The following is a 47331-nucleotide window of genomic DNA, read 5'->3' as shown; positions in this document are numbered from 1 at the left end:
GGGCGAAATAGGATCGACGAAGGTGTAAAGATCGTACTTTTGCCCGGCATTGTACCACCGTTATCGGGCTAAACTTATAGTTGCCAACGACAACTATGCGGAAGCACGTCTCGCCGCGTAAGCGGTGCGATAGCTTCAATTCAAGCCCTAGCGGTTCGCACTTCTAGGCGGGGTTCGGAGGTACCTGGCAACAGAAACCTCCACTTCTCCCCCTTCGATTCCACCTCTCCCCCTTCGACACGATGACGGCAGCAGGCTTGCTGGCCGCGCTTCTTGCGCTATGCCCCTTCGCGACGCTGTCTTGCTGTCCTGGGAGCTGCGCTCCTATCGAGCCGCCCTCGAACAGAACGGCCCCGTCTTCTTCGATCGCGGCGTGCCGGACACTCTTGGTTATCTACGCCTCACTGGCCTGCCGGTGCCCGACCACGTCAGGAATGCCGCCCTTGGCGCCGTCGAGGCGCGACTGCGATTTATCTTCGCCAAGGCAGGCTTGCAGCTTGAGCCAGACGTGAAAAAGGCCGGGACTGACCCGGCCTTTTCATTTCATGCCCTCGCTGGAAAGAATCTACTCCGCAGGCGCTTGACAACCTCCCGCCCACGGCCAAGCGTCACCTTGGCCAGCGTGAAGGAGATCACCGCGCAAAGCGTGATGCCGGCCACCATCGGCAGCGGCGTGCCGTCGAAGAACACGCCGGCGATGCCCATGGCGACCGCACCGATGGCGAAGTGCAGCGTGCCCATCAGCGCCGAGGCCGTGCCGGCGATTGCGCCATGCTCCTCCATGGCCAGCACCGAAGTCGTCGGGATCACCAGGCCGAGGAACCCGTAGCCGACGAACAGCAGCACCGCCATCACGTCGAGCCGGTCGACGCCGGACGCCATCACCGCGAACAGCACTACCATCGTCGTCGCATAGCCGACCACCGCGACCCGCACCACCGGCCTTAGCCCGAACCGTTCGGACAGCACCCCCGTCAACTGCGACATGCCGATGAAGGCGACCGCATTGATCGAGAAGAACACGCTATAGACCGACGGCGACAGCCCGTAATGGTCGATCAGGATGAAGGAGGAGCTCGACAGATAGACGAAGAAGCTCGCGATCCCGAAGCCGCCGATTGACGCCAGGCCAAGGAAGTTGCGGTCGCCCATCAGGAAGCGATAGGCCGTGAGCGCGGTGCCGAACGAACTGCCTGCACGCGCCTCGACCGGCCGCGTCTCCTTGAGCGAGGTCGCCAGCAGGATGGTGGCAAGCACCGCCCCACCCGTTACCGTCCAGAACACGGCACGCCAGCCGAAATTCTCGATGATGACGCTACCGGTCAGCGGCGCCAGGATCGGCGACACCGAAAACACCAGCATCAAGAGCGACATCAGCTTGGCAGCGTCGGTGCCGGTGTGCAGGTCACGCACGATGGCGCGCGGCACCGCCATGCCTGCGCTGGCGCCGAGCCCTTGCAGGAAACGGAAGGCAATCAGCCATTCGATCGAGGGAGCGAGCGCCGAGCCGATGCCGCCGACCATGAACAGTGCGAGGCCGCCATAGAGCGGCAGCTTTCGTCCGACCATGTCGGAGATCGGTCCGACGACAATCTGGCCAAACCCCATGGACAGGAAGAAGATCAGCAAACTCATCTGCACGGCAGCGGTGCTGGCCTGCAGATCCGCGCCGATCGAAGGCAGCGCCGGAAGATACATGTCGATGGCAAACGGACCAATGGCGGTCAACAGGCCGAGCACGATCGCGATGCGGAGGAATCGGGGACTCATGATAGCAGGCTTCTTTCAAATCTGATTGGCCGCCGACCGGCGCATAATCCTAGGACGTTCCATGCCGTGAAATTCCGACTTCCTGCGGAGGGAAATTCCTTTTGATAAGTCCATAAATTTAGACACTCTTGTCTAATTCGTCAATCACCTCTATATAGTTTTTCATGAAGCACGACGTCTCTCCTGACAGCATCCCGCCACGCGGTCATGAGGCCAAGCGCGCCTCCATCATGGACGCTGCCGGCGAGGTGTTCTGCCGCGAAAGCTTCGCCGGCGCCAATATCGACATGATTGCCGCCGAGGCCGGCGTTTCGCGCCAGACGATCTACAACCACCATGGCGACAAGGAGAAACTCTTCGTAGCCATCGTCCGCGACCTCACCGAGCGCTGCAATGCCGGCATCTTCGCCACCATTTCCACCTTTCCGGACCAGCCGAAGGATCTCGAGGCCGATCTGATCGCTTTTGCTGTGCGCATGAACCGCAACTGTATCTGCAACCGCGACGGAAAATTCCTGCGCAAGCTGATCCAGACCGAGGGCGAGCGCTATCCCGAGCTCTTTGCCGAATGGCGCGAACAGGGACCGGGCAGGACATGGCCGGCGATCGCCGCCCGTTTCGCCCGCCTCGCCCATGCCGGTTTCCTCGACATCAAGGACCCCGATGTCGCGGCGCGCCAGTTCCTCGCCCTTGCCAATGCCGAATTGCAGACCACCTTCATGCTTGGCGGCACGCCTACCGATGACGAGGTGCTGCAATCGGCGACACATGGCGTGCGCACCTTCCTGCGCGCCTTCGGCAAGCGGCAGCCGGCGGCCGACGCGCAAAAGCACAGCGCGCTCGCTGGCGCCTGAGCGATCAAATCTGAGGCATGCCCTCTCGCATCTGCGCTGCCGGCGTCTATATCCGGTTTACGCCGCGCTCAAGCTTGATTACAGCTATGCGGACGATTCAACGGAACCCGACAGCCACATGGCCGACGACCACATCCGCTACGACATTCTGGCCCAGGAGGCATTGCGCGGCGTCATGCGCAAGGTCCTGGCCGAGGTCGCGCGCACCGGCCTTCCCGGCAACCATCATTTCTTCATCACTTTCCTGACCGGCGCCCCGGGCGTGCGCGTATCTTCCCGCTTGCGCGAGCGCTATCCCGAACAGATGACCATCGTCATCCAGTTCCAGTATTGGGACCTGAAGGTGACCGACACCGGCTTCGAAGTCGGGCTGTCTTTCTCCGACGTGCCGGAAAAGCTGGAAATCCCGTTCTCGGCCGTGCGCGGCTTTTACGACCCGTCCGTCAATTTCGAGCTCGAGTTCGACGTGAAGACGGAGACCTCGGCAGAAGAGGAACTGGGCGGCCAGCCCGCTTCCGAACCGCTGGCCGTCGTCGCCGAGAAAAAGCCTGAGAAGAAGAAGACCGCAGAGGCTGAAAAGAAGCCTGCCGCGGCCGACGCCGCAAAAGGCGCCGAAGTGGTGTCGCTCGACGCCTTCCGCAAGAAGTGATCCGACGGGCCGCGCGACATGGCCGACATCGTCAATCTCCGCCAGGCCCGCAAGCAGAAGGCACGAGCCGAGAAGGGGCGCCTGGCCGAACAGAACCGGACGCTGCACGGCCGTTCCAAGGCCGACCGGGAGCGTGACCGTCTGATCGCCGACAAGGCAGAAAAGTTTGTCGCCGGCCATCGCCGCGAAGCCTCGGGCGATCCGGATTCCCCAGGTATCGGACCGAAAAGTGCGCCGCGGTTTTCGGATAAATCCGATGCTTGAAGTGAAATGAGTCACGTCCGGTGAGCCCGGTCGAGAAACGCTCGGTGACCATTCGCGGCCATCGCACCAGCTATTCGCTCGAAAAGCCGTTTTTCGACGACCTCGTCGCCATCGCGGCCGCGCGCAAACTGACGCTCGCCGCCCTCGTCGCCGAAATCGACGAGGCCCGGCCGCGCGATGCCAACCTGTCCTCGGCGCTCAGGCTCTACGTCTTGGATTGGGCGAAGCGAAAGATGAAACCAGTCTAGGTGGAGCTATCCGCCGCCCAGCGACTTCAGCAGGTTGTCGATCGACGAAGGTTCGAGCTGGGGTTTTGGCGCGGATTCTGGTGGCGGCGGGTTGTCATTGGCCGGCGGCTGAGGCGCGCGCTCGATTTTCTGCGCCTGCTCAGCGGCGGCCCTGCGCTCTGCGTCGAGCTTTGCCTTTAGTTCCGCGGCGATCCGCATCGCCTCTTCCGCCTTCCGGCGTCGCTGCTCTTCGGCCTTCGCCACCTCGTCCGCCGCTTGTTGCGCCGCCCTGGCTCTCGTTTCGGCATCCGCCTTGGCCTTGGCCTCAGCATCCGCCTTGGCTTTGACCTCCGCTTCAGCCTTCGCCTGTGCATCCGCCTTGGCTCTGGCCTCCGCTTCAGCCCTGGCCTGCGCCTCGGCCTTGGCTTTAGCCTCGGCTTCAGCCCGCGCCTGCGCATCCGCTTTGGCCTTCGCCTCCGCTTCGGCTCGAGCCTTTGCCTCGGCTTCAGCCTTTGCCCTGGCATCTGCCTCGGCTTGCAGCCGCGCCGCCTCCTGCTGCTTGCGCAATTCTTCGGCTGCCCTCTCACGCTCGGCTTGCAGGGCCGCGTAATAACGCACCTCGCGCCGCAGCCGCTGTTTTTCAAGCAGTGCCGCCTGCATGGCCTCGACCCGCTGCTGTTCCTTTTCCAGCGCGCGCTGGGTCAGGAACTGCGCCAGCGGCTCACTGTCGAATTGCCGCTTCGCGGCGCCGAACGGCCCGTCGACGCTGAAATTCACAGTCGGATCGGAGCCGACCAGCGCTTCGTCGCCGGGCCGATAAGTGATCGAACCGCTGGCGGCGACCGTGCTGGCGTTCAGGTCCGCCGTGATGTCGGCGGACAGCTTCGCCGCCGGATTTTCAAGATTGACCGGCGGTGCCCTCAGCGTGCCACCGGCGATTGTGAAGGCGATGTCGATATCCCCAGCCGGAAAACTGCCGTCCGCGGCGATCTGCGGCGCGAAGCGGGCAGTCTTTGCCGCATCGATATCGCGCCCGATCGCGTCGGCCTTGGCGATGAAGGCGCCAAAGGCCTCGGGATTGACGCCGGCAATGGTCAAGCCCTTTAGCGCCGCCGTGCCGGAACCGGACAGCGCCGCAACCATCGCATCGACCGATTTGCCGCTGGTCGAGAGCGTCGCCGAGAAATCGCCGCTTCCGCTGATGCCGGCCTGTGGCAGTACGGTGGCCAGATCGGCGCCGGCAAGTTTCATCTGCCCGGAGAAAAGCCCGGTGCCGTCAGTGTTCTTCAGCTCGAACAGTCCGGAAAGCGCACCGCCGGCGAACTTTGCCTTGAGGTCAGAAACGCGGATGCCTTCCTGGTCGAGCTTCAGCGAAAGCGCCGCGTCATAGGCCGTGGCCAGCGGGCCGGCGACCAGCGACGCCGTTGTCAGGTCGAGCTCGGCGGTGAACGGCAGGCTGGACTTCTGGCTGAACGGGGCGGTCGGCCAAGCCCTGCCCGCGCCCAGAAAGGCCTGGTCGCCAAACAATGCCACCGCCATCGGGTCGAGATCCAGCTCATCGAGCACCAGCGCGCCGGCAAGATGCGGCAGCCCGTCCTTGACGTCGAAATTGACGTCACCGGAAACCGCCGCCTCGTTGATGGCGCCGCTGAGGCCGGATAGCACCAGAAGGCCGTTGCCGAAATCGGCGTCGGCCGCAAGCCACGTCGACATGCCTGTCCCCATGCCCGGCAAGCCGACGCCTGTCGTCATCAGCCACGGCTCGATGTCGGCGGCTTCCAGACTGACCTTGCCCTTGGCGGTGGGGCCTTGTGGCGTGCCCGCGATCGTCCCGTCGAAACCGGCCTTGAAGTCGTTGCCGATGAGGTTGAAGCTCGTCGCCATGCCGCCGCCAAGCGTGCCTTCTGCCGAGACATCGGTGGTCGCCTCGCCAAGCATGCCGAGTGGCAGCGCCGGCAGGCCGTAAAGCGCCAGAAGTGCGGTGGCGTCGGTGTTCCTGGCGTTGAAGGTTAGCGACACCGGCGCCTCGAGAAGCCGGTCGGCCACCCCTTTGCCGGACAGCGACGCCGAAAACGCCGAACCGCCGGCCCTGCCTTGCGCGCTGACTGCCAGGCCTGTCGTGCCATCGCCGTTGGCGGCGGCACTCGTCACCAGATCGACGCGCGCATCCTGGAACAGCTCGGGATAGGCCGCCGCACGCCCCGCCAACCCCTTCAGCACGGCATTGTCAGGATAGTGCTGCGCCGCGACATCGACCAACGGCTTGAGGTCGACGGCGACTACGGAGGCATCGAGCTTGCCGGTCGGGCTCACCGGGAAATCCTTGATCCGGCCGGTGGCGCTGATCGAGGCGCCGGCAAGCCCGCCAACCGAGAGCCGGTCGATTTCGAGCAAACCGTCGCGCAGCCTGAGCGCCGTATCGACCGTATCGGCGGTCAGCCCGCCGGCACTGACCGGTCCGGCCTTGATCTGGAAATCGAGGTCGCGGTCGGAAAAACGGTTGGCCCCCTTGTCGCTGATGAAGATCGAGGCGAAGGCGGCGAGGCCGTCGACATCGAGTTCGCCACCTTCGAGCCGCATCAGCACCGACGGCCTGGCCTCGTCGGGCTGGCTGGAATCAATGCGACCGGAAAATTTCGCCTTGCCGAGAACGAGTTCGAGGTCGCTGAAGGCCTGGCGCTTTCCGGTCAGGTCGACCTTGGCCTTGAAGCCGGCGGCCGGCAGCCTGCGGATCGCTTCGTCGACATCCCTCGACAGCCAGGCGGCAAAGCCGGAAGGCTGCGCCACCGCCAGAAGCAGCGAACCGGTGAAGCCGAAATGATCCTCGACGCTGAGCATGCCATTTGCTTCCAGCCTGGCACGGCCGGGCAGTGTTGCGGCCAGCGACTTCACTGACCAGCCAGCATCGGCCGGCTCAGCGGAAAGGCGTACGTCGCGAACCGTCGTGTCGCCGGCCACCACCGCCGGCAGCTTCACCTCGACGGTGCCCGGTATGGTCGGCTTGGGCAGCTCGAGCAGAGTCTGCTCCAGCGCCGCGACACGCGCCGACAGCGTCAGTCCGGCGCCGGCCGCGGCGCCGACGGCTTCATCGAACTGTACCTGAGCGCCATCGGCCTCGATCGAAAAGCTTGGGTTCGGCCCAAGCTCGACGGCAGCCTTGCCGTCGGCGGTGTATGGATTGTCGAGAGGCCCGGTCTCGAAGCGGAATTCGTCGACCCCAAGTTTCTGGTGGTCGAGCGAAAACTTGCCGTTCAGCCTGAACCCCGGCTCCGGCTTGCCTGCGCTGGCCTCCATCATCTCACCGTCGGTACCTTGAAGCTGCGCCGAATTCTTGTCGGCACCATTCTTGTCGGAACTTGCGACCTTGAACTGGCCCGAATAGATGGCGGCGCCGTTGACGATGCCGGCATTGCCGTCGGCTTCGATGACCAGCGGATAGGCGTCCGGATCGGCCTTGAGCCTGAGCCGCATCTGCCCGTCGCTGCCGGCCTTGCTGGTGGAGGCGACGACCATGCTGCGCAGACCGTCGAGCCGCAGCGAACCATCCATCCGCCAAGGTCCGGCCAGCGATTTGGCAGAGATCGTCGAATTGATGTCGGAAAGGAGATGGCTGCGCCCGCCGGCGGCATGGCGCAGCGCGATCTCTCCGTCCGTCACCGTCAGCTTCTCGATCGAGATCTGGCTGGGATCGAAGGGCGACGACGGGCGTATCGCCCAGTCGACCGTGCCGTCGGCGGCAATGTCAATCGTCGCCTTCGGCCGCACCAGCCGCATGTCGAAGATCAGAACTTCCCCGCTCAGGAAGGGCGCCAGTTCCGCATCCATCGAAAAGGTCTCGACGGTCATTGCCGGCTGGCCGCCGGGGCCGCCGGCAACAGTGACGTTCGAGAAGGTCACCGACGGAAACGGCAGCAATTTCGCCGTCGCATCGCCCTGAACGGTTACCTTGCGGCCCAGAATGGCGCTTGCCTCGCGCTCGAAATCGGCACGGTAGCCCGTCCAGTCGATAAAATACGGCACCACCAGCGCCGCACACAGCACCAGCACGAAAAAGCCACCGAAGATCACGAACAGGCGTGCGAGCATGAGCTCCGAGCAGTTGATTGAAAAATCAGCCGCACTCTATCCGCATCCGCGTGTCGATAAAGAGGCAAATCGATCGCCCCAAGAGCAAAAAGCTCTAGTCGGCGGGCAGTATCTTCCCAGGGTTCATAATATTCAGCGGATCGAGCGCCTGCTTGATCGTGCGCATGATGTCGACGCTGTGGCCGAGTTCATGGCGCAGGAAGCCGACCTTGCCTTGTCCGATGCCGTGCTCGCCGGTGCAGGTTCCGTCCATGCCGATCGCCCGCATATTCAGCCGCGCGACGAACTCTTCCGTTGCGGCGATTTCCTTCGGATCGTCCACGTCCATCAGCACCAGCACATGGAAATTGCCGTCGCCGGCATGGCCGACGATCGGCGCGATCAACCCCATCTCGGCGATATCGGCCTCGGTTTGCGTGACGCATTCGGCAAAGCGCGAGATCGGGACGCAGACGTCGGTCGACAGCCCCTTGGCGCCAGGCCGCAGCGTCAGCGACGACCAATAGGCGTCGTGCCTGGCCTTCCACAGCTTTGTCCGTTCCTCGGCGACGCTGGTCCACAGGAATGGTCCGCCGCCATATTCTTCGGCGATCACGCCGAAAGTCTCGGCCTGTTCGGCAACGCCGGCATCACTGCCGTGGAATTCAACGAACAGGCATGGGCTTTCCGGGTAGTCGAGTTTCGAATAGCTCTTCATCGCCCGCATCTGCAGCGCATTGACCAGTTCGATGCGCGCCACCGGAATGCCCATCTGGATTGTCGCAATCACCGCATTGCAGGCCGCCTCGACGCTGGGAAACGGGCAGACGCCGCCGGAAATCGCCTGCGGAATGCCCTGCAGCTTCAGGGTCAGCTGGGTGATGATGCCAAGCGTACCCTCCGAGCCGATCAGCAGCCGCGTCAGATCATAGCCGGCCGAGCTCTTTTTCGCGCGTTTGCCGGTCGTCACCGTCTCGCCGTCGGCCATCACCGCCGTCAGCGACAACACATTCTCGCGCATCGTGCCGTAGCGCACCGCATTGGTGCCCGACGCCCGCGTCGCCGCCATGCCGCCGAGCGATGCATTGGCGCCCGGATCGATCGGAAAGAACAGGCCGGTGTCGCGCAAGTGCCGGTTGAGATCCTCGCGCGTCACGCCGGGCTCGACCGTGCAGTCGAGATCCTGCGGGTTGACCGCGAGGATGCGGTTCATCCGCGACGTATCGACAGAGATGCCGCCGCCCGGCGCGTTGGTGTGGCCTTCCAGCGATGAGCCGACGCCAAAGGCGATCACCGGCACGCGGTGCGCGGCGCAGGCCGACACGATCTCCTGCACCTCCGCCGTCGTCTCCGGAAACGCCACGCCATCCGGCGCCTGGGTCGGAATGTAGGTGGTCGTATGCGCATGCTGGGCGCGGATCGCCTCGCCGGTCTGGAATCGCTCGCCCAGCCGCTGCTTGAGGATGCCGAGCACCGCGGCGATCCCTTCTTCATTGCGCTCGACCGGATTGAGGTCGCTCAGAGCCATCTATTCCTCCGCGAATGGACCAGCGTCCATCCTTGTTATGGACTTATGGATGGGTAGTCTCACCGACCATGCTCTGTCCAGCCAGAAGGAAGTTTTCGATGTCCACCCCCGCCCCCTTCGTCTCTCCTCCCATGGACATCGAGAAGGACTGGATTGACTATAACGGTCATCTCAACATGGCCTATTACAACGTGCTGTTCGACCGCTGTTCCGACGAAGCGTTCGAGATGATGGGGATGGGGCTGGACTACGTGAAGCAGCGGCGGCTGACCATCTACACGGCGGAAGTCCATGTCTGCTACGTGCAGGAACTGCACCTCGACCACAAGGTCACCGTCTCCTTCCAGCTCCTCGATCATGACGACAAGCGGCTCAGGGCCTACCAGGAAATTCGTCATGTCGACGGTTGGCTCGCCGCCACGTCCGAATCGCTGTCGCTGCATGTCGACATGTCCGGCCCGAAGGTGGCGCCCTTCCCGGCCGATGTTCTGGCCAAGGTGGAAACCATGCGCGCCGCCCATGCCACGCTGCCGATGCCTGAGCGCGCCGGCCGTTCGATCGGTATTCGTCGCAAGACGCTTGAACCGCAGTCCGACCGCCGTTAACCTTACCAAGGTTTTAACGTGAACAAGTCGAATTGAGGCGTTGAACGACTCAGCGCGGCGTTCGAAAACCGTCCGCATTGCGATACGGGCGGCGGGGGCTGAAGCGGTTCGGGGAACGTGCATGAAAACCGACATCAAGGTCGAGGCGGACAGGCTGGCGGCCGACCCACGCATCACCGACTATGATTTCTGGCGCTCGCTGAAGAACCTCAACAACGAGATTTTTCACATCGCCAACAACAACGAGCCGATCCCTTTCGCCATGATCCGCTGGCGCGCCATCCTGAAGCAAGCGCGGATGAAGCGCGGCCACGCCTAGCGTCGCCGATGTGAAATAGCTCCCGGCTTTGCGCAACTCATCCGTTTGCCGACACTTCTCCCCATCGTGTCAACGCGTTCCCGCTACGGGTACAGCGTCGGTGAATTGCATGTTGACCTCTAAAGTCTCGCGGCCGCGAAAGTGTTTGACCGGTCCTACTAGGACGACCAACTGTCCGGAAACCAGGAGGCTTCCCGTTCTTTGGCTCGGGTGCCCGGGTAGAAGCCTGGCGCGCTAATATGTGATAGCGTGGCAGCCTGCGACCAAGTTGGACGCCTGACGGCATCGCTCTTAACGTCGCAAAGAAGGGCAGCGCAAAATGATAGGTCAGCAGTCAAGGTGCTGGGCGCGACTCCAACAAGCCGGCGAGAAGACCTCCAGCTCGACCGGCTAAGTCGGTAGGGACCGAATGTGCCAACCTGAAAGTGCCCTTTCCAGCCTTCCGGTTTCTCGAACCTATTAAGCCATCGGACGTCTGATCTTGGGGCCCTTTTTAAGGCTGCGGCCCTCGTACTAACAGTGCACACATCATCACTGCCCTGATAGCAAACTTTCAGTGAGAAGGTGGTGCTACTTGAACCGGTCGCGTAGTCGAGAGCAATTGCAAAAGTCACATCGGGTTGGAGTTCGAACGGTACATTCAATAACGGGGAATCATCCGCGCCGAAGAAGCAAAATGACCTTAGCCGACTGTCATAGGCCACTCGCCCTAGGTCTTCATTCGCAAAAAGGTTCCATTCTCTGCTCTCGCCCAGAATGTCCAGGTGGGCATCCGCTTTAGCGAAGATATGACCATCCGCCCCGAAGGCTGTTCCATGCGCAGCGGGGATGATCCCGGAAGGCAGGCTATGATATTCGTATAGTGTCTCTCTCAGAGTGCGGGCGTGCAGAGACGCCGCATTCATGTCGTTGATGAGTTCGAGGTCTTCAGTGAGGAGGCAACCTTTGCACTCCGCGGCAAGGAGTGCCACATGCCGGTCATGATCGGAGATTTTCGACAGGCTACCCTCTGCGGTCCGAATCTCCACCTTCCCTGCAAGAACTTTATCAACGATGGCGTCGATCGGCGCCAAACCATTTCTAAATTTTGATAGAGTTTCGTGAAGCTCTTCCCAAGCGCGAGCACTGGTAACAAGCTTTACTCCTCTTGCGTTGAGAGCAGCCACCGCATTAGCGCCGACCCCGTCGACAATGAGTGCGGCGTCAAGGAGAACGTTAGCATCTAACACCGCCGTTTCGACCTGCGGGATCGGCCGGTAGGTCGAAATTTGCGTGCCATTCATCCCCAAAATATCGTGCCATGGCCGGGATTATATCCGACTGCTGATAGACGGCCTACTGCTCGGTGGGCCGAAGTTCCCTAATCCTCCTTCACTTCCTCGAAAACCTCCGGCCCGAGCAAGATTTTGCCACAGCGGCCTGTAAATTTGCGTCAGACAGCGAGCCGTCCTCGACCAAGGCGTTGACCACAGCGTCAGAAAGGGTGTCGATCGGGATACGTGTCTGTTACCCACTTACTTACGAACGATCGCATCGGCCTTCAACATCAACGCTGGCGCTTGATCGCCCCAAGCGGCGAGCGCGCCACCACTGGCGACGACTGGATGATCGCGGTGTTGGTCATCGCAAACGGAATGATCCGGTCGATCACCCGTTCGAGTTCGGCCACCGAGCCGAAATGCGCCAGCGCGACGAAACAGTCCTCGCCGGTCACCCGGTCGCATTGCGCGATTTCCGGCAGATCGCGGATGATCTCGGCGACCACAGCCAGTTGCCCGGGCACCGGCCTGATCCGCAGCCATGCCGACAGCTTCATGCCGAGCGCGGCCGGGTTGATCCGCACCGTATAGGCCTCGATCACGCCGCTCTCCTGCAGCCGCCGGATGCGCTCCGCCACGCTCGGCGCCGACAGACCGACGGAACGCGCCAGTTCAGCGGTGCTGGTGCGCGCATCCTTTTCCAGCAGGCGCAGGATTTTCAGATCAGCCGCATCCAAGTCGGTATTTTCGTTTCGAAGGCGTTTCAGACAAAACTCCTTGGTTTTGGAAAAGAGATTATCTTTTCGGCCGGCTATCAGCCATATAAATCCAAAAAACTGCCTGCGATAATGATCTTATGGATGATCCAGCGCAAGCCCCTGCTGCAATCCCTGCCCTCGCCGGGCCCGTCTTTGGCAAGCTGGCGACCTCGCTGCCGCCGCATGTCTGGTTCGGGGTCAGCGCCGTGTTCCACTATCTCGGGCCGGCTTTCGCCGTGCTGCTTTTCCCGCATGTCGGCGTGCTCGGCATGGCCTGGCTGCGCATCGTCACGGCCGCCCTGGTCTTTACGCCGCTGACCCGGCCATGGACGGTCTTCGCCCGCGCCGACCGCCCGACAAGACTGCTGCTTCTCGCCTTTGGTGCCTGCCTGGGCATAATGAATTGCTCGTTCTACCTGGCGCTGGAACGCTTGCCGATCTCGCTGGTCGCGGCGATCGAATTCGTCGGCACCATCGGCGTCCCGCTTGTCGGCGTCAGAAGCCCGCGCAATCTCGCAGCCCTTGCCGTCGCCGTCATCGGCACCTTGCTGCTGATCGACGTCAAATGGTCAAGCGACCCGATCGGCCTGTTCTGGGCCTTCCTCAACGGCGCGCTGTTCGTTGGCTACATCGTGCTTGGCCACCGCGTCGCCGCCGCCGGCGCTGGCGACGGCATCGCCGGCCTGGGTGCCGCCATGGCGGTCGCCTTCCTCATCGTGCTGCCGATCGGCTTCACCGATGCGCTGCCGGCTTTCTCGGCGCCGCCACTGCTCATCGCCGCCATCGGCGTCGGCATCTGCTCGTCGGTCATCCCCTATATATGCGACCAGCTTGCCATGTCGCGGCTGCCGCGCTCGAGCTTCGCGCTGATGCTGTCGTTGCTGCCGGTCATCGCCACGCTGATCGGCGTCATTGTGCTCCGCCAGATACCCAGCCCTATCGATTGCATCGGCATTGCGCTGGTGGTGGCCGGGGTCGCTTTTCACAAACCAGCAGATGCCTGATCAGGCAAGCTTCTCCCTCAGAAAGGCGATCGTCCGGCCCCAAGCGAGGTCCGCCGCGTTCTTGTCGTAGCGGGCCGCGGACGTGTCATTGCTGAAGGCATGATTGGCGCCTTCATACACATAGACCGTGTACTCGACCTTGGCGGCATCGAGTTCCTTCTTGAAGGCGTCGATACCGGCATTGATGCGGGTGTCGAGCCCGGCATAATGCAGCAGCAGCGCCGCCCTGATCTTCGGCACATCCTCGGCCTTCGGCTGCATGCCGTAATAGGCGACAGCGGCAGCCAGATCCGGCGTGTTGGCCGCTAGCGTGTTCACCGTGCCGCCGCCCCAGCAGAAGCCGACCGCGCCGACCTTGCCGTCGCCTTCCGCGTGTTCTTTGAGGAAAGCGACTGTTGCGACCGCATTGGCGACGGTCTGCGCCGGATCGAGCTTGGAGAACTGGTCACGCGCCTTGTCTTCGTCGGCCGGCGTACCACCGAGCGGCGACAGGAAGTCCGGGGCCAGCGCCACGAACCCTTGCAGCGCCACGCGCCGCGCCACGTCGCGTATATGTCGATTGAGCCCCCTGTTCTCATGCACGACGATGACAGTCCCGAGCTTGCCGGACTGGCCGGCAGGCTTGACCAGATAGCCCTTCATCTCGCCGCCGCTGCCGGGATAGCTGATGTCCTCGCCCGTCACGCGGGAATCGTCCTCGGCAACGATCGCCGCCCGTGCTGAATTCGCCGCCAGCAGCGGCGCGATTGCGGCCGCCGCCGCACCTGATCCGGCAAGCCTGGTCAACTGTTCCATGAAGCGCCGCCGGTCGAGCGTCAGATGCGTGTATTCGTCATAGGCGTCTATCATCGCCTGGGTAATGGCGGGTCTCGTGACGGCTGGGCTGGCAGGGCTCGGTTTTGTCATGGCGCTCTCCTCGGCTTCGGGAAGTACTTCCGCCGCGCAACATAGGATAGGAGCCCGCACGGTCCAGTCACGGATCAGTGAGGCGCTGCTGACGCAAGCGCAGGTCCGCCAGACCGGCGGCTGGTCCAGGATGATACTCCTTCCGACCGATGCGCTTCGCGGCGCGCCCATGGGCAACCGCGCACCTGCGTGCTGCTTTCTCCGGCCTGCCGTGCCTGTCAAGCAGGCCGGCGCTATAGGTGGTGTTCTACCGGATTTGTAACTCCCCCGCCTGGACAGAGAACAAAACGGAGACACTTCTGGCCTTTCGCTGCCGAATCACTACATTCGGGGACAATGTCCGGCTTTTCGGAAGACATGCCCTTTTTTGACGAACCGAATGCGCGGCCCACGGCCCCGTCCGGCATTGCCGCGCGCGCCATGGCTGCCCGCAGCGGCCACACCAACGCGCCCGACTATCTGAACGGGCTCAACCCCGAGCAGCGGCTGGCGGTGGAAACCACCGAAGGCCCGGTTCTGGTGCTGGCCGGCGCCGGCACCGGCAAGACGCGCGTCTTGACCACCCGCATCGCTCACATCCTTGAGACCAAGAGGGCCGAGCCTTGGCAGATCCTCGCCGTCACCTTCACCAACAAGGCGGCGCGCGAAATGAAACAGCGGATTGGCCTGCTGGTCGGCCATCAGATAGAGGGCATGCCGTGGCTCGGCACCTTCCACTCGATCGGAGTAAAGCTGCTTCGCAGACACGCCGAACTTGCCGGGCTCAAATCCGACTTCACCATTCTCGACACCGACGACGTCGTGCGCCTGATCAAGCAGCTCATCCAGGCCGAGGGGCTGGACGACAAGCGCTGGCCGGCCAAGCAGTTCGCCCAGATGATCGACGGCTGGAAGAACAAAGGTCTTGGCCCCGCCGACATTGCCGAGGGCGACGCCCGCGCCTTCGCCAACGGCAAGGGCCGCGAGCTCTACAAGGCCTATCAGGAGCGGCTGAAGACGCTGAACGCCTGCGACTTCGGCGATCTCCTGTGCCATCCGATCCGCATCTTCCGCACCAATCCGGACGTGCTGAAGGAGTACCACAAGCGCTTCAAATACATCCTCGTCGACGAGTATCAGGACACCAACACCGCGCAGTACATGTGGCTGCGGCTGCTGGCGCAGCGGCCGGATGCCGGACGAGCTTCAACATCAACAGGTTTGCGAACGGCCGAAGGCCGCAAGCCCGACCGGGCGTCCGAGCCCTTGCGAGGCCCCCGCGGAGGGCCCGCGCCGACAGGCGCGGAACAGCCCGTGAGCGAAAATAAAGTCAACATTTGCTGCGTCGGCGACGACGACCAGTCGATCTATGGCTGGCGCGGGGCCGAGGTCGACAACATCCTGCGCTTCGACAAGGATTTCCCTGGCGCCACGATCATCCGGCTGGAGCGCAACTACCGCTCCACCGCCCACATCCTGGGCACTGCTTCTCATCTGATCGCCCACAATGAGGGCCGCTTCGGCAAGACGCTGTTCACCGAAAAGGTCGCCGAGGACGACGAGAAGGTGCATGTCCATGCCGCCTGGGACTCGGAAGAAGAGGCCCGTGCCGTTGGCGAAACCATCGAAGCCTATCAGCGGCAGAAGCACAATCTCAATGACATGGCCATTCTTGTCCGCGCCTCCTTCCAGATGCGCGAGTTCGAGGACCGCTTCGTCACGCTCGGCCTCAACTATCGCGTCATCGGCGGCCCGCGCTTCTACGAGCGCCTCGAAATCCGCGATGCGCTGGCCTTCTTCCGCGTCGTCGCCCAAGGCGCCGACGACCTCGCCTTCGAGCGCATCGTCAACGTGCCGAAGCGCGGGTTGGGCGAAGCCACCATCCGCCAGATCCACGATACCGCCAGGGCGCTGCGCATCCCGATGCTGGAGGCTGCGGAAAAACTCGCCGAGAGCGACGAGCTGAAGCCGAAGCCGCGCGCAGCATTGCGCGAGGTCGCCGCCAATTTCGAGCGCTGGCAGAAGGCACTGGAGACCACGCCGCACACCGAGCTTGCCGAGACCATCCTGGAGGAGAGCGGCTACACCGACATGTGGAAGAACGACCGCTCGGTGGAAGCCCCCGGCCGGCTGGAAAACCTCAAAGAACTGATCCGCTCCATGGAGGAGTACGAATCGCTGCGCTCCTTCCTCGAACATGTCGCACTCGTGATGGACGCCGAGCAGAACGCCGAGCTCGACGCCGTCAACATCATGACGCTGCATTCGGCCAAGGGCCTCGAATTCGAGACCGTTTTTCTCCCTGGTTGGGAGGAAGGTCTTTTTCCACACCAGCGCGCGCTCGACGAGGGCGGCCGCTCCGGGCTGGAGGAAGAACGGCGGCTGGCCTATGTCGGGCTGACCCGCGCCAAGAGGAACCTGCATTTGTGGTTCGTCTCCAACCGCCGCATCCACGGCCTGTGGCAATCGACCATCCCGTCGCGCTTCCTCGACGAACTGCCGGAAGCCCATGTCGAAGTCGCCGAGAGCGGCAACAGCTACGGCGGTTACGGCAATGCCTACGGCGGCGGTTCTTTTGCCTCGGGACGTGGTGGAAGGCAGAACCCCTATGGCGCGTCGCGCTTCGACAATGTCGGCGAGGAAAAATCGGGTAGCTTCTCCAACAGCTATGCGACGCCCGGCTGGCAGCGCGCTCAAGCCAATCGCACCGAGGCGACGGACCGCAATTGGGGCTCACGCTCCGGCCACCAGGTCGAGCGCATCGGCTATGGAGAGACCGACTCCGGCTATGGCGCCGGCCGCACCTCAATCAAAGGCCGCACTATCGATGGCGAACTGGTCGCCAAATCCGTCGCCGACACACCCTCGGCCTTCAATGTCGGCGACCGCGTCTTCCATCAGAAATTCGGCAACGGCAACATTGCGGCCATCGACGGCAACAAGCTGACCATCGATTTCGACAAGGCCGGCCAGAAACGCGTGCTGGACGGGTTTGTCACCGCGGTGTGAACGTCCGCCCTTCCCTCACCGATACCGCGCCTGGTTCCATTTGTGGCCGAGCAGCGACAGGATAATGATCAGCCCGTTGAAGAACTGGACGTAGAAGCCGCTCAGGCCCGCCGCCACGACACCGGTCTGGATGAACGACACCGTGACCGCACCGATGGCGCCGCCGACCACCGTGCCGATGCCGCCCCAGGTTGGCGTGCCGCCAACGAACACTGATGCCAGCACCGGCAGCAGATAGCCGTCGCCGGCCGTCGGCCACCAGGTGAAGTTGATCATCACCGAGAAGGTACCGGCGATCGCCGCACCGATGCCGACGAAGACGAACACTTTCACCCGCACGCGCTTGACGTCGATGCCCATCTGCTGGGCGCTGTCGGGATTGTCGCCGACCACCTTCACCTGCGCGCCGAAACGATGCCTGTTGTAGAGCAGCGCCGACAGCACGACGAAGGCGATGGCCCAGAAGATCTGCACCGGAATGCCGTAGATCTGGCTGGAGAAGATCTTGTAGGCCCAGCTGTCGGCAAGGCTGGTCAGCGCCGTCGATTTGCCTTCGTTGATGATCTGGATCAGGCCGCGCAGCAGGAAATTCATACCGAGCGTGGCAATCAGCGATGACAGCCCGCCATAGACCACCAGCGATCCGACGAGGAAGCCGAGCAGCGTGCCCGTGGCGATGGCCGCGGCGATGCCGAGGAATGGGTCGTAGCCGGCCTGCACGACCAGCGCGAAGACCCATGAAGCAAAGCCCATCGTCGCCGGAAATGACAGGTCGATCTCGCCGCAGGTGACGACGAAGACCAGCGGCACCACCACGAACAGCGCCACAGGCAGCGTGGTGAGCACGGAACTGTAGAGATACCAGGTGGTGAAGACGGTCGGGTTGGCGATCATGAACACCGCCATCATGACGATGAACACGGCAAGCGTGCCGAGCGCGGCGCGGTTGTCGAGGATGAACCCGCGCAGCCAATTGTCGGACGGGTGTCTCCACTCTTTCCGAGAATTGCCCGGGCGGGGGATGCCGGCGGACGGCTCGTGCAGATCGGGCTCCATTGTCTTGCTCATCGTGCTCTCTGCTCCGCGTCGCCAGCGTCGTGCAGTCCCGGCAAACCGCCCGGATGCGCCACGTCTTCCATGAAGTTGATCAGGTCTTCGGCCGACTTGACCTCGCTCCGGTCGGCGGTAAGCGCGACCTTGCCGCGGTCGAGCACCACGAAACGATCGGCGATGTCGAAGACGTGGTGGATGTTGTGACCGATGAACAGGATCGATCGGCCGCTCGCCCGCACCTGGCGCACGAAATGGAAGACCTTGGCGGTTTCGGTCAGCGACAGCGCCGTCGTCGGCTCGTCGAGGACGATCAGCTCCGCTTTCTTGTAGATGGCGCGGGCGATCGCCACGCCCTGGCGCTCGCCGCCCGAGAGCTGGCCGACGATCGATTGCGGCGTGAACACTTTCGAGGTGAAGCCGATCTCGCGCATCAGCCGGCTTGCCTCCTCGATCTCCTTGCCGACCTTCAGCCAGCCCATAAAGCCGGTGAGTTCGCGGCCCATGAAGATATTGCGCACGATGGTCTGCTGGACGGCCAGCGCCCGGTCCTGGAACACGGTCTCGATGCCGGCGTCGCGCGAGCGCGCGGCACTCCATCCGGTCACCGGCTTGCCACGGACCAGGATTTCGCCGCTGGTCGGCTTGACCACGCCGGACAAGATCTTGATCAGCGTCGACTTGCCGGCGCCATTGTCGCCGATCAGGCCGACCACCTCGCCGCGGTCGACGCTGAGATTGACCCCGCCCAGCGCATAGACCTGACCGTAGGACTTGCTGATGTCGCGCAGTTCGATAATGCGTTCGGCCATCGGACCCTCGCTTGATTGACGCTTGCCGGCCTTTCGCCGGCGGTCCCGCCGGCCGGACTCGATCCCGGCCGGCGGCGGCTTGGGAGGTCAGCGCAGCGCCTGCTTGGCAAGTTCGGCGACGATCTCGTAATTCTGCGGCGTGACGAAGCCGGCCCCGGTGTCGACATTCATCGGCGCCAGGCCCAGCACCACCTGCTGGCAGAGGCTGAGGATCGGCAGATAGCCCTGCAGGAACGGCTGCTGGTCGGCCGTCAGTTGCACCCAGCCGCCCTTGAAGCCCTCGACGATCTGCGGGCTGGTGTCGAAGCCGAAATTGAAGATGTCGCCGGGCTTGCGTCCCGCCGCCTGCATGTAGGTGGCGACGTTGCCGAGCATCTGTCCGCCGGGATAGCCGACCGCCTTGACATCAGGGTTGTTGAGCAGTGCGGCGGTGATCACCGGTATCGCCAGATTGGGGTCGGATGCCCACTCACCGCTCGGCGGCGACGACAGCTGGATGACCTCGACGCCGGCCTCCTTCAGTGCGGCCACCGTACCGCGCTCGCGCGCGCCGCGGGCCTCGTTCTCGAACGGGCCGATCATGATCGCCTTGTCGCCGGCCTTGAGCCCGGCCAGCTTGAGCGCCTCGGCGCCGAGCGCACGGCCCTGCTGTTCCTGCTGGGCGCCGACATAGCCGCCGCCGAACGCTTCCACCACTTTCGGCACCGGCACGTTCTGGTACATCGTCTTGATGCCGTCCTTGTGCGCCTGTTCGGCCAGCGGCATGATCGAGGCGTCGCCCGGATGACCCATCATGGCGATGCCGTTGGGCTTCACGGCGACGGCTTCGCGCAATTGCTGCACCATCTTCTCGACGTCCCACTGGGAGAAGATGTAGTCGACCTTGGGTCCGAGATCGGCGGCCGCCTGCTTGGCGCCATTGTAGACGATGGTGCCGAAGGCGTCGCCCTCGGCGCCGCCGACAAAGAAGCGGATACGGACATCCTTGCACCATTGGGCGTCGAGCGCCTGCGCGGGCAAGGTGGAGATTGCAGCGGCGAGCGCCGTGGCCGCCGCCACGACGGTCGAGCGCAGAACTGTCGTTCTCTTAGCGATGCTCATGCACTTATCCTCCCGTTGTTCCCTCGCAAGCCGAGGGGTTTTCGACGAATGCTTCGGCCTTTCGCCGCAATCTTCGCTGGCCGGCCCTCCCGCCAGCTGGATCCTCAGGCCGGATTTGGCAGGTAGCTGGCACCTCCCCGGCATTGCTTGAGGTAATCCAGCGCCCGCACCTGCCCTGTAATCTCGAGGTCGCCGCGATAGACCGGGTCGTGCCAGCCTTCGATGTCGATGGCGCCCTTGTAGCCGGCCAGCCGCAATTCGCCGATCACTCTCGTCCAGTCGCTGTCGCCGAAGCCCGGCGTGCGCATCTGCACGAACGGCAGCCGGCCGAACACGCCATGCTCGCGGATCACGTCCCAACGCACCGTCGCGTCCTTGCCGTGGACATGGAAGATGCGCGGCGCCCATTTGCGGATCTGCGGGATTGGATCGATCAGATAGACGAGCTGGTGGCAGGGCTCCCATTCCAAGCCGAGATTTTCGTCGGGCAATTCGTTGAACATCAGCTCCCAGGCGTCCGGATTGTGGGCGATGTTCCAGTCGCCGCTGGCCCAGTTGCCGTCCATCGCGCAATTCTCGAAGGCGATGCGCACGCCCTTGTCAGCGGCGCGTTTGGCCAGCGGTTCCCACACCTCGCGGAAGCGCGGCAGACTGTCGGGCAGCGGCTTGCCGCGAAGGCGGCCGGCGAAGCCGCTGACCGTGCTGGTGCCAAACAGATGCGCGTTGTCGATGATCGTTTCCCAGGCCTCGAGCACGCCGCGATCGACATCGCCGCTCTCCAGCGGATTGCCGAATACGCCGATCGAGGAGACAACGACATCGGCATCGCCGATCGCCTCGCGGATCTCGCCAGCGAGGCGACGAATGTCCTTGCCGCCCAGCGTCTGCCAGAAGAAGGGCTGGATGCTCTCGAAGCCCAACGGCAGGATCGCCTTGATATAGGCGGCCGGGTCGTCGAGATTGGCCCGCACCATGGTGCCGATCCTGATGTCGAGAAGCGGGTTTGGCGTCATCATCTTTCCTGTGCGATCGCGACCCGGCGGCCGGTTTCAGCGCTCTCGATCGCGCCGAAGACCATGGCCAGGCTCTTGATGTTGTCGGCGCCTCGCGTCTCTGGCTCGGTGCCGGTTTCGACGGCGCGTACGAAGTCCTGGATGATGCCGAGATGGCCGCCGACGCGGTCATTAGGATCGAGCGGCGGCACGGCGAGCGGCTCGGTGCGATCGAACAGGCCTTCACGGACCGGCCGCACGACTTCTGCCTTCAGCCCGTCATCGCCGTCCCAGACCAGGCTGCCGCGCTCGGCGACGATGCGCCATTTGCTCTCCCAGCTGGTGCGGAACCCGCCGGCGCACCAGGAGCCGGCATAGGTGAACAGCTTGCCGCCGCCGAACTCGAAGATTGCGGTGGCCGACGATCCCTGCCGGTACCAGGAATTGACCGGCTCCCATTCCTGGCAGTAGACGCTGGCCGGCTCGCCGCCGACCATGTAGCGGGCGGCGTCGAAGGTGTGGATCGCCATGTCGAGCAGCAAGACATGGGCCATCTCCTCGCGAAAACCGCCGAAATGCGGCGCGACGAAGAAGTCGGCGTGGATGCTGGTCGGCACGCCGATGGCGCCGGATTCGAGAAAGCGCCTGATACGCCTGACATTGGCGACATAGCGGCGGTTCTGGACGACGGCATGCACGCGCTTGGCGCGCCGGGCGGCTTCGACAATGGCACGCGCATTGTCCGGGCTGTCAGCGAGTGGCTTCTCGGTCAGGAGGTGGCAATGATGGGCAAAGGCTGAAAGCGCGATGTCGCGCCGGGCCGCCGGAACCACCACGTCGAACACCGCCTGCGGTCTAGTCTGGTCGAGCACGGCGTCAAGGCTGGTTCCGATGACGGCGCCGGCAAGCTCATATTCGCGCGCCCTCGCTTTCGCCCTGTCGGAGTCGAGGTCGACTAGGCCGACAATAGCCAACCCGTCGATCTGGCTCGCCGCATCGAGCCATTGCTTGCTCATCGCTCCGCAGCCGACCAGGACGACATTCATCATCCAGCGCTCCTCCTCCGTTCGGCCCCTCCAGACCGATCGTCACGGCATTCACGGCATGACCGTAAACGTTTTCCGTAAACGTTTACGAGAACACACCCGAAGGCGTAGAATGTCAATTGGCTGCTCGCGAAAATCACCTTGGCCTGAAGAGCGGCCGGTGATAGCCAAGAAAGGGGAGAACCGTCCTTTGGCGTCCAGCATCCACGATCTTGCGCGTCACCTGAACATTTCGATCGGCACCGTGTCGCGCGCGCTCAACGGCCGCGCCGACGTCAATGCCGACACGCGCCAGCGCGTGCTCGATGCGGCGGCAAAGCTGAACTATTCGCCGAACCAATCCGGCCGCAGCCTGCGGCGCGGCGCCACCCACTCGATCGCCTTCATGCTGCAGCCGCACCCGGGCGACCAGCAATATGGCGAGCCGTTCTTCATTCCGTTCCTGACCGGGCTGCAGGCGAAACTCGCCGAAAGCGGGCTCGACTTGATCGTGGTGATGGGCGCGCCGGGCGACTACCAGCAGGAGCGCCTGCGCCGGGTGGTCGAGACGCGCCGAGCCGATGCGGTGGTGCTGGCGTGGACGCGTCGCGAGGACGAGCGCATCGATTACCTGACCAGGGTCGGCTTCCCGTTCGCGACGCTCGGCCGCAGCCGGTCCGGCGACAAATCCTATCCGTCGCTCGACCTCGATTTCGAGACGGCCGGGACCGAGGCCGTCGACCGCCTGGTGGCGCGCGGCCACCGCCGCATCGCCGCTATCCGCCCGTCTCTCAACCTCAATTTCGGCTATCTATTCCTGGCCGGCTATCGCAAGGCCCTGCGGCGGCACGGCATCGAGGTTGACTCCCGGCTGATCGCGGAAGGCTTCATCAACGAGGCCGGCGGCTACGAGGTGACGCCTGGGGTGATGCGCTCCAAAAACCCGCCGACCGCCATCATCTTCAACAATGACGCGATGGCGCTCGGCGGCTGCAAGGCGCTGGCCGAGCTGGGCATCAAGCCGGGTCACGACATTGCGGTGATCGTCATCGTCGACACGCCGCTGTGTCGCTATTTTTCACCGGCGCTGACCGCCTTCCGCCCTTCCCTGGAGCCGATGGGGCGGCGGCTGGCCGAAATGCTGCTGGCGTCGATCCCGGCGTTCGCCGGGCCAGAGGGTACGCGGATCATCCGTGAGGTCTGGCCGCTGGAGCTGATCGCACGCGACAGCGATTGATGATTGCCACACTCGCCTATCCTCTCTCGTTGTTGATCGGCCCCTCTTCTTGTTGATCGGCGAGGAGGCGCTGGGGTGGAGCTTTCCGGTCGGCTCGATCACGTCGCTCGCGCTGGCAGCGACCTATTACCGCTTCGACCGCTGGCGCACTATGCACATGATCGAGGACAGGCCGGCTGCCGGCGAGCCGCCGGAGTACCGGTCTTGGCGTGCCGCACCAGCGCGCGCATCTTTCGCCCGAGACGCCGAGCGGCTGAACGACAGCGCCCAGGCCTTCCCTCCAGCCACTTCGATCGCCTAGGATGAGCCAGGCGTAGTAGAGGAAATCCATGGGCAAGGGACGGGTCGAGGCATTTACCGATGGCGTTATCGCCATCATCATCACCATCATGGTGCTGGAGTTGAAGGTGCCGCATGGCGCGGATTTTTCCGTGCTGGCACCTCTATGGCCCACGTTTTTCAGCTACGTGCTGTCCTTCATCTATGTCGGCATCTACTGGAACAATTTGCACCACATGTTCCACACCGTGCAGCGGGTGGATGGCCGCGTGCTGTGGGCGAATTTGCATCTGCTGTTCTGGCTGTCGCTGATGCCAGTCACCACCGCATTCATGGGCGAAAACCATTTCGCGCCGGTGCCTGTCGCCGTTTACGGTGTTGTCCTGGCGCTTTGCGCGACCGCCTACTTCATTCTAGTCGTCATGCTGCACCGGCTGCATGGCAACGACACTACCTTCGCCAGAGCGGTGGGCACCGACCGCAAGGAAAAGATCTCGGTGGTCCTCTACATCGCCGCCATTCCGCTGGCCTTCGTCAATCAATGGATCAGCGTCGCTTTCTATGTGCTGGTTGCCATGATCTGGTTCGTACCGGACAGGCGGTTCGAGAGGCTGGTCGAAAAATAGGCCTGCCTATTCCCGCATTGCTTTCAGCTTCTCGGCCACCGAGGCCGCAAGGTCGGCATAGCGCTCCTCAAGCCGCTCGGCCGCCTTGATCACCGAAAAATCATGGCCAAATTTTTCCAGCGCTATGCGCAGCTTCTCGACGAATTCCGCCTGTTTTTCGAGCGCCGAAAACAGCGTCTTCACTTGCGCTTCGCTGATGTCGGGATTGGCAAGCATTTGCGGCACCTCGCGGCTCATCTGGTCGCCGGTGGCGGTCTGTTCTTTCAGGATCTCGATCCAGTCGGTCAATCGGTAATCTCCTTCTTACGCGGACAGCATGCGCAGCGCCTGCCGATATGGTCAACCCAAGGACGCCAAAGCGGCTTGCGCGAGCCCCTCGGCGCGTTAAGTTCGGCGCAACTTGAACGAGGACGCTATAGCCATGACCACCGACGCCGAAATCCAGAGCGCTTTGCCTGCCCTTGCCTCCGGCAACGTTGCCGTCATCACCGGCGGCGCCAGCGGCATCGGCCTTGCTGCGGCCAAGCGGCTGGCAGCGTTGGGCCTGAAAATCGTGCTTGCCGATATCGGTGGCGCGCGGCTCGATGAGGCTGCCCGCGCCGTTGCAACGATTGTCGGCGACAGCGCGGTACTCGCGGTTGCCACCGACGTCTCGAAAGCCGACGAACTCGACCGGCTGGCCGAAAAGGCGTTCGGTGCGTTCGGCGGCGTGTCGCTGTTGATGAACAATGCCGGCGTCGGCAACAATCCGGGCAAGCCCTGGGAAAATCGCGACGCCTGGAAGCGGCTGCTGGACATCAATTTCTGGGGCGTCGTCCATGGCGTCGAGGCCTTCGTGCCGCGCATGCTGGCGGCCGGCAGGCCGGGCCTGATCGTCAACACCGGCTCCAAGCAAGGCATCACCACGCCGCCCGGCAATCTTGCCTACAACGTCTCCAAATCAGGCGTGAAGACCTTCACCGAAGGCCTGGCACATGCGCTGCGCAACGAGCCCGGCGCAAAGGTTGCGGCGCATCTGCTTATTCCGGGGTTCACTTTTACCGGCCTGACCGAGGGTGCGACCGAAAAGCCCGCCGGCGCCTGGACGGGCGAGCAGGTGATCGACTTCATGCTGGCCTCGCTGGTGCGTGGCGACTTCTACATCCTGTGCCCCGACAACGAGGCGACACGGCCTATGGACGAAAAGCGCATGGCCTGGGCGATCGGCGACATCATCGAGAACCGCCCTGCTCTGTCGCGCTGGCATCCGGATTACAAGGAGGCTTTCGCGGCGTTTATGGAAAGCTGACGCTCACGCATGTGTCTTCGAGCCGCGCTTTTGCGCGGTGGCTTTCTTGACCGCCGTATCATGCCGTTTCGCCGCCTGTTCACATTTTTTGCGGATCTCCTCGACCTCGGATTCTGTCAGGTGCTCGATGCCGATAAAAGTATTTTGAGCTTTGCCGACCCGGATCAACTCGTCGAGTTTCGTCTGAATCGCCATGCCATCGCGGTTCTGGGTGTTCTGGATGAGAAACACCATCAGGAAGGTGACGATCGTTGTGCCGGTATTGATGATGAGTTGCCACGTATCCGAAAAGCCGAACAACGGCCCGCTTATTGCCCAGGCAACGATGATCAGAAAACAGACGGCGAATGTCGACGGCAGACCGGCGAGATGGGCAACGTAGTTGGCGATCCTGGTGAAAAGCTTCTCGATCATGGCAGGAGAAACAACCAGCAACCGCTCCGGGTTCCCTTGCACGGAGGGATTTCACGGACATAACCGTGCACGCGCCCGCAAGATCAGGGTATTTCGTTATCCCAGACGTCGAGGAAGGCCTCGATGGACAGCGTCTGCATGTCGGGGACTGCCTTGGCCAGTCTCTCGGGCGGCCAGTCCCACCAGGCGAGGCTTTCGATCCGCGCGGCGACGTCCGCCGCGAAGCGTTGGCGCAATTGCCTGGCCGGAACGCCGGCGACAATCGCGTAGGCAGGTACGTCGCGCGTCACCACAGCGTTGGCGCCGACGATCGCGCCATTGCCGATGGTCACGCCGGGCATGATCACCACACCATGGCCGATCCAGACGTCGTGGCCGATGCTAACCGACTTCGCCCGCCGCCTTTCCCGAAACGCCCCGTCGACGCCCAGCCAGCGAAAATATTCGTTCGGGCGGTAGCTGACCTTGTGCTGGGTCAGCCGCTCGATCGGATGCTCCAGCGCGTTGATCCGGCTGTTGGCGGCGATCGAACAGAACTTGCCGATCGTCGTGTAGATCGCCTCGGCGTGGCGCTCGAAATAGGAGAAGTCGCCGACCGATACCTCGCGCAGGATAACCCGCTCGCCGATCGAGGCGTAGCGCCCAAGCTTGCACGCCTTCAATTCCGCAGTCGGATGGATGCGCGGCTCGGGGTCTTTCAGCACAAGATTTTCGGGACGGTCCATCCCGGCGGCTTTACGCCCGAGCGATTGGTCCCGCAAGCGGGACCAATCGCTCGTCACCTGTTTCCAGAGCCTATTTCGGCTTGCCGTTGGTCCACACCACGTTTTGGCCATAGAGCGGCACGGTGGTGACGGACATTTTCGCTGAACCGTCCTGCACCTGGCGCGAATGCGACAGATAGATCAAGGTGTCGTTGGCCTTGTCGTAGATGCGGTTCACCACCTGTTTCTTCCAGATCAGGCTGATGCCTTGCTTGAACACCTCTTCGCCGGCCTCGCTCATGTCGATGTCGCCGACGGTGATCGGCCCGGTCTGGCGGCAGGAGATCGAGGAATCGGACGGATCTTCGAACCAGTTGCCCTTCTGCAGGCGATCGATCATCCCGCGTTCGAAATAGGTGACGTGACAGGTCACGCCTTCGACCTTCGGATCCTTGATCGCCTCGACAATGATGTCGTTGCCGAGCCAGTCGACGCCGACCTTGCCGACCTCCTGAGCGGCGGCTGCGCCGGCACCGATGACGAGGCATGCGGCCAAAGCGCCGCCGATCAGTTTTCGCCCAATCAGTCTTTGCAAGGGAAGCCTCCTGCGGTTCGAGTTTTGCCGACCTCAGGTGGGACGGGCGGCAGCGCTTTGCAAGCGGATCATTTTTTGACAGGAAAGCCGGTTGCGGCAACGCGACATCTTTGCGCGCACGAGATCAAACCGATAAGAGTGTTCGCCAAACAAGCTGCATGATGCCGATACGGCGCCAATGAAAATCGCGACGGACACCAATTGATGATGCGTTCAATACTGGTCGGCATTCTCGTCCTGATGGCAGCAGGCATCGGCTGGCTCACCTTCGACTGGTACCGCGGGCATTATGGCGGTGAGCCGTTCGGCGCGCCCTTCACGCTGGTCGACCAGAAGGGCGCCCCGATCACCGAGGCTGCGTTTCGCAGCCACCCTAGCGTCGTCTTCTTCGGCTTCACCCATTGCCCGGAAGTTTGCCCGACCACGCTGTTCGAACTGGCCGGTTGGCTAAAGACGATGGGGGACGACGGCAAGAACCTGCGCGCCTATTTCGTGACGGTCGACCCGGAGCGCGACACGCCGGAAATCATGAACGCCTATATCAGCAACTTCTCCGACCGCATCCTCGGCATCACTGGCGACCCCGACAAGGTTCAAGCCATGGCCAAATCCTTCGGCATCTATTCGAAGAAGGTCGACACGGGCAACGGCGACTACACGATGGACCACACCGCTTCGGTGCTGCTGCTCACCGCCCGGGGCGATTTCGCCGGCACCATCGCCTATGGCGAAAGCTCGGAGACCGCCATCGCCAAGCTCAAGCGGCTGGCGGCGGAAGGTTAGAGCATGATCCCGAACCGAAGGTCCGCGACAGCGAGAAGTGGGACCGGTTTTCGGAAAAGATCATGCTCAGTCAAGACCATCGGTTGATGACCCAAACGCGACTTTATTTCACCACTGGAAAGATCGAGGCCGATAGTATCTTCGCGGCGTTCGAAACGGCCTTCGAGGACGAGGGTCTGCCGATTGCCATCCTCGAAGTCGATGAGGATCGCGACATCCACGAAGTGTCGCTCTATGCCAACGGCGATGTCGACGCCGTCGAGGCTCGTGTGAAAGAGATCCTCGCCGGGCTGGCCTTGTCGAGGCCGATTGCGCGCGAGCCCGTGCCGGATATCGACTGGGTGACGCGTTCGCTGGAGGGACTGAAGCCGGTGCGCGCCGGCCGTTTCTTCGTCCACGGCGCGCATGACCGCAGGAAGCGCCACAGCGGCGAGCTCCCCATCGAGATCGAGGCGGGCCTCGCCTTCGGCACCGGCCATCACGGCACCACCGCCGGGTGCCTTGAAATGCTGGAACAGGTCGTGCGGCGCGAGCGCCCGCGCAACGCGCTCGACCTCGGCACCGGCAGTGCGGTGCTGGCCATCGCGGTGGCCAAGCTCGCCCATATCCCGGTGCTGGCGACCGACATCGATCCGGTCGCCACAAAGGTCGCCGCCGCCAATGCGCGGCTCAACCACGTCAAGGCGCTTGTCGAAACGGTGACGGCGCCGGGCTTCCACCATCCGATTTTTGCCGCGCGCGGCCCCTTTGATCTCATCGTTGCCAACATACTGGCGCGGCCGCTGATGCGGCTGGCGCCAGAAATGGCCAGCCATATCGCTTTGGGCGGCTCGATCGTGCTGTCAGGTATCCTCGACCGGCAGCGCGACGCGGTGATTTCGGCCTATGTCGGCCAGCAGTTCCGCCATGTCAGGACGTTGCATCGCGAAGGCTGGGTGACGATTCACCTTAAGCGATGACGCGCAGCGCCTTCAAACGCAGGCCGTAAATTCGCTCAGACGTAGCGCGACCTTGCCGCCTTCTTCAGTTCTTCGCGATCGTAGCCGTTCGCCTTCAGCGTTTCGTCGTCAAAGCCAAGCAGAACGCCGCTCACATAGCGGCTCGCTTCGCGCTGGCGTGCTTCGATGAGAGCATTCACAGCGCTTCTGAAAAAACCGCGTCTGGCTGAAATCGTGGACATGATGGTCTCCTTTGCAGGGCAGTAAGACTCGTTCCTCCACGTCAAAAAGGTAAGGTCTGCTGACCCATTTGAAAATCGCTGATTCTGCATGGCGTCTATGCGCAAAAGCGATGCTGCTGGACCAAATCCTGCCGATTGTCAGGCGGCTGACGCTGTTGCACTTTGATCTTGCGCTGATTTTCTCCGAACCGAAGATCTGCGCAGCAAAAGTCGATTCCGATTTTCCGGGTCATGCGCTACGGTCGCGCCAACATCCGAGGAGAGGCCCTCATGTTCCAGACTTTTGATTCCGCCGGCGACTCCGGCGTCGGCAAGCCGCGTGTGGCGTTGCTGCGCCAATGGCTGGCGGCCAACGGGCTGGATGGCTTCATCGTACCTCGTGCCGATGAGCATCAGGGCGAATATGTCGCCGACCGCTCGGCACGGCTGAAATGGCTGACTGGCTTCAGCGGCTCGGCCGGGGTCGCCATAGTGCTCGGCGACCGCGCCTTCATGTTCGTCGACGGGCGCTACACGCTGCAGGTGCGCCAGGAGGTCGATCTCGACGTCTTTTCGATCGAAAGCCTGGTCGACAATCCGCCCCCCACCTGGATCAAGGACAATCTCGGCAAGGGCGTGCGGCTAGGCTTCGATCCGTGGCTGCAGACGATCGGCGACGTCAAGGCGCTGAAAGCTTCGGCCGAAAAATCGGGGGCGACATTGGTGCCGCTCGAGAAGAATCCAATCGATGCCATCTGGAAGGACCAGCCCGAACCACCGCTGGCGCCGGTCGAGCTCCATCCGATCGCGTTTGCCGGCGAACTGGCCAAGGACAAGCTGGCACGGCTGGCCGAGGCCATCGGCAAGGATGGCGCCACCCATGCCGTGCTGACCGACCCGTCCTCCATCGCCTGGGTCTTCGACATCCGCGGCGGCGACGTGCCGCATACGCCGCTGGCGCTCGGCTTCGCCGTGCTCGCCGCCGACGGGTCGCACCTGCTTTTCATGGATCAGCGCAAGTTTTCGCGGACCGTCGCGGCCTATCTGACGCAGCTCGCCGAATTGCACGAACCCAGTGAATTCGAAGCGGCGATCGCAGGATTGGCCAAGGGTGGCGCAAGAATCGCGCTGGATCCGGTGCTGGCGGCGGAAAAACTGAGAATGCTGGTCGAGGACAATGGCGGCACCGTCATCACTGCACCTGATCCTGCCCGCATTCCACGCGCGACGAAAAACCAGGCCGAGATCAACGGCGCCCGCGCCGCGCATCGCCGCGATGGCGCCGCCGTGGCCAAGCTGCTTTGCTGGCTCGACCGTCAGGAACCCAGCAAGCTCGACGAGATCGCAGTCGTCACCAAGCTCGAGGAGTGCCGCCGCAGCACCGGCGAGGAAACGCAGATGCCGCTGCGCGACGTGTCCTTCGATACCATCTCTGGCGCCGGCCCGAACGGCGCTATCATGCACTACCGCGTTTCCCGCGCCACCAGCCGAAAGCTTCAGTCTGGCGAACTGTTCCTGCTCGATTCCGGCGGGCAGTATCAGGACGGCACCACCGACATCACCCGTACCGTGCCGATCGGCAAGCCGACCGAGGAAATGCGCGAACGCTTCACATTGGTGCTGAAAGGCATGATCGGTATTTCCATGCTGCGCTTTCCCGCCGGGACGCGCGGCTCCGAGATCGATGCTGTGGCGCGCCTTGCGCTGTGGAAACATGGCTGCGATTTCGCCCATGGCACCGGCCACGGCGTCGGCTCCTATCTGGCCGTGCACGAGGGCCCGCAGCGCATCGCCAGGACCGGCACAGAAAAGCTGCTGGCAGGCATGATCGTTTCCAACGAGCCGGGCTACTACAAGGAAGGTGCTTACGGCATCCGCATCGAGAATCTCGTCCTGGTGACGCCGGCCGAACCGATCGAGGGCGGCGACATCGCCATGCACGGCTTCGAGACGCTGACGCTGGCGCCTATCGACGTCAGGCTGGTGCGATCCGACCTATTGACTCGCGACGAGCTGCATTGGCTCGACATATACCATGCCCGCGTGCTGGCCGAGATCGGACCGATGCTCGACGGCGAGACGCTGGCCTGGCTGGAGAAGGCAACCGCGCCACTGCCGCACGACCAGAAGATTTGATTTCTCGGAGAGTCGGTGGGCAGGTTTCGTCTACCCGACGAACTGCCTGGCGAAGACCAGCACGGCGGCGCCGACCAAAAACATCGCCATCAGCCCGCCGCGCAGCGAGACCAGCCCGGCGACGATCAATGCCGCCCATTCCGCCGGCCCGGCGCCGAGTGCCGCCGGCGCCACCAGCGTGGTCAGCACCGCCGCCGGCACGGCGTTCAGCCCGGCCTCTACGCGCGGATGGATGTTTTCGAAGCGCGAGATCACCAGATGTCCGCCGATGCGGGTGAGATAAGTCGCGATCGCACCGGCGATGATGATCCACAAGGTTGTGCTCATCGCCGCGCCTCTACACCGCTGTGGTGCGGCGGCAGGATGACCGCGAGCAGCACCCCGGCCACAGCGCCGATGGAAACGTGCCAGGGCGAGCCTACCGTCTTGTAGGCGATGATCGAGGCAGCAGCACTGGCGACGACCACCGGCAGCCACAGCGGCCGTTTGCGAAAGCTCATGACTAGGCCGAGAAAATAGATCGGCAGCAGGAAATCGATGCCCAGCGCATGTGTATCGGGAATGAGCTTGCCGAACACCGCGCCAAGCGCGCTTTCGGTCACCCAGAACACATAGACCGGGAGGCCAAGCCCCATGTACCAGGCAAAGCCGACGGTTTCGCCGGCCTCCGCCTTGCGCTCGGCCACCGCGAACTGCGGATCGGTCAGGATGAAATAGCCGACTGCCTGTTGCACCAGCGGCCAATGTGCGATGCGCCGGCCGATACCCGCCGAGTAAAGCACATGGCGGAAATTCACGGCGAAGATCGACAGCACGATCAGCCATGGCGCGACATGCTGGCCGAACAATTCGATGCCGACCATCTGGCTGGCGCCACCGAAAACCATGGCACTCATCAGGAGGGCTTCCAGCACCGAAAAACCGTTGTCGACGGCGATAGCGCCGAACAGCAGCGCGAACGGCGCCGACGCCACCACGACGGGCATCGAGAGCCGCACGCCTTGCCAGAAATCGCTCTTCGCGCGGTTTTCGGAGATTGCTTCCGCTAACATCGACCCACTCCCTCGGGAATGGTCGTATGTAGGTAGCGCCGCCTGCCTTGTCACACCAATTCGCTTGAGCCAAACGATCAGCGGAAATGATCGCCCTAGCCTCTACTCCTCCGGGACCTTGCCTTCGATCGCCCTGCCCCAGTCGAGCAGCGGCTTGGCCCGCAAGGCGAAATCGACGAGTTCGTCGACCAGTGCCGCACTGTGGATTCCCGCAGGGTCGATTTCGTGCCGGACGGCGAAATGCCGGTTGCGAATGGCCGCCGCGAGATCGGCCTCCGTGACATGCTCGAAGCCGCGTGGCGCTCGCTTCATGCAACCTTCCGCATCGAGTTCGAGACGGTTTTTCTTCAACGCCTTCATGAGCGCCCGGAATTCGCCCGCCCGCGTCGCGACGGCGTTGCGCATCGCCAGCAACAGCGGCGGCCCGGGCTGCCACCAGGCAACGCCGGCAAAGCAGCGCTCAAGCCCGATATGGACGAAGAATACCCCCTGCTCCATCTTGGTGCCGTCAGGCGAAAGGATCGCCGACAGATGCCGGTTGTAAGGACTTTTGTCCCTGGCGAAACGCACGTCGCGATTGATCCGGAACAGCGACTTCTTGCGATCGCCGCGCAAACCCAGCCCCGCTGCCGTGAAGCGCTCGGAGAGCGTTTCGACCAGATCGCCGAAAGGGTCGCGCAGCTCGCGTTCGAAGAGGTCGCGGTTTTCCAGAAACCACTCCCGGCTCTGATGAAAATCGAGTGCCTTGAGGAAGGGAATGGCCTTTTGGCCGAAACCGCTAAATGCAGCGGCCATCATGCTCCTTTGCCGATCCGCTGCAACCAAGTGTCCTCGTCGATCACCTCGATGCCGAATTTGGTCGCGTCCTTCAGCTTGGAACCGGCGCCTGGGCCTGCCACCACGAGATCGGTCTTCGCTGAGACTGAGCCGGCTACCTTCGCGCCGAGACGTTCAGCCATCGCCTTGGCCTCGGGGCGTGTCATCTTTTCCAGCGTGCCTGTAAACACGATCGTCTTGCCGGCGACCGCGCTGCCGGCTGAGACGTTCACAATGTACGGCTTCGGGTGGACCTGCGCGAGCAAGGCTTCAAGCACGTCGTCGTTGCGTTCATTGCCGAAGAAATCGCGAAGCGCGCCTATCACCGTGTCGCCGATGCCATTGATCGATGGGAAAACGGTGTGTGGATCGGCCGCCGCCGCAGTCTCCTTGCCGATGCGGATCAACTCCTCAATGGTTGAGAAGGTTCGGGCAAGTACAGCGGCCGTGGTCTCGCCGATATGTCGGATACCCAGCGCGAAAATAAAGCGATCGAGTTCCGGTTCGCGGCGAGCGTCGATGGCGGCGAACAGCTTGTCGAGACCTTCGTAGTTGCGTTCCTCGACACCGCGCACATTCTTGCGCGTCTTGCCCGATGCGGCCTCGCGCTGCCTGGCCTGCTCCTCGCGCCGCTCAGCCAGCGCCTTGGTCACGGCGGGACGGCGATCCCTGAGAGTAAAGATATCGGCGGCTGTTTTGATCAATCCCGCATTGAAGAACAGGTCTATGTTTTCGGCGCCCAGGCCTTCGATATCCATGGCGCCACGTGACACGAAGTGGCGCAATCCCTCCACGGCCTGCGCGGGACAGATCAGTTCGCCGGTGCAGCGTCGGCGGGAATCTTCCTTGCCGGTCTTTTCGTTGATCTCGCGCGTTGCGGGTGAGCCACAGATCGGACAGGTGTGCGGGAATTCGTAGGGCACGGCATCAGCCGGGCGCCTGTCGATAACGACGCTGACGATCTGCGGAATGACGTCGCCCGCCCGCTGGATGACGACTGTGTCGCCGATACGCACGTCACAGCCGTCGCGGATTGGCTGGCCGTTGCTGTCGAGACCCTTGATGTAGTCTTCATTGTGAAGCGTGACATTTTCGACCACCACGCCGCCAACCGTGACGGGCGCAAGCCGTGCAACGGGCGCCAGAGTGCCGGTGCGGCCGACCTGAACGTCGATCCTGAGCACGGTCGTCATTGCCTGTTCGGCAGGAAATTTATGAGCGATGGCCCAGCGCGGTTCGCCAGTGGCGAAACCCCATCTGCGCTGCAATTCCAACTGGTCCACCTTGTAGACGACGCCGTCGATGTCGTAGCCGAGCGACGAGCGCTGGGCCTCGATCAGGTGATAGTGCGCGACCAGTTCGTCGACCGACTTCGCCCGCACCATCAGCGGACTGATCTTGAACCCCCACTCAGCGAATTTTTGCACTGAATCGTATTGAGTCGGAGCGGGATCCTCTGACGTGTAGCCCCAGGCGTAGGCTAAGAACTTGAGGTTGCGGCTGGCGGTAACGGACGGATCCTTCTGACGCAGGGATCCGGCCGCCGTATTGCGCGGATTGACATAGTCCTGGCCGCCAACCGCCGCCGACCGTTCCTTCAAAGCCTCGAATTCCGCATAGGTCATATAGACCTCACCCCGTATCTCGATCACATCAGGCCAGCCCGAGCCTTTCAGGTGCTTGGGGATGTCGGCGATTGTCCTGAGATTGGCGGTGATGTCCTCCCCGACGGCGCCGTCACCGCGCGTTGCTCCCTGCACGAACACACCGCCTTCATAACGCAGCGAAGCCGATAGCCCGTCGATCTTCGGCTCAGCCGTGAACGCAATGTCCAGATCCTTGTCGCGGTTAAAGAAACGCCGGCCGCGTTCGATGAAGTCGGTGACATCCTGGTCGGTATAGGCCTTGGCAAGACTGAGCATCGGCACCGCATGGCGCACCTTGGCAAAGCCTTCGGCCGGTGGCGCGCCCACTCGGCGCGATGGCGAATCCTCTAGCACCAAAGCGGGGAAGCGCTGTTCGATGGCGAGGTTGCGCTGCGTTAGCGCGTCATATTCCGCGTCCGTTATAAGCGGTGCGTCCTCGGTGTGGTAGCGCCGGTCGTGCTCGGCGATCTCCGCCGCCAGCCGCTTTAGCTCGCTTGCGGCTTCGCTTTCGCTGAGCGAATCAACTGATTTTTCGGCCATGCATTGCTCCCTTCCCGGTGGCGCGACACAATAGAACAGGATCTTCCTATGAGGGAGAGACCGGGTACGAGAAAATCATTCCTGAACAGCAGGATGGAGCCACATCCTGACTCGATCCATAACGCCGAGCATGAGCTCCGCTAGGCTGCGGTGTTTTCGCGAAGCAGCCGCTCGGCCGCCGCGCGCGCCTCGTCGGTAATGGTCGCCCCGGCCAGCATCCGCGCGATCTCTTCCTGGCGCGCCGCCCGGTCCATCTCGGCAATGCCGGTGGCGACACGATCGGCCCCACCGGATTTGGAGATCAGGAAATGCGTCGCCGCGCGTGCCGCCACTTGCGGCGCGTGCGTAACCGAAAGCACCTGCACGCGCCTCGACAGCCGCGCCAGCCTTTGGCCGATGGCGTCCGCCACCGCGCCGCCAACGCCGGTGTCGATTTCATCGAAGACCAAGGTCGGCGCCGAGCCGCGGTCGGCCAGCGCCACCTTCAGCGCCAGCAGGAACCGCGAAAGTTCGCCACCGGAGGCGACCTTCATCATCGGGCCCGGTCTTGTGCCGGGATTGGTGCGCACCCAGAATTCGACCTGATCGATGCCGTCTTCCATGCGGCTCTCGGCCTCACTTGCCATCTCGACGATGAAGGCTGCCCGTTCGAGCTTCAGTGCCGGCAGTTCGGCCATCACCGCCTTGGTCAAGCCGACCGCCGCCGCATGGCGAAGCGACGAAAGCTGTGCTGCAGAAATGTCGTAGGTCTCGCGCGCGGCGGCAGCTTGCTTCTCCAGCCCGTGCAGGCGCTCCTCGCCGGCGTCGAGATCGGCGAGATCGGCGGCCATCGTGTCGCGCAATTGGGCCAGATCGTCGACTGCAACACTGTGCTTGCGTGAGGCGGCGCGCAGCGAAAACAGCCGCTCCTCGGCCTGTTCCAGCCGCCGCGGATCGTATTCGGTGGCGCGAAGTGCCGCTTCCACACCCGATTGCGCCGCGTCGAGCGACAGCATCGCCTCATCGAGCGATTTGACCACGTCGTCGAGCAGGCCGGGCGCCTCGGTCACCTTGCGCTGCAGCCGCCGCAACAGGCTGGCCAGTTGCGGCAAGGGCGAGGACGGGCCCGAGAGCACATCTTGCGCGTCATGGATTTCCGAGGCGATCTTTTCCGCGCGCATCATCGAGGCGCGCAGTTCGGCAAGGTCGGCTTCCTCACCGGGTTGGGGGTCGAGCTTCGTCAATTCGGCGACCGCGGCGCGCAGATAGTCGGCCTCGCGGGCCGCCGCTTCCACCTTGGCGCGATGTCGCGAAAATTCCTGCTCGCACGCCCGCCAGTGCCGCCATGCCTCGCCGGTCGCCCGCACAGCGCCGAGATGACCGCCGAAGCTGTCCAGCAATTCGCGATGGGCGCCGGGATCGACCAGGGCACGCTCGTCATGCTGGCCGTGGATCTCAACCAGCGCGTGACCGACGTCGCGCATCAGTGTCACGCTGGAAGGCTGGTCGTTGACGAAGACGCGAGTACGGCCATCCGCTGTCTGCACGCGGCGCAGAATGATGTCGCCATCGTCCTCGATAGCGTTGTCGGCAAGCAGCATGCGGGCAGGATGGTTGCGCGGCACGTCGAACACGGCGATGACCTGGCCCTGTGCCGCGCCATGCCGCACCAGCGAGGCGTCACCGCGCGCGCCAAGCGCCAGCGACAGCGCATCGAGCAGGATGGATTTTCCGGCGCCGGTTTCGCCGGTCAGCACCGAAAGACCGGACGAGAAGTCGATGTCCAGCTTCTCGATCAGAACGATATCGCGGATCGACAGTCTGGAAAGCATGGTGACGCGCCGCTCAGGCGCCGGTGATCAGCTTCCCGGCCTTGGCGATCCACGAGCCCGCATTCTCGCGCGGCTCGAGCCCACCAGTCTGCAGGAGCTTGTAGGAATCCTTGTACCACACGCTGTCGGGATAGTTGGTGCCGAGCACAGCCGCGGCAGTCTGCGCTTCCGATGTCAGCCCCATCGCATAATAGGTTTCGGTAAGGCGCGCGAGCGCTTCCTCGACGTGGCGCGTGTTGGAATAGGTCTCCACCACGACGCGGAACCGCTTGACGGCGGCGATGTATTCACGGCGCTCGAGATAGTAGCGGCCGATCTGCATCTCCTTGCCGGCGAGCTGGTCGTTGGCGAAGCGGATCTTTTCCTTGGCGTCGTCGACATATTCGGAATCGGGCCAGCGCGTCACCAGATCCTGCATCGTCTGCACGGTCTGACGCGCTTCCTTCTGGTCCTGGGTGACATCCCTGATTTGCCGATAGTAGCTGAGCCCGATGATGTACTGGGCATAGGCCGCGTCGTCGGTCGACGGATAGAGCGTGAGATAGCGCTTGGCCGAACCGATCGCCTCGGTATAGTTGCCCTGGCGATAGTCGGCAAAGGCACCCATCACCATCGATTTGCGGGCGTATTCGGAATAGGGATGCTGGCGGTCGACCGCACTGAATTTGCGGCTCGCCTCCTGCAGGCGCCCGGCATTCAGATTGGCGAGGCCCTGGTTGTAGAGAACGTCGGCCGGCTCGGTCTGCTCGACATAAGTCGACAGGTCGACATCCTTCTCGGACGACATGCAGGCCGACAGGAACAGCGATGGAACAACCACCGAAAGCGCCAGGAAAACAGCCTGATGCGGCGCTTTCGATTGACCAATTCGCTTGAAGAACATGATTGGATTCCGCCCTTTCGGCGTCATTTCAGTCGTCGGCAGCACGCATAACCATAATCGCCGTGCCCGGCAACGCTATCCCCGGCCAATCGCACATTTTTGTGGCAGCCTGGCGCAGCCCGCACACTTGCGTGATTTCGCCGGCCAATGGTGCAGTCATGCAACACAGGCCGGCGGCCATAAAACCCGAAAAACGTTAAGAATCAGATCATCCAGGGTGCGTAGACAGGTGCATAGACGGCGCTCATCTCGGCGGTACGACCGCGCTCGCGGCGTGTCGTCTCGACGATCTCGAACGCCGAACGGTCCGACAAAAGGCGGCGCAGCGCTGCCGCATTCAGCCTGTGGCCGCCGCGATAGGACCGGAAGCAGCCAATGAACCGGGCGCCGGCCAGCGCCAGATCCCCCATGGCGTCCATCGTCTTGTGGCGCACGAACTCGTTGGGATAGCGCAAGCCTCCCATGTTGATCACGCGGTTGTCGTCGCCGATCACCAGGGAGTTTTCCAGCGAGGAGCCGAGCGCATAACCGGCTGCCCACAGCCGCTCGACGTCCTTCATGAAACCGAAGGTACGGGCCCGCGCGATATCGCGGCGGAAAATGTCGGCATTCATGTCGGATGCGAAGAGCTGACGGCCGATCGCAGGGCTTTCGAAATCGATCTCGATCTCGAAGCGCGTGCCGTCATAGGGCCTGAACTCCGCCCAGGAGGCACCGTTCTCGATACGAACCGGCTTGACCAACCGGATATAGCGGCGCTTGACCGGCAGCGTATCGATGCCCGCCTGGTCGATAGCCTCTACGAAGGCCATGGCGCTGCCGTCAAGGATCGGAACCTCATGGCCGTCGATCTCGATGACGACATTGTCGATGCCGAGCCCGAAAAGCGTGGCCATCAGATGTTCGACGGTGGCGATGTGCTCGCCTGCCGGATCGCCGAGCATGGTGCACAGATCGGTAGCACCGACCTCGGAAACGAGCGCACGGAACTCCCGGTCTTCGCTTCCATTCGAAAGCTGGAACACGACACCCGTATCAGCGTCTGCCGGCAGGAAATGAACGGTAACGGAATTGCCGCTGTGAACGCCGGTGCCGGTCAGCGTCGCACGCGATTTAAGTGTCGTCTGATAGTCGTGCAAAACAAACCCCATAGCCCATACTGCCTTCGTCCGCTTCATTAGCCCGAGGGCGCGGCTCTTTGATCGGCAGGCAGGGCCACTTCCCCGAATCCCAGCAAACCGACATTGCTCGGGCGAAGATAGTTGCCCGGCAGGAAGTCTCCAAATCACGGTTTCTTACTCTGTGTAACCGGGATCCGGGGCGGGTATAGTCTCGTAACACCCTGTTTTGCAATCGCTTTTAAGATTAACAGGCAAACAACTTCTTGTCTGCCTGTTAATAACCATTACGGACCGTTAACAGATCAATTCGCCTGGCGGCGCAGGAACGCCGGAATCTCCAGCTGATCGTCTTCCTGGACAGCCCTGCTCTGCGGCGTCAGCCGGCCCTGGTCATCCAACTGGCCGCGGCGTGGCGCGTAAAGCTGCGGATCCTGGCTGGCAAGGCGGCGCACTTCGGGTGCCGCCTGGCGCAGTTTCGGCTCGCGCGGCTGCGCCGGCTGCAGTCGTGCGGGCTCTTCTTCACGGCGGGTAAGGCCGTTCGTCAGGCGCTTGAGCAGTCCCATCGGTCCGCTGTTCTCGTGGTCGGCGGGACGGGTTTTGGCTTCCACTTCGGCTTTCACCACCGGCGGAAAGTCCTCGACGCGCGGCATGCGCTGGGGCGCTGCGGCTGCCGGCTGAAGCACTTCACGCTGCGGGGCAGGCTGCATCACCTGCTGAACCATTGGCTGCACCATTGGCTGCACCATCGGCTGCGGCTGGGCCGGCGGCGCTTGGAAGATCTTGCTCTGCGGACGAAAATCTTCCGCCTGGGCAGCCGGCGCGGGACGCGCCATCGCCGCGGCATTCGCCTCGGCGAGCTGGATCGCCTCTGCTACAGGATCGACGGTGCGTGGCTCGTAGCCCGCCTGCTGGACAGGCGCCGGACGGTTTTCCGTGACCGGAGCGGCCGGACGACTGACCGGCTTTGGCGGAGCCGTGCGGATGGCGATCGGCGCGGCGGCGATTTCGGCCGCCGATTTGTCGATGCCGGTGGCGACCACCGAGACGCGAATGACGCCTTCGAGGTCCTCGTCGAACGTCGCACCCAGAATGATGTTGGCCTCCTGGTCGACCTCCTCGCGAATGCGGGTCGCCGCCTCGTCGACTTCGAACAGGGTCAGGTCGCGGCCGCCGGTGATCGAGATCAACAGGCCCTTGGCGCCCTTCATCGAGGTCTCGTCGAGCAGCGGGTTGGCGATCGCGGCTTCGGCGGCAGCCATGGCGCGGCCCTCGCCGGAAGCTTCGCCCGTCCCCATCATCGCCTTGCCCATCTCGCGCATGACCGAGCGGACGTCGGCGAAGTCGAGGTTGATCAGCCCTTCCTTGACCATCAGGTCGGTGATGCAGGCGACGCCGGAATAGAGCACCTGGTCGGCCATGGCGAAAGCGTCAGCGAAGGTCGTCTTGTCATTGGCCAGCCGGAACAGGTTCTGGTTGGGAATGACGATGAGGGTGTCGACGCACTTCTGCAACTCCTCGATGCCCAGATCCGCCGTCTTCATGCGGCGCTGGCCTTCGAAATGGAATGGCTTGGTGACGACGCCGACGGTGAGAATCCCCTTCTCACGCGCAGCACGTGCAACGACCGGCGCGGCCCCCGTGCCGGTGCCGCCGCCCATGCCGGCAGTGACGAAGCACATATGAGTGTTGGAGAGGTGGTCGACGATCTCGTCGATGCATTCCTCCGCCGCCGCGCGCCCGACTTCCGGTTGCGATCCCGCACCCAAGCCCTCGGTGACATGCGCGCCGAGTTGGATCAGGCGGTCCGACTTGGACATGGTCAGCGCCTGCGCGTCGGTATTGGCGACCACAAACTCGACGCCGCGCAAGCCAGCAGTGATCATGTTGTTGACGGCATTGCCGCCGCCGCCGCCGACACCGAACACGGTGATACGCGGCTTGAGCTCGGTGATATCCGGCTTCTGCAGATTGATGGTCATTGTCTCCGTCCTTTGCCTTTCCCGCCGCTTCGCCGCTGCGGCCGCCTATGGGGCTGTCCCCGTCAATTTAAAAACTGTCTCTCAACCACTGACTCATTCGATGCAGTTTTCCGCCCGTTCCGGTCATCCTGAGACCAGAAATTCCCTTCGCCGGATGGCTCTCGAAATTCGCCATCTGCGGGTAGATCAGAAGCCCGACCGGCGTCGAGAAAGCCGGCCCCTTGGCGGCCTCCGGCAGGCCCGCCACACCGAGCGGACGGCCGATGCGCACATTGCGTCCGAGAATGCGGCGCGCCGCCTCGGGCAGGCCGGAAAGCTGGCTGGCGCCGCCGGTCAGCACGACGCGCTTGCCGACGGCGTTGCCGTAGCCGGACCTGTTCAGCCGGTCGCGCAACAGTTCGAGCGTCTCGTCGATGCGCGCCCGGATGATGCGCGTCATCACCGAACGCGGTATCTGCAGCGGCACCTCGCCATCCTCGCCGATCGGCTGTATCGAGACCAGGTCGCGGTCGTCGGCACTGCCGGGCAGCGCCGATCCATGCATCACTTTCAGCCTCTCGGCGGCGTCGAGCGAGGTCGACAGGCCCTTGGCCATGTCCAGTGTGACGTGGTTGCCGCCGATGGCGATGGCGTCGCCATGAACGAACTTGCCTTCCGAAAACACCGAGATCGTCGTGGTGCCGCCGCCCATGTCGATGCAGGCCGCGCCCATTTCGAGTTCGTCGTCGACCAGTGCGGCAAGCCCGCTGGCATAGGGGGTCGCCACCATGCGCTCGACCGAGAGGTGCGAACGGTTGATGCAAAGCTCCAGATTGCGCAAGGGTGCCGCATCACCCGTCAGCACATGCATGTCGACGCCGAGCTGATCGCCGACCATGCCGCGGGGATCACGCACGCCGCGCTCGGCGTCCAGCGAAAAGCCGACGGGAAGCGAATGGATCACCTCGCGCTCGGCCCGCAGCGCCTGCTTGGCGCCGGCGGCAAGCACACGCTTGATGTCGGCCTCGTCGGCCTCATGGCCGCCGAGGTTGATGGTTGCCGAGAAGCTTTCGCTCTTCAGCCGGCCGGCCGTCATGTTGACGATCAGCGAATCGACGGTCAGCCCGGCCATGCGCTCGGCGGCATCGACGGCAAGGCGGATGGCGTGCTCGGCCCTGTCGAGATCGATGACGACACCCGATTTCACGCCTTGCGATTTCTGGTGGCCGATGCCGATCACCTGGATGCGGTGCGAGCGCCCGCGCAGCAGCATGCCGTCCTCGCGCGGCTTGAGCTTGGCCACCACGCAGCAGACCTTGCTCGAGCCGACATCCAGCACCGTCATGATGCCGGACCGGCGAGACGAGGCATCGCTGTTGCCGCCAAGCCAGCTCATATCTTCGTCTCCGCCTTGCGCTTCGGCAGTTTCGGCTTTTCATTGAGCGCAGCCTCGCGCTGCGTCGCCGCTTCCGGCGTCAATTGGACGACGAGGCGATCGGAAAAGCGCATGTCGATGGCGGCGATGTCGCGCGTCAGCAGCCCGTTCTCGCGGTCCATCCTGACCAGATCGGCGATCGCCTGGTCCTCGCCATCCTCAGGAAGCTTGACGGTGATGCCGTTCTCCAGCTTCAGATCCCAACGCCGTTCGCCGATGCGGATATAGCCTTTGACCCGCGCGGCAAGCTCTGGATACTTTTTGATCCTGGCCAGGAAATCGGGCGCTTTGGCCGGCGCGCCGGTGCCGACGATCAACGGCAGCAGCGACTGCTTGCCGCCGGAGAATGGCGCGATCACGGCACCGGACCGCTCGATGACGGAAAGCTCGTTGCCCTGCTGCCAGAGCGCAAAAGGCTCACGCTCCTCGATGCGCACCTCCAGCGTGTGCGGATAGACCTTGCGCACCGCCGCAACCTCGACCCAGGGCAGCGTGGCTATGCGCTCCCGCGCGGCTTCGGCATCGAAGCCGATCAGCGACGTCCAGCCATCGAGCTGCATCCTGTCGAGAATGTCGATCTCGGAGGTTGCGCGGTTGCCGACGACCTTGATCTGGTCGACGGCAAAGCCGGTGCGGGCAGTGATGCCCTGGACGACACCGTCGACATGTCCGCCGAGATAGGCGCCATAGGCACTGCCCGATACGAGCAGCGCCGCCGACAGCATGGCTGCGGAAAACGGCGGCACCTCGAAGTCGCCCTCGCCCAGGCGCGCCAGCACGCGCGCCGGCCGGCGAAGCAGACGCGGCAGCACAAAATGGTCGAACGACAACGACACACCGAACAGCGTCGGCCCGGCCGCGCCCTTCCCGTTGCCCTGTCCCCACTTCAACGCAGACACGAAGCGTCCTCCACCATCCAACTCAACAAATCGCCGAACGAGTGTCCCGCCTGCGCGGCGATTTCAGGCACCAAGGATGTCGGGGTCATGCCCGGCTGAGTGTTGATCTCGAGCCAGACAATTTCGCCGTTCTCGGAGTGTCGATCATCATAACGGAAGTCCGACCGGGAAACGCCCCGGCAGCCGATAGCTTGGTGAGCCTTGAGCGTCAGTGTCTGTATTTTTTGGTAAATATTCGGTGAAATTTTTGCAGGGCATTCGTGTTTTGATCCGCCCGCGACGTATTTTGAATCATAGTCGTAGAAGGAATGGCCGGTCGGTATGATCTCGCAAACCCCGAGAGCCACGTCGCCCATTACCGCGCAGGTCAATTCGCGCCCGTGCACATAGCGCTCCACCATGACGGTATCGCCATACTTCCAGTCGGACGAACCGATGACCTGCGGCGGATGCGACTGACCTTCGTGCACGATGACGACGCCGAAGCTCGATCCCTCATTGACCGGTTTGACGACATAGGGCGGCTTCATCGGGTGCCTGTTCTGGATGGCGAAGCGATTGACCACCTTCGATTCGGCAACCGGGATGCCGACGGACTTGGCGATCTTCTTGGCTTGCTCCTTGTTCATGGCAAGCGCCGAGCCGAGCACGCCGGAATGGGTGTAGGGGATGGCAAGATATTCGAGGATGCCCTGGATGGTGCCATCCTCGCCGAACGGGCCATGCAGCGCATTGAACGCAACATCAGGCTTGAGCTCAGCCAGCACCGATCCGACATCGCGCGAGACGTCGACGCGAGTGACCTGGTAGCCTTCCTTCTCGAGCGCGTCAGCACAGGCTTTCCCCGAAGACAAAGACACGGGCCGCTCGGACGAGAATCCACCCAGAAGGACGGCCACGTGCTTGCTTTTCATTTCCCGTCATTTCCTCTCACGGCGGGCCCTCTTACGGTGGGTCTGCATCTCACATGCCCGCGAAGGGCCAAACACTCAAACGCTCGGAGCAGTCCCTGCCCTCGTGATTTCCGCAACATCGAGTCCCCGAGTCTCCCGGCAGGTTGCCCCTGACGAAAAAACGCTGGTGACGCGTCGAAACGACTCAAATCAGGAAACGCTTCAGACCAGAGAATCAGAGAGTTGAATCGCTGGCAAGACCTTACGATTCCGAGAGATTCACTTTCGGCAAAAACGGCAGCGAAAACTGTGTTGTGAGTCTTTAGAGCAACTGTCCGAGGAATTCCTGGACCTCGTGCCCCGGCCGGAAATTACCGATGCGCTTGATTTCCCAATGCAGCCGGATGCCCGACCGTTCGAGCACGCGCGTGCGCACGGTCTCGCCGAGATATTCAAGGTCGTAGCCGGTCGCGGTTCCCGTGTTGATCATGAAGTTGCAATGCATCGGCGACATCTGCGCGCCGCCGATCATCAGCCCCCGACAGCCCGCCCTGTCGATCTCCTTCCAGGCCGAGGTGCCCTCCGGATTCTTGAAGGTCGAGCCGCCGGTCTTTTCGCGGATCGGCTGCACGGTCTCGCGATGGTGCTGGACGGCGTCCATTGCCGCCTTGATCGCGGCCTTGTCTGCCAAAACCCCTTCAAACACAGCCGATGTGAAGATCAGCCCGGCAGGGGCTGCCGAATGGCGATAGGCGTAGCCCATACCGGCGTTGCTCAGCGTATGCACGTTGCCCTTGCGGTCGAGCGCCCGCACCTCGATGACGCGCTCGCGCGTCTCGACGCCATTGGCGCCGGCGTTCATCCTCAGCGCACCGCCGACGGCACCCGGAATGCCGTGGTAAAATTCAAAGCCGCCTATACCAGCCTGGTAGGCGACAGCGGCAAGGCGCTTGTCGGGCGTGGCGGCGCCCGCCTTGATCGTGGTCGGCGCAATCACTTCGGCTTCGCCAAAGCCCTTGGCCGAAAGCCGGATGACGAAGCCAGTAATGCCACCGTCGCGGACAAGCAAATTCGAGCCGACGCCGACGATGGTCAGCGGTATCTCCTCGGGCACCGCCCTCAGGAACGCGGCGAGGTCGTCCTCGTCGGCCGGCTGGAACAATGCGTCGGCCAGCCCGCCGGCGCGGAACCAGGTGATCTTGTCCATCTCGGCATTGGGCGTAATGCGGCCGCGCAGGCCGTCAAGCCGGCCGCCGAGCTTGTCGATCAATGCCTGGCCACGCATCATGAGGCGGTACCGCCGAGTTCCCTGGGCAGCGCGTAAGCCCATTGCGTGATGTTGCCGGCGCCGAGGAAGACGATGAAATCGCCTGGTTTCGCCAGGTCGCGGATAGCCGGCGCAATCGCCGCGGGGCCTTCGATGTAGCGCGCGTCGCGATGGCCGCCGGAGCGGATGCGCGACACCAATGCCTCGGACGTCACCCCGTCGATCGGCTCTTCGCCTGCCGCATAGATTGGCGCCACCATCACCGTGTCGGCGTCGTTGAAGCAGACGGAAAACTCGCCGAACAGATCATGCAGCCGGGTGAAGCGGTGCGGCTGGGCAATGGCGATGACGCGGCCCTTGGTGGCGTCTCGCGCCGCCCTCAGCACCGCCGCGATCTCGACCGGATGGTGGCCGTAATCGTCGAACACATCGACGCCGTTCCACGAACCGGTACGGGTAAAGCGCCGCTTGACGCCGGCGAAGGACGACAGGCCCTTCCTGATCGCCTCGGCCGAAAGGCCGAGCTCATGCGCGACAGCGATCGCCGCCGTCGCATTGGAGACATTGTGACGGCCGGGCATCGGCAGGCGCAGGCCTGATATAGTCGACTGGCCGCGGGTCTTGCGGTCGCGGATCACCACGTCGAATTCCGAGGTCGGGCCGTCCATGCGGTGATTGGTGAAACGCACATCGGCCTGCGCGTTCTCGCCATAGGTGATGACGCGACGGTCTTCGATGCGGCTGACCAGTGCCTGCACTTCCGGATGGTCGGTGCACATGACGCCGAAGCCGTAGAACGGCACGTTCTCGACGAACAGGCGAAAGGCCTCGCGCACCTTGTCGAAGGAGCCGTAATGATCGAGGTGCTCGGGATCGATGTTGGTGACGACGGCAATCTCGGCCGGCAGCTTCAGGAAGGTGCCGTCGCTCTCATCGGCTTCGACCACCATCCATTCGCCGTCGCCCATCCGGGCGTTGGTGCCGTAGGCATTGATGATGCCGCCATTGATCACGGTCGGATCGAGCCCGCCGGCTTCGAGCAGCGTCGCCACCATCGAGGTCGTCGTCGTCTTGCCATGCGTGCCGCCGATGGCCACCGCCTGCCGGAAGCGCATCAGTTCGGCCAGCATCTCGGCGCGGCGGACAACGGGAAGCAGTTTCTCGCGCGCCGCCTTCAGCTCCGGATTGGATTTCTTGATCGCCGTCGAGACGACAACCACTTCGGCTTCGCCGACATTATCGGCGCGATGACCGACAAAGCACTCGATGCCCTTGTCGCGCAGCCGCTGCACATTGGCGCTGTCGGCCTGGTCGGATCCTTGCACCTTATAGCCGAGATTGTGCAGCACCTCGGCGATGCCGCTCATGCCGATACCGCCGATGCCGATGAAATGCACGAGCCCTATCGTCTGCGGCATCTTCATGCGTGCGTCTCCTTCCTGAATGCCGATACGCCTTTCTTCGACGCAATAGCCTCTGTCAGATCGGCGAGCAACCGTGCCGCGTCCGGTTTTCCGGCCGATTTCGCCGCCGCTGCCATTGTGGTCAGCCGCTCCGGATCCTCCATCAACGCGCCGACGAGCGCAGCGATGCGCTCGGGCGAGAGCGAGGAT

44 protein-coding genes, 1 other RNA gene and 2 pseudogenes are annotated in these 47331 nt (G+C 63.2%); 17 read left to right on the top strand and 30 right to left on the bottom strand.

From position 1 onward, the window contains the following. Positions 1 to 205, top strand: a transfer-messenger RNA (tmRNA) gene (gene ssrA, locus EOA78_RS20175); the annotation flags it as partial. Positions 206 to 304: 99 nt separating this feature from the next. Then, positions 305 to 496: pseudogene (locus tag EOA78_RS37115) on the top strand (AAA family ATPase); the annotation flags it as partial. 47 nt (positions 497 to 543) lie between these two features. Here the strand turns inward: EOA78_RS37115 and EOA78_RS20165 are convergent. Next, the gene (locus EOA78_RS20165; protein WP_127316655.1) at positions 544 to 1770 is read right to left on the bottom strand and encodes a multidrug effflux MFS transporter; all 1227 of its coding nucleotides are present in this window, start codon (positions 1768 to 1770) and stop codon (positions 544 to 546) included. Positions 1771 to 1934: 164 nt separating this feature from the next. On the opposite strand from EOA78_RS20165, the gene EOA78_RS20160 reads away from it, so the two are divergent. The 4 genes from EOA78_RS20160 to EOA78_RS20145 all read left to right on the top strand — a co-directional run bounded on the left by EOA78_RS20160 (position 1935) and on the right by EOA78_RS20145 (position 3785). Next, positions 1935 to 2624 carry a TetR/AcrR family transcriptional regulator gene (locus EOA78_RS20160; protein WP_127316654.1) on the top strand — a complete coding sequence of 230 codons (690 nt, stop codon included), beginning with the start codon at positions 1935 to 1937 and terminating at the stop codon, positions 2622 to 2624. Between the two features lie 118 nt (positions 2625 to 2742). After that, on the top strand, positions 2743 to 3273 hold the full coding sequence (locus tag EOA78_RS20155) for an SspB family protein (RefSeq protein ID WP_127316653.1): 531 nt from the start codon (positions 2743 to 2745) through the stop codon (positions 3271 to 3273). 18 nt (positions 3274 to 3291) lie between these two features. Beyond that, the gene (locus tag EOA78_RS20150) at positions 3292 to 3537 is read left to right on the top strand and encodes a DUF4169 family protein (RefSeq protein WP_065010281.1); all 246 of its coding nucleotides are present in this window, start codon (positions 3292 to 3294) and stop codon (positions 3535 to 3537) included. A 20-nt stretch (positions 3538 to 3557) separates the two neighbouring features. Continuing rightward, on the top strand, positions 3558 to 3785 hold the full coding sequence (locus tag EOA78_RS20145; protein WP_127316652.1) for a ribbon-helix-helix domain-containing protein: 228 nt from the start codon (positions 3558 to 3560) through the stop codon (positions 3783 to 3785). 6 nt (positions 3786 to 3791) lie between these two features. Here EOA78_RS20145 and EOA78_RS20140 read toward each other — a convergent pair whose 3' ends face one another. Together EOA78_RS20140 and EOA78_RS20135 are read right to left on the bottom strand one after the other, a co-directional pair. Further along, positions 3792 to 7850, bottom strand: a complete 4059-nt coding sequence (locus EOA78_RS20140) for an AsmA-like C-terminal region-containing protein (protein WP_127316651.1) — start codon at positions 7848 to 7850, stop codon at positions 3792 to 3794. A gap of 94 nt (positions 7851 to 7944) precedes the next feature. Continuing rightward, a complete protein-coding gene (locus EOA78_RS20135) occupies positions 7945 to 9357 on the bottom strand; it encodes an FAD-linked oxidase C-terminal domain-containing protein (RefSeq protein WP_127316650.1) in 1413 nt (470 codons plus the stop codon). Positions 9358 to 9455: 98 nt separating this feature from the next. Here EOA78_RS20135 and EOA78_RS20130 point away from each other — a divergent pair, with 98 nt between their 5' ends. Together EOA78_RS20130 and EOA78_RS20125 are read left to right on the top strand one after the other, a co-directional pair. Beyond that, positions 9456 to 9962 (top strand): thioesterase family protein, encoded by a 507-nt coding sequence (locus tag EOA78_RS20130; RefSeq protein WP_127316649.1) that lies wholly within the window; start codon positions 9456 to 9458, stop codon positions 9960 to 9962. 121 nt (positions 9963 to 10083) lie between these two features. Continuing rightward, a complete protein-coding gene (locus EOA78_RS20125) occupies positions 10084 to 10281 on the top strand; it encodes a hypothetical protein (protein WP_023676715.1) in 198 nt (65 codons plus the stop codon). Positions 10282 to 10439: 158 nt separating this feature from the next. Here EOA78_RS20125 and EOA78_RS20120 read toward each other — a convergent pair whose 3' ends face one another. Both EOA78_RS20120 and EOA78_RS20115 read right to left on the bottom strand, forming a co-directional pair. Continuing rightward, positions 10440 to 11564: a hypothetical protein gene (locus tag EOA78_RS20120; protein ID WP_127316648.1), complete on the bottom strand. Its 1125-nt coding sequence runs from the start codon at positions 11562 to 11564 to the stop codon at positions 10440 to 10442. 263 nt (positions 11565 to 11827) lie between these two features. After that, positions 11828 to 12307 (bottom strand): Lrp/AsnC family transcriptional regulator, encoded by a 480-nt coding sequence (locus EOA78_RS20115; protein WP_127316647.1) that lies wholly within the window; start codon positions 12305 to 12307, stop codon positions 11828 to 11830. Between the two features lie 89 nt (positions 12308 to 12396). Between EOA78_RS20115 and EOA78_RS20110 the strand changes: the two genes are divergently transcribed. Then, positions 12397 to 13302: a DMT family transporter gene (locus tag EOA78_RS20110; protein ID WP_127316646.1), complete on the top strand. Its 906-nt coding sequence runs from the start codon at positions 12397 to 12399 to the stop codon at positions 13300 to 13302. Here the strand turns inward: EOA78_RS20110 and EOA78_RS20105 are convergent, their stop codons facing one another. Then, positions 13303 to 14208: a dienelactone hydrolase family protein gene (locus EOA78_RS20105; RefSeq protein ID WP_127316645.1), complete on the bottom strand. Its 906-nt coding sequence runs from the start codon at positions 14206 to 14208 to the stop codon at positions 13303 to 13305. It lies immediately after the preceding gene. A 336-nt stretch (positions 14209 to 14544) separates the two neighbouring features. Between EOA78_RS20105 and EOA78_RS20100 the strand changes: the two genes are divergently transcribed. Continuing rightward, positions 14545 to 17196, top strand: coding sequence for a UvrD-helicase domain-containing protein (locus EOA78_RS20100; RefSeq protein WP_127316644.1), 2652 nt, complete (start codon positions 14545 to 14547; stop codon positions 17194 to 17196). A gap of 15 nt (positions 17197 to 17211) precedes the next feature. On the opposite strand, the gene EOA78_RS20095 is transcribed toward EOA78_RS20100, so the two are convergent. The 5 genes from EOA78_RS20095 to EOA78_RS20075 form a co-directional block, all read right to left on the bottom strand. Next, complete coding sequence (locus EOA78_RS20095) at positions 17212 to 18264, bottom strand: ABC transporter permease (RefSeq protein ID WP_127316643.1); 1053 nt, start codon at positions 18262 to 18264, stop codon at positions 17212 to 17214. Then, positions 18261 to 19058 carry an ATP-binding cassette domain-containing protein gene (locus EOA78_RS20090; protein WP_127316642.1) on the bottom strand — a complete coding sequence of 266 codons (798 nt, stop codon included), beginning with the start codon at positions 19056 to 19058 and terminating at the stop codon, positions 18261 to 18263. Before EOA78_RS20090 ends, EOA78_RS20095 begins: the two co-directional genes overlap by 4 nt. An 87-nt stretch (positions 19059 to 19145) precedes the next feature. Beyond that, complete coding sequence (locus EOA78_RS20085) at positions 19146 to 20159, bottom strand: substrate-binding domain-containing protein (protein ID WP_127316641.1); 1014 nt, start codon at positions 20157 to 20159, stop codon at positions 19146 to 19148. A gap of 104 nt (positions 20160 to 20263) precedes the next feature. Then, positions 20264 to 21172: a sugar phosphate isomerase/epimerase gene (locus tag EOA78_RS20080; RefSeq protein WP_127316640.1), complete on the bottom strand. Its 909-nt coding sequence runs from the start codon at positions 21170 to 21172 to the stop codon at positions 20264 to 20266. After that, positions 21172 to 22200 (bottom strand): Gfo/Idh/MocA family oxidoreductase, encoded by a 1029-nt coding sequence (locus EOA78_RS20075; protein ID WP_127316639.1) that lies wholly within the window; start codon positions 22198 to 22200, stop codon positions 21172 to 21174. The genes EOA78_RS20080 and EOA78_RS20075 overlap by 1 nt, the downstream gene beginning before the upstream one ends. Positions 22201 to 22387: 187 nt before the next feature. Between EOA78_RS20075 and EOA78_RS20070 the strand changes: the two genes are divergently transcribed. From EOA78_RS20070 to EOA78_RS20060, 3 genes are read left to right on the top strand one after another with little or no spacing between them, the layout of a single operon-like run. Further along, positions 22388 to 23413: a LacI family DNA-binding transcriptional regulator gene (locus EOA78_RS20070; RefSeq protein WP_127316638.1), complete on the top strand. Its 1026-nt coding sequence runs from the start codon at positions 22388 to 22390 to the stop codon at positions 23411 to 23413. Between the two features lie 49 nt (positions 23414 to 23462). After that, positions 23463 to 23714, top strand: coding sequence for a hypothetical protein (locus EOA78_RS20065; protein ID WP_245477598.1), 252 nt, complete (start codon positions 23463 to 23465; stop codon positions 23712 to 23714). Positions 23715 to 23742: 28 nt separating this feature from the next. Next, positions 23743 to 24318 (top strand): TMEM175 family protein, encoded by a 576-nt coding sequence (locus EOA78_RS20060; protein WP_127316637.1) that lies wholly within the window; start codon positions 23743 to 23745, stop codon positions 24316 to 24318. Positions 24319 to 24324: 6 nt separating this feature from the next. On the opposite strand, the gene EOA78_RS20055 is transcribed toward EOA78_RS20060, so the two are convergent. Further along, on the bottom strand, positions 24325 to 24606 hold the full coding sequence (locus tag EOA78_RS20055) for a hypothetical protein (RefSeq protein WP_127316636.1): 282 nt from the start codon (positions 24604 to 24606) through the stop codon (positions 24325 to 24327). Between the two features lie 133 nt (positions 24607 to 24739). On the opposite strand from EOA78_RS20055, the gene EOA78_RS20050 reads away from it, so the two are divergent. Further along, a complete protein-coding gene (locus EOA78_RS20050) occupies positions 24740 to 25606 on the top strand; it encodes an SDR family NAD(P)-dependent oxidoreductase (protein WP_127316635.1) in 867 nt (288 codons plus the stop codon). Positions 25607 to 25609: 3 nt separating this feature from the next. Here the strand turns inward: EOA78_RS20050 and EOA78_RS20045 are convergent, their stop codons facing one another. The 3 genes from EOA78_RS20045 to EOA78_RS20035 form a co-directional block, all read right to left on the bottom strand. After that, positions 25610 to 26020: a low affinity iron permease family protein gene (locus EOA78_RS20045; RefSeq protein WP_164783836.1), complete on the bottom strand. Its 411-nt coding sequence runs from the start codon at positions 26018 to 26020 to the stop codon at positions 25610 to 25612. An 83-nt stretch (positions 26021 to 26103) separates the two neighbouring features. Continuing rightward, the gene (locus EOA78_RS20040) at positions 26104 to 26745 is read right to left on the bottom strand and encodes a DapH/DapD/GlmU-related protein (RefSeq protein ID WP_127316634.1); all 642 of its coding nucleotides are present in this window, start codon (positions 26743 to 26745) and stop codon (positions 26104 to 26106) included. Between the two features lie 70 nt (positions 26746 to 26815). After that, positions 26816 to 27319, bottom strand: coding sequence for a CreA family protein (locus EOA78_RS20035; protein WP_127316633.1), 504 nt, complete (start codon positions 27317 to 27319; stop codon positions 26816 to 26818). 204 nt (positions 27320 to 27523) lie between these two features. Between EOA78_RS20035 and EOA78_RS20030 the strand changes: the two genes are divergently transcribed. Together EOA78_RS20030 and EOA78_RS20025 are read left to right on the top strand one after the other, a co-directional pair. Continuing rightward, on the top strand, positions 27524 to 28102 hold the full coding sequence (locus tag EOA78_RS20030) for an SCO family protein (protein WP_127316632.1): 579 nt from the start codon (positions 27524 to 27526) through the stop codon (positions 28100 to 28102). A gap of 86 nt (positions 28103 to 28188) precedes the next feature. Continuing rightward, positions 28189 to 29061 (top strand): 50S ribosomal protein L11 methyltransferase, encoded by an 873-nt coding sequence (locus EOA78_RS20025; RefSeq protein ID WP_127316656.1) that lies wholly within the window; start codon positions 28189 to 28191, stop codon positions 29059 to 29061. Between the two features lie 35 nt (positions 29062 to 29096). On the opposite strand, the gene EOA78_RS20020 is transcribed toward EOA78_RS20025, so the two are convergent. Then, entirely contained in the window at positions 29097 to 29282 is a 186-nt protein-coding gene (locus tag EOA78_RS20020) for a hypothetical protein (RefSeq protein WP_029351430.1), read from the bottom strand. Between the two features lie 270 nt (positions 29283 to 29552). Here EOA78_RS20020 and EOA78_RS20015 point away from each other — a divergent pair, with 270 nt between their 5' ends. Continuing rightward, positions 29553 to 31397, top strand: coding sequence for an aminopeptidase P family protein (locus EOA78_RS20015; protein WP_127316631.1), 1845 nt, complete (start codon positions 29553 to 29555; stop codon positions 31395 to 31397). Between the two features lie 30 nt (positions 31398 to 31427). Here the strand turns inward: EOA78_RS20015 and EOA78_RS20010 are convergent, their stop codons facing one another. From EOA78_RS20010 to EOA78_RS19945, 14 genes and pseudogenes are all read right to left on the bottom strand, one after another. Next, entirely contained in the window at positions 31428 to 31724 is a 297-nt protein-coding gene (locus EOA78_RS20010; protein ID WP_127316630.1) for an AzlD family protein, read from the bottom strand. Beyond that, complete coding sequence (locus EOA78_RS20005; RefSeq protein ID WP_127316629.1) at positions 31721 to 32449, bottom strand: AzlC family ABC transporter permease; 729 nt, start codon at positions 32447 to 32449, stop codon at positions 31721 to 31723. The genes EOA78_RS20010 and EOA78_RS20005 overlap by 4 nt, the downstream gene beginning before the upstream one ends. A 102-nt stretch (positions 32450 to 32551) precedes the next feature. Further along, positions 32552 to 33244, bottom strand: coding sequence for a TIGR02453 family protein (locus EOA78_RS20000; protein WP_127316628.1), 693 nt, complete (start codon positions 33242 to 33244; stop codon positions 32552 to 32554). Continuing rightward, positions 33244 to 35451, bottom strand: a complete 2208-nt coding sequence (ligA, locus tag EOA78_RS19995; RefSeq protein ID WP_127316627.1) for an NAD-dependent DNA ligase LigA — start codon at positions 35449 to 35451, stop codon at positions 33244 to 33246. Before ligA ends, EOA78_RS20000 begins: the two co-directional genes overlap by 1 nt. A gap of 140 nt (positions 35452 to 35591) precedes the next feature. After that, positions 35592 to 37262, bottom strand: coding sequence for a DNA repair protein RecN (recN, locus tag EOA78_RS19990; protein WP_127316626.1), 1671 nt, complete (start codon positions 37260 to 37262; stop codon positions 35592 to 35594). A 13-nt stretch (positions 37263 to 37275) separates the two neighbouring features. Continuing rightward, on the bottom strand, positions 37276 to 38145 hold the full coding sequence (locus EOA78_RS19985) for an outer membrane protein assembly factor BamD (RefSeq protein ID WP_127316625.1): 870 nt from the start codon (positions 38143 to 38145) through the stop codon (positions 37276 to 37278). A gap of 203 nt (positions 38146 to 38348) precedes the next feature. Continuing rightward, a complete protein-coding gene (gene lpxC / locus EOA78_RS19980) occupies positions 38349 to 39296 on the bottom strand; it encodes a UDP-3-O-acyl-N-acetylglucosamine deacetylase (protein ID WP_127316624.1) in 948 nt (315 codons plus the stop codon). A gap of 272 nt (positions 39297 to 39568) precedes the next feature. After that, positions 39569 to 41245 (bottom strand): cell division protein FtsZ, encoded by a 1677-nt coding sequence (ftsZ, locus tag EOA78_RS19975; protein ID WP_127316623.1) that lies wholly within the window; start codon positions 41243 to 41245, stop codon positions 39569 to 39571. Positions 41246 to 41312: 67 nt separating this feature from the next. After that, complete coding sequence (ftsA, locus tag EOA78_RS19970) at positions 41313 to 42620, bottom strand: cell division protein FtsA (protein ID WP_065010306.1); 1308 nt, start codon at positions 42618 to 42620, stop codon at positions 41313 to 41315. Beyond that, the gene (locus EOA78_RS19965; RefSeq protein WP_127316622.1) at positions 42617 to 43558 is read right to left on the bottom strand and encodes a cell division protein FtsQ/DivIB; all 942 of its coding nucleotides are present in this window, start codon (positions 43556 to 43558) and stop codon (positions 42617 to 42619) included. Before EOA78_RS19965 ends, ftsA begins: the two co-directional genes overlap by 4 nt. Next, on the bottom strand, positions 43546 to 44472 hold the full coding sequence (locus tag EOA78_RS19960; protein ID WP_127316621.1) for a D-alanine--D-alanine ligase: 927 nt from the start codon (positions 44470 to 44472) through the stop codon (positions 43546 to 43548). The genes EOA78_RS19965 and EOA78_RS19960 overlap by 13 nt, the downstream gene beginning before the upstream one ends. A gap of 301 nt (positions 44473 to 44773) precedes the next feature. Next, positions 44774 to 45739, bottom strand: a complete 966-nt coding sequence (gene murB, locus EOA78_RS19955) for a UDP-N-acetylmuramate dehydrogenase (protein ID WP_127316620.1) — start codon at positions 45737 to 45739, stop codon at positions 44774 to 44776. Continuing rightward, positions 45736 to 47142 (bottom strand): UDP-N-acetylmuramate--L-alanine ligase, encoded by a 1407-nt coding sequence (gene murC, locus EOA78_RS19950; RefSeq protein ID WP_127316619.1) that lies wholly within the window; start codon positions 47140 to 47142, stop codon positions 45736 to 45738. Before murC ends, murB begins: the two co-directional genes overlap by 4 nt. Further along, positions 47139 to 47331, bottom strand: a pseudogene (locus EOA78_RS19945) (UDP-N-acetylglucosamine--N-acetylmuramyl-(pentapeptide) pyrophosphoryl-undecaprenol N-acetylglucosamine transferase); the annotation flags it as partial. The pseudogene EOA78_RS19945 and the gene murC, both read right to left, overlap by 4 nt.

The organism is Mesorhizobium sp. M5C.F.Cr.IN.023.01.1.1 (assembly GCF_003997585.1).
GTDB classification, from domain to species: Bacteria; Pseudomonadota; Alphaproteobacteria; order Rhizobiales; family Rhizobiaceae; genus Mesorhizobium; species Mesorhizobium wenxiniae.
Note: the sequence above shows the minus strand (reverse complement) of the source record. Positions and strands in the feature narration are given on the sequence as shown.

Coding starts and splice junctions, on each gene's coding strand:
- EOA78_RS20165 (WP_127316655.1), bottom strand. CDS start 1,770: ATGAGTCCCCGATTCCTCCGCATCGCGATCGTGCTCGGCCTGTTGACC.
- EOA78_RS20160 (WP_127316654.1), top strand. CDS start 1,935: ATGAAGCACGACGTCTCTCCTGACAGCATCCCGCCACGCGGTCATGAG.
- EOA78_RS20155 (WP_127316653.1), top strand. CDS start 2,743: ATGGCCGACGACCACATCCGCTACGACATTCTGGCCCAGGAGGCATTG.
- EOA78_RS20150 (WP_065010281.1), top strand. CDS start 3,292: ATGGCCGACATCGTCAATCTCCGCCAGGCCCGCAAGCAGAAGGCACGA.
- EOA78_RS20140 (WP_127316651.1), bottom strand. CDS start 7,850: ATGCTCGCACGCCTGTTCGTGATCTTCGGTGGCTTTTTCGTGCTGGTG.
- EOA78_RS20135 (WP_127316650.1), bottom strand. CDS start 9,357: ATGGCTCTGAGCGACCTCAATCCGGTCGAGCGCAATGAAGAAGGGATC.
- EOA78_RS20130 (WP_127316649.1), top strand. CDS start 9,456: ATGTCCACCCCCGCCCCCTTCGTCTCTCCTCCCATGGACATCGAGAAG.
- EOA78_RS20125 (WP_023676715.1), top strand. CDS start 10,084: ATGAAAACCGACATCAAGGTCGAGGCGGACAGGCTGGCGGCCGACCCA.
- EOA78_RS20120 (WP_127316648.1), bottom strand. CDS start 11,564: ATGAATGGCACGCAAATTTCGACCTACCGGCCGATCCCGCAGGTCGAA.
- EOA78_RS20110 (WP_127316646.1), top strand. CDS start 12,397: ATGGATGATCCAGCGCAAGCCCCTGCTGCAATCCCTGCCCTCGCCGGG.
- EOA78_RS20105 (WP_127316645.1), bottom strand. CDS start 14,208: ATGACAAAACCGAGCCCTGCCAGCCCAGCCGTCACGAGACCCGCCATT.
- EOA78_RS20100 (WP_127316644.1), top strand. CDS start 14,545: ATGTCCGGCTTTTCGGAAGACATGCCCTTTTTTGACGAACCGAATGCG.
- EOA78_RS20095 (WP_127316643.1), bottom strand. CDS start 18,264: ATGAGCAAGACAATGGAGCCCGATCTGCACGAGCCGTCCGCCGGCATC.
- EOA78_RS20090 (WP_127316642.1), bottom strand. CDS start 19,058: ATGGCCGAACGCATTATCGAACTGCGCGACATCAGCAAGTCCTACGGT.
- EOA78_RS20085 (WP_127316641.1), bottom strand. CDS start 20,159: ATGAGCATCGCTAAGAGAACGACAGTTCTGCGCTCGACCGTCGTGGCG.
- EOA78_RS20080 (WP_127316640.1), bottom strand. CDS start 21,172: ATGACGCCAAACCCGCTTCTCGACATCAGGATCGGCACCATGGTGCGG.
- EOA78_RS20075 (WP_127316639.1), bottom strand. CDS start 22,200: ATGATGAATGTCGTCCTGGTCGGCTGCGGAGCGATGAGCAAGCAATGG.
- EOA78_RS20060 (WP_127316637.1), top strand. CDS start 23,743: ATGGGCAAGGGACGGGTCGAGGCATTTACCGATGGCGTTATCGCCATC.
- EOA78_RS20050 (WP_127316635.1), top strand. CDS start 24,740: ATGACCACCGACGCCGAAATCCAGAGCGCTTTGCCTGCCCTTGCCTCC.
- EOA78_RS20045 (WP_164783836.1), bottom strand. CDS start 26,020: ATGATCGAGAAGCTTTTCACCAGGATCGCCAACTACGTTGCCCATCTC.
- EOA78_RS20040 (WP_127316634.1), bottom strand. CDS start 26,745: ATGGACCGTCCCGAAAATCTTGTGCTGAAAGACCCCGAGCCGCGCATC.
- EOA78_RS20030 (WP_127316632.1), top strand. CDS start 27,524: ATGATGCGTTCAATACTGGTCGGCATTCTCGTCCTGATGGCAGCAGGC.
- EOA78_RS20025 (WP_127316656.1), top strand. CDS start 28,189: ATGACCCAAACGCGACTTTATTTCACCACTGGAAAGATCGAGGCCGAT.
- EOA78_RS20020 (WP_029351430.1), bottom strand. CDS start 29,282: ATGTCCACGATTTCAGCCAGACGCGGTTTTTTCAGAAGCGCTGTGAAT.
- EOA78_RS20015 (WP_127316631.1), top strand. CDS start 29,553: ATGTTCCAGACTTTTGATTCCGCCGGCGACTCCGGCGTCGGCAAGCCG.
- EOA78_RS20010 (WP_127316630.1), bottom strand. CDS start 31,724: ATGAGCACAACCTTGTGGATCATCATCGCCGGTGCGATCGCGACTTAT.
- EOA78_RS20005 (WP_127316629.1), bottom strand. CDS start 32,449: ATGTTAGCGGAAGCAATCTCCGAAAACCGCGCGAAGAGCGATTTCTGG.
- EOA78_RS20000 (WP_127316628.1), bottom strand. CDS start 33,244: ATGGCCGCTGCATTTAGCGGTTTCGGCCAAAAGGCCATTCCCTTCCTC.
- ligA (WP_127316627.1), bottom strand. CDS start 35,451: ATGGCCGAAAAATCAGTTGATTCGCTCAGCGAAAGCGAAGCCGCAAGC.
- recN (WP_127316626.1), bottom strand. CDS start 37,262: ATGCTTTCCAGACTGTCGATCCGCGATATCGTTCTGATCGAGAAGCTG.
- EOA78_RS19985 (WP_127316625.1), bottom strand. CDS start 38,145: ATGTTCTTCAAGCGAATTGGTCAATCGAAAGCGCCGCATCAGGCTGTT.
- lpxC (WP_127316624.1), bottom strand. CDS start 39,296: ATGGGGTTTGTTTTGCACGACTATCAGACGACACTTAAATCGCGTGCG.
- ftsZ (WP_127316623.1), bottom strand. CDS start 41,245: ATGACCATCAATCTGCAGAAGCCGGATATCACCGAGCTCAAGCCGCGT.
- ftsA (WP_065010306.1), bottom strand. CDS start 42,620: ATGAGCTGGCTTGGCGGCAACAGCGATGCCTCGTCTCGCCGGTCCGGC.
- EOA78_RS19960 (WP_127316621.1), bottom strand. CDS start 44,472: ATGAAAAGCAAGCACGTGGCCGTCCTTCTGGGTGGATTCTCGTCCGAG.
- murB (WP_127316620.1), bottom strand. CDS start 45,739: ATGATGCGTGGCCAGGCATTGATCGACAAGCTCGGCGGCCGGCTTGAC.
- murC (WP_127316619.1), bottom strand. CDS start 47,142: ATGAAGATGCCGCAGACGATAGGGCTCGTGCATTTCATCGGCATCGGC.